Source organism: Olleya sp. AS48, assembly GCF_038900355.1.
GTDB lineage: Bacteria > Bacteroidota > Bacteroidia > Flavobacteriales > Flavobacteriaceae > Olleya.
Genome location: NZ_JBBMRD010000001.1, coordinates 576713 through 634383, shown reverse-complemented (window position 1 = coordinate 634383; position 57671 = coordinate 576713). Strand labels below are relative to the sequence as shown.

50 protein-coding genes and 3 tRNA genes (2 of these 53 running past the window's edge) are annotated in these 57671 nt (G+C 30.9%); 22 read left to right on the top strand and 31 right to left on the bottom strand.

Annotated elements, in window-relative coordinates; all coding sequences use genetic code 11:
* Both WNY60_RS02995 and WNY60_RS02990 read left to right on the top strand, forming a co-directional pair.
* Positions 1–591 carry the 3' portion of an MBL fold metallo-hydrolase gene (locus tag WNY60_RS02995; protein ID WP_342861482.1) on the top strand. It extends 171 nt beyond the left edge of the window, so only the last 591 of its 762 coding nucleotides appear in the window; the start codon falls outside the window, past its left edge; the stop codon is at positions 589–591.
* 14 nt (positions 592–605) lie between these two features.
* Positions 606–1103, top strand: coding sequence for a hydrolase (locus WNY60_RS02990; protein WP_341586441.1), 498 nt, complete (start codon positions 606–608; stop codon positions 1101–1103).
* A 76-nt stretch (positions 1104–1179) separates the two neighbouring features.
* Here the strand turns inward: WNY60_RS02990 and WNY60_RS02985 are convergent, their stop codons facing one another.
* From WNY60_RS02985 to WNY60_RS02970, 4 genes are read right to left on the bottom strand one after another with little or no spacing between them, the layout of a single operon-like run.
* On the bottom strand, positions 1180–1827 hold the full coding sequence (locus tag WNY60_RS02985; protein WP_342861481.1) for an alpha/beta hydrolase-fold protein: 648 nt from the start codon (positions 1825–1827) through the stop codon (positions 1180–1182).
* Positions 1827–2159, bottom strand: coding sequence for a hypothetical protein (locus WNY60_RS02980; protein ID WP_145001576.1), 333 nt, complete (start codon positions 2157–2159; stop codon positions 1827–1829). The genes WNY60_RS02985 and WNY60_RS02980 overlap by 1 nt, the downstream gene beginning before the upstream one ends.
* 4 nt (positions 2160–2163) lie before the next feature.
* Positions 2164–3414, bottom strand: coding sequence for a dihydroorotase (locus WNY60_RS02975; RefSeq protein WP_342861479.1), 1251 nt, complete (start codon positions 3412–3414; stop codon positions 2164–2166).
* Positions 3411–5339 carry a BatA and WFA domain-containing protein gene (locus tag WNY60_RS02970; protein ID WP_342861478.1) on the bottom strand — a complete coding sequence of 643 codons (1929 nt, stop codon included), beginning with the start codon at positions 5337–5339 and terminating at the stop codon, positions 3411–3413. The genes WNY60_RS02975 and WNY60_RS02970 overlap by 4 nt, the downstream gene beginning before the upstream one ends.
* Before the next feature lie 151 nt (positions 5340–5490).
* Between WNY60_RS02970 and WNY60_RS02965 the strand changes: the two genes are divergently transcribed.
* Together WNY60_RS02965 and WNY60_RS02960 are read left to right on the top strand one after the other, a co-directional pair.
* On the top strand, positions 5491–7380 hold the full coding sequence (locus WNY60_RS02965; protein ID WP_342861477.1) for a peptidase M61: 1890 nt from the start codon (positions 5491–5493) through the stop codon (positions 7378–7380).
* A gap of 101 nt (positions 7381–7481) precedes the next feature.
* A complete protein-coding gene (locus WNY60_RS02960) occupies positions 7482–7805 on the top strand; it encodes a DUF6799 domain-containing protein (protein ID WP_145001580.1) in 324 nt (107 codons plus the stop codon).
* A gap of 49 nt (positions 7806–7854) precedes the next feature.
* On the opposite strand, the gene WNY60_RS02955 is transcribed toward WNY60_RS02960, so the two are convergent.
* The 6 genes from WNY60_RS02955 to WNY60_RS02930 all read right to left on the bottom strand — a co-directional run bounded on the left by WNY60_RS02955 (position 7855) and on the right by WNY60_RS02930 (position 14369).
* Positions 7855–9051: a GAF domain-containing sensor histidine kinase gene (locus WNY60_RS02955; protein ID WP_145001581.1), complete on the bottom strand. Its 1197-nt coding sequence runs from the start codon at positions 9049–9051 to the stop codon at positions 7855–7857.
* A 68-nt stretch (positions 9052–9119) separates the two neighbouring features.
* On the bottom strand, positions 9120–9884 hold the full coding sequence (locus WNY60_RS02950) for a TIGR02757 family protein (protein WP_339809265.1): 765 nt from the start codon (positions 9882–9884) through the stop codon (positions 9120–9122).
* Between the two features lie 119 nt (positions 9885–10003).
* Complete coding sequence (locus WNY60_RS02945; RefSeq protein WP_342861476.1) at positions 10004–10636, bottom strand: hypothetical protein; 633 nt, start codon at positions 10634–10636, stop codon at positions 10004–10006.
* Between the two features lie 7 nt (positions 10637–10643).
* Positions 10644–11192, bottom strand: a complete 549-nt coding sequence (locus WNY60_RS02940; RefSeq protein ID WP_145001584.1) for a CPBP family intramembrane glutamic endopeptidase — start codon at positions 11190–11192, stop codon at positions 10644–10646.
* Between the two features lie 3 nt (positions 11193–11195).
* Complete coding sequence (locus WNY60_RS02935) at positions 11196–11855, bottom strand: ABC transporter ATP-binding protein (protein ID WP_145001585.1); 660 nt, start codon at positions 11853–11855, stop codon at positions 11196–11198.
* Positions 11856–11915: 60 nt separating this feature from the next.
* A complete protein-coding gene (locus tag WNY60_RS02930; protein ID WP_342861475.1) occupies positions 11916–14369 on the bottom strand; it encodes a DUF5916 domain-containing protein in 2454 nt (817 codons plus the stop codon).
* Positions 14370–14544: 175 nt separating this feature from the next.
* Between WNY60_RS02930 and msrA the strand changes: the two genes are divergently transcribed.
* Genes msrA through WNY60_RS02915 form a run of 3 tightly spaced genes read left to right on the top strand, consistent with a single transcriptional unit; the run spans position 14545 to position 16053 of the window.
* Positions 14545–15111, top strand: coding sequence for a peptide-methionine (S)-S-oxide reductase MsrA (gene msrA, locus WNY60_RS02925; RefSeq protein WP_342861474.1), 567 nt, complete (start codon positions 14545–14547; stop codon positions 15109–15111).
* Positions 15101–15697, top strand: coding sequence for a GTP cyclohydrolase I FolE (folE, locus tag WNY60_RS02920; protein WP_028282264.1), 597 nt, complete (start codon positions 15101–15103; stop codon positions 15695–15697). The genes msrA and folE overlap by 11 nt, the downstream gene beginning before the upstream one ends.
* Before the next feature lie 53 nt (positions 15698–15750).
* Positions 15751–16053 carry a hypothetical protein gene (locus WNY60_RS02915; protein WP_191098588.1) on the top strand — a complete coding sequence of 101 codons (303 nt, stop codon included), beginning with the start codon at positions 15751–15753 and terminating at the stop codon, positions 16051–16053.
* Between the two features lie 29 nt (positions 16054–16082).
* Here WNY60_RS02915 and WNY60_RS02910 read toward each other — a convergent pair whose 3' ends face one another.
* The 3 genes from WNY60_RS02910 to WNY60_RS02900 form a co-directional block, all read right to left on the bottom strand.
* On the bottom strand, positions 16083–16850 hold the full coding sequence (locus WNY60_RS02910; RefSeq protein ID WP_342861473.1) for a CDP-alcohol phosphatidyltransferase family protein: 768 nt from the start codon (positions 16848–16850) through the stop codon (positions 16083–16085).
* A gap of 41 nt (positions 16851–16891) precedes the next feature.
* Positions 16892–17359 (bottom strand): DMP19 family protein, encoded by a 468-nt coding sequence (locus WNY60_RS02905; protein ID WP_342861472.1) that lies wholly within the window; start codon positions 17357–17359, stop codon positions 16892–16894.
* An 83-nt stretch (positions 17360–17442) separates the two neighbouring features.
* Complete coding sequence (locus WNY60_RS02900) at positions 17443–17844, bottom strand: hypothetical protein (RefSeq protein ID WP_342861471.1); 402 nt, start codon at positions 17842–17844, stop codon at positions 17443–17445.
* Positions 17845–18012: 168 nt separating this feature from the next.
* Here WNY60_RS02900 and WNY60_RS02895 point away from each other — a divergent pair, with 168 nt between their 5' ends.
* On the top strand, positions 18013–18657 hold the full coding sequence (locus WNY60_RS02895; RefSeq protein WP_145001593.1) for an SDR family oxidoreductase: 645 nt from the start codon (positions 18013–18015) through the stop codon (positions 18655–18657).
* A 73-nt stretch (positions 18658–18730) separates the two neighbouring features.
* Here WNY60_RS02895 and WNY60_RS02890 read toward each other — a convergent pair whose 3' ends face one another.
* From WNY60_RS02890 to thrA, 4 genes are all read right to left on the bottom strand, one after another.
* Positions 18731–19111, bottom strand: coding sequence for a VOC family protein (locus WNY60_RS02890; RefSeq protein ID WP_145001594.1), 381 nt, complete (start codon positions 19109–19111; stop codon positions 18731–18733).
* Positions 19112–19157: 46 nt separating this feature from the next.
* Positions 19158–20450: a threonine synthase gene (gene thrC / locus WNY60_RS02885; RefSeq protein ID WP_342861470.1), complete on the bottom strand. Its 1293-nt coding sequence runs from the start codon at positions 20448–20450 to the stop codon at positions 19158–19160.
* Between the two features lie 78 nt (positions 20451–20528).
* Entirely contained in the window at positions 20529–21452 is a 924-nt protein-coding gene (locus WNY60_RS02880; RefSeq protein ID WP_342861469.1) for a homoserine kinase, read from the bottom strand.
* 67 nt (positions 21453–21519) lie between these two features.
* Positions 21520–23961 (bottom strand): bifunctional aspartate kinase/homoserine dehydrogenase I, encoded by a 2442-nt coding sequence (thrA, locus tag WNY60_RS02875; RefSeq protein ID WP_342861468.1) that lies wholly within the window; start codon positions 23959–23961, stop codon positions 21520–21522.
* A gap of 224 nt (positions 23962–24185) precedes the next feature.
* Here thrA and WNY60_RS02870 point away from each other — a divergent pair, with 224 nt between their 5' ends.
* The gene (locus tag WNY60_RS02870; RefSeq protein ID WP_342861467.1) at positions 24186–25742 is read left to right on the top strand and encodes an NAD(P)H-hydrate dehydratase; all 1557 of its coding nucleotides are present in this window, start codon (positions 24186–24188) and stop codon (positions 25740–25742) included.
* A 73-nt stretch (positions 25743–25815) separates the two neighbouring features.
* Here WNY60_RS02870 and WNY60_RS02865 read toward each other — a convergent pair whose 3' ends face one another.
* Positions 25816–26868 (bottom strand): TlpA disulfide reductase family protein, encoded by a 1053-nt coding sequence (locus tag WNY60_RS02865; protein WP_339809253.1) that lies wholly within the window; start codon positions 26866–26868, stop codon positions 25816–25818.
* A 126-nt stretch (positions 26869–26994) separates the two neighbouring features.
* On the opposite strand from WNY60_RS02865, the gene hutH reads away from it, so the two are divergent.
* Positions 26995–28503: a histidine ammonia-lyase gene (hutH, locus tag WNY60_RS02860; protein ID WP_339809252.1), complete on the top strand. Its 1509-nt coding sequence runs from the start codon at positions 26995–26997 to the stop codon at positions 28501–28503.
* Here hutH and WNY60_RS02855 read toward each other — a convergent pair.
* Both WNY60_RS02855 and WNY60_RS02850 read right to left on the bottom strand, forming a co-directional pair.
* On the bottom strand, positions 28495–28878 hold the full coding sequence (locus WNY60_RS02855; protein ID WP_145001601.1) for a hypothetical protein: 384 nt from the start codon (positions 28876–28878) through the stop codon (positions 28495–28497). The genes hutH and WNY60_RS02855 overlap by 9 nt on opposite strands.
* A gap of 73 nt (positions 28879–28951) precedes the next feature.
* Entirely contained in the window at positions 28952–31507 is a 2556-nt protein-coding gene (locus WNY60_RS02850) for an ATP-dependent Clp protease ATP-binding subunit (RefSeq protein WP_145006604.1), read from the bottom strand.
* Between the two features lie 260 nt (positions 31508–31767).
* Here WNY60_RS02850 and gyrA point away from each other — a divergent pair, with 260 nt between their 5' ends.
* Both gyrA and WNY60_RS02840 read left to right on the top strand, forming a co-directional pair.
* Positions 31768–34320: a DNA gyrase subunit A gene (gyrA, locus tag WNY60_RS02845; protein WP_342861465.1), complete on the top strand. Its 2553-nt coding sequence runs from the start codon at positions 31768–31770 to the stop codon at positions 34318–34320.
* A 32-nt stretch (positions 34321–34352) separates the two neighbouring features.
* The gene (locus WNY60_RS02840; RefSeq protein WP_342861464.1) at positions 34353–35588 is read left to right on the top strand and encodes a tetratricopeptide repeat protein; all 1236 of its coding nucleotides are present in this window, start codon (positions 34353–34355) and stop codon (positions 35586–35588) included.
* 55 nt (positions 35589–35643) lie between these two features.
* Here WNY60_RS02840 and WNY60_RS02835 read toward each other — a convergent pair whose 3' ends face one another.
* Both WNY60_RS02835 and WNY60_RS02830 read right to left on the bottom strand, forming a co-directional pair.
* Positions 35644–36393, bottom strand: coding sequence for a C40 family peptidase (locus tag WNY60_RS02835; RefSeq protein WP_339809245.1), 750 nt, complete (start codon positions 36391–36393; stop codon positions 35644–35646).
* Between the two features lie 9 nt (positions 36394–36402).
* Entirely contained in the window at positions 36403–37581 is a 1179-nt protein-coding gene (locus WNY60_RS02830) for an acetyl-CoA C-acyltransferase (protein ID WP_342861463.1), read from the bottom strand.
* Positions 37582–37707: 126 nt separating this feature from the next.
* On the opposite strand from WNY60_RS02830, the gene WNY60_RS02825 reads away from it, so the two are divergent.
* The 5 genes from WNY60_RS02825 (at position 37708) to WNY60_RS02805 (ending at position 41039) form a co-directional block, all read left to right on the top strand.
* Positions 37708–39750 carry an HDIG domain-containing metalloprotein gene (locus tag WNY60_RS02825; RefSeq protein ID WP_145001606.1) on the top strand — a complete coding sequence of 681 codons (2043 nt, stop codon included), beginning with the start codon at positions 37708–37710 and terminating at the stop codon, positions 39748–39750.
* A gap of 98 nt (positions 39751–39848) precedes the next feature.
* Positions 39849–39937, top strand: a tRNA-Ser gene (locus WNY60_RS02820).
* Between the two features lie 39 nt (positions 39938–39976).
* A tRNA-Pro gene (locus WNY60_RS02815) sits at positions 39977–40051 on the top strand.
* Positions 40052–40065: 14 nt separating this feature from the next.
* Positions 40066–40139, top strand: a tRNA-Arg gene (locus WNY60_RS02810).
* A 477-nt stretch (positions 40140–40616) separates the two neighbouring features.
* Complete coding sequence (locus WNY60_RS02805) at positions 40617–41039, top strand: hypothetical protein (protein WP_339807686.1); 423 nt, start codon at positions 40617–40619, stop codon at positions 41037–41039.
* Here the strand turns inward: WNY60_RS02805 and WNY60_RS02800 are convergent.
* The 7 genes from WNY60_RS02800 to tsaD form a co-directional block, all read right to left on the bottom strand.
* On the bottom strand, positions 41036–42226 hold the full coding sequence (locus WNY60_RS02800; protein ID WP_342861460.1) for a class I SAM-dependent methyltransferase: 1191 nt from the start codon (positions 42224–42226) through the stop codon (positions 41036–41038). The two genes, WNY60_RS02805 and WNY60_RS02800, sit on opposite strands and share 4 nt — an antisense overlap.
* Complete coding sequence (locus WNY60_RS02795; RefSeq protein WP_145001609.1) at positions 42219–43313, bottom strand: AI-2E family transporter; 1095 nt, start codon at positions 43311–43313, stop codon at positions 42219–42221. Before WNY60_RS02795 ends, WNY60_RS02800 begins: the two co-directional genes overlap by 8 nt.
* A gap of 26 nt (positions 43314–43339) precedes the next feature.
* Positions 43340–43846 carry a TrmH family RNA methyltransferase gene (locus tag WNY60_RS02790; protein ID WP_342861459.1) on the bottom strand — a complete coding sequence of 169 codons (507 nt, stop codon included), beginning with the start codon at positions 43844–43846 and terminating at the stop codon, positions 43340–43342.
* Between the two features lie 113 nt (positions 43847–43959).
* Positions 43960–44601: a DUF4159 domain-containing protein gene (locus tag WNY60_RS02785; protein ID WP_145001611.1), complete on the bottom strand. Its 642-nt coding sequence runs from the start codon at positions 44599–44601 to the stop codon at positions 43960–43962.
* A 3-nt stretch (positions 44602–44604) separates the two neighbouring features.
* Complete coding sequence (locus WNY60_RS02780) at positions 44605–45309, bottom strand: 16S rRNA (uracil(1498)-N(3))-methyltransferase (protein WP_342861457.1); 705 nt, start codon at positions 45307–45309, stop codon at positions 44605–44607.
* A 5-nt stretch (positions 45310–45314) separates the two neighbouring features.
* Positions 45315–45944, bottom strand: coding sequence for a peptidylprolyl isomerase (locus WNY60_RS02775; protein WP_145001613.1), 630 nt, complete (start codon positions 45942–45944; stop codon positions 45315–45317).
* 85 nt (positions 45945–46029) lie between these two features.
* Complete coding sequence (gene tsaD, locus WNY60_RS02770; protein ID WP_342861455.1) at positions 46030–47052, bottom strand: tRNA (adenosine(37)-N6)-threonylcarbamoyltransferase complex transferase subunit TsaD; 1023 nt, start codon at positions 47050–47052, stop codon at positions 46030–46032.
* Between the two features lie 161 nt (positions 47053–47213).
* Between tsaD and WNY60_RS02765 the strand changes: the two genes are divergently transcribed.
* From WNY60_RS02765 to WNY60_RS02745, 5 genes are all read left to right on the top strand, one after another.
* Positions 47214–51629 carry a translocation/assembly module TamB domain-containing protein gene (locus WNY60_RS02765; RefSeq protein ID WP_342861454.1) on the top strand — a complete coding sequence of 1472 codons (4416 nt, stop codon included), beginning with the start codon at positions 47214–47216 and terminating at the stop codon, positions 51627–51629.
* A gap of 157 nt (positions 51630–51786) precedes the next feature.
* Positions 51787–52773, top strand: a complete 987-nt coding sequence (pfkA, locus tag WNY60_RS02760) for a 6-phosphofructokinase (protein ID WP_145001615.1) — start codon at positions 51787–51789, stop codon at positions 52771–52773.
* A 30-nt stretch (positions 52774–52803) separates the two neighbouring features.
* The gene (gap, locus tag WNY60_RS02755; protein ID WP_145001616.1) at positions 52804–53805 is read left to right on the top strand and encodes a type I glyceraldehyde-3-phosphate dehydrogenase; all 1002 of its coding nucleotides are present in this window, start codon (positions 52804–52806) and stop codon (positions 53803–53805) included.
* Between the two features lie 94 nt (positions 53806–53899).
* Complete coding sequence (locus WNY60_RS02750) at positions 53900–54763, top strand: N-acetylglucosamine kinase (protein WP_342861453.1); 864 nt, start codon at positions 53900–53902, stop codon at positions 54761–54763.
* Positions 54764–55126 carry a methylglyoxal synthase gene (locus tag WNY60_RS02745; protein ID WP_145001618.1) on the top strand — a complete coding sequence of 121 codons (363 nt, stop codon included), beginning with the start codon at positions 54764–54766 and terminating at the stop codon, positions 55124–55126. It begins immediately after the preceding gene.
* Here the strand turns inward: WNY60_RS02745 and WNY60_RS02740 are convergent.
* Together WNY60_RS02740 and WNY60_RS02735 are read right to left on the bottom strand one after the other, a co-directional pair.
* Positions 55119–55499: a RidA family protein gene (locus WNY60_RS02740; protein ID WP_145001619.1), complete on the bottom strand. Its 381-nt coding sequence runs from the start codon at positions 55497–55499 to the stop codon at positions 55119–55121. The two genes, WNY60_RS02745 and WNY60_RS02740, sit on opposite strands and share 8 nt — an antisense overlap.
* A 34-nt stretch (positions 55500–55533) precedes the next feature.
* A protein-coding gene (locus WNY60_RS02735; protein ID WP_342861451.1) for a putative LPS assembly protein LptD crosses the window boundary here: on the bottom strand, positions 55534–57671 show its 3' portion. The gene runs 637 nt beyond the window's last position; the window shows 2138 of its 2775 coding nt (coding positions 638–2775); the start codon falls outside the window, past its right edge; it ends in the stop codon at positions 55534–55536.

Sequence of the window (57671 nt, the reverse complement as noted above, 5' to 3'; positions counted from 1 at the left end):
CAAATGTTACATGCTAATCCGGAAAAAATTGATGCCCTTTTATTTACGCATGAACATGCAGACCATACAGCTGGTTTAGATGATATAAGACCATTTTGTTTTAAACAAGGCGAATTGCCAATTTATGCGCATAAACGTGTTATTGAGCAACTTAAAATAAGGTTTGAATATGTTTTTGCCACAACAAACAGATATCCTGGTGCACCAACTGTAGCAGTCAATACCATTACAAATAAACCATTTACAATTAACAATTTGCCAATAATCCCTATTGATGGCTTACATTATACATTGCAGGTTTTTGGTTTTAGATTTGACAAGTTTGCTTATCTAACAGATATTAAAACCATTTCTAGTTCCGAATTAGATAAACTTAAAAATTTGGATGTTCTGGTTATAAATGCGTTAAGAGAAAAAGAACATATTTCACATTTAAATTTAGAACAAGCGTTAGAGATTATTAACATCATCAAACCTAAAAAGGCCTATTTAACACATATTAGTCACTTATTAGGATTTCATGATGAAGTACAACAAAAGCTGCCAGAAAATGTGTTTTTGGCTTACGACAAACTAGAAATCACTATTTAAACTATTTATATAAAATGAAGAACAAAATCTTTATGTACCTGTTTATTTTTACATCACTAATTGTGGTGTTTCAATATGTAAATTCTAAAAAAATATTGGATGACAGTGCAAAACGAATGGAAAAACTTAAGGAGAGATCAGTTGTATTACAAGACTCTTTAAATCTTCAAAACGAAGAATTATCTGATTTGACATTATTTGATTTAAGATATAGTCAAGAAGCTAAAGATTATTTTTATAATAAAAAATTGGATAGCGATGTTATGATTCCTTATATCAAAAACGAATTATACAAATTAAATGAAGCTGAAGGTGACCATCCTTTAATACCCTTTGCAGCTTCCGAAGGAAGAAAAATGCAGTTTAATACTATTAAAATGCTAAATCATAGATGGATTATTGCAGATTTTTCTGATGGTAGTTATTGGGGAGAATTACTAATTAAGTACTTTGTAACAACTGATAAAAAAATAGAATTTGAAGTTTTAGACTATTTACTTTATACTAGATAGAAATTAAGTTGTTTAAACAGAAAAGCCCAAATTAAATTATAAGTTTAATTTGGGCTTTTTATTTTTTGATAAAATTTTATATTAAGTGTTGCAACCAATCTTTAAACTCGTAAAAATTTTGAGGTGCTACACCATGTCCCACAGGAAACTCATTAAATTGGTTTTTGATGTTTAAAGCCGATAAAAATTTAGGTGCTTTTCTAGCCCAATCCACAGGAATTACTTGATCAACAGTACCATGAGAACAATAGAAGTTTAAATGGTTATAGGCAGAAGCCTCTTTAACTTCAAATATATCTTCATTTATATATCCACTTAAAGCTACGATATTGTTTACTTTTTCTGGATAGGTTAAGGCAACAGCATAGCTTAAAATACAGCCTTGACTAAATCCAAGTAAGGATACATTATTTTTATTTACTGGATAATTAGCTGTAGCCTGATCTATAAAATTAGCTATTAAATCTCTAGATTGTTTTGCTTGCTCATTATCACTCCATTTTCCCTGATCTGCATCAAAATTAATTGCATACCAAGCATTACCATAAGGTTGCATTGGATAAGGCGCTCTCACAGATATTATAAAAAGCTCTTCTGGTAATTCTGCAGCAAAACTAAATAAGTCATTTTCGTCACTACCATAGCCATGAAATAGGATTAGTAGAGGAGCATTGTCTTTTAATGACGATGGTCTAGTTATGTGATGTAGGTTAAAGTTTTCCATTAGTTACCAAGTCCTTTAAATAGTTTTTGAAAAATTGGTCCAACAAAAGGAATAGGTTTCATTGTTCCATTAATAGCAGTCATTACTCCTAAAAATAAAAGTGCTCCCATGCTTACCCAAAAAGCAATTGAGATTTGCATATTATCAAATTGACTAACAAAATAGCCAATAATCATCCATAAAAGACATAAGCCTAAACCTTGTCTGTTATGAAAACTTGTAAAGTCATTTTTCTTTTCGCCATTCATTATTATTGCTATGACGCTACCAATTATGGTTAGGTAGCTTAAAACAGCTAATGATTTGCCTTCTTCAATTGTTTGTTGGTTCATTGTATTATAATACTATTTTGTTATTTGCAATTATTCCGTATGCTTTTCCTTTTAATTCTTGTCCTAAAAAAGCACTGTTTTTTGACTTTGAAACAATATCAGTTTCCGCGAAAGCATATTTAATATCTGGATTAAATAGCGTTATATTAGCGATTTGACCTTCTTCAATAGTGTTGTTATTTTGACCAAATCTTGCTTTACCTTTTGTAAGCAATTGAATGGTTTTTTTTGTAGAAAATAAGGTGTTTAATGCGCCAAATGCACTTTCTAGTCCTATGGTACCAAAGGAAGCATGATCAAATTCTACTTTTTTATCTTCTATGGTCATTGGATTATGATCACTTGTAACCATATCTATCGTGCCATCTTTTAAACCTTCAATTAAAGCATCAATATCTTTTTGTATTCTTAACGGTGGATTAACTTTGTAATTAGTGTCAAAATCTTCCAAAACAGTATCTGTTAAAAATAAATTATGGATGGCTACACTGCAGGTAACGTCTAGCTTTTTTTGTTTAGCTTCTCTTATTAATGCAACACTTTCTGCTGTTGAAATTGTTGGTATGTGTAGCTTTCCGCCTGCATACTCTAACAAAAACAAATCTCTAGCAACTTGCATTGCTTCAGCTAAATTAGGACTACCTTTTAAGCCTAATGAAGTACTAGTTAATTCTTCGTTGACAATACCTTTACCAGAAATTCTTGTTTCTAAAGGAAAAGAACATACTAATCCGTCAAAATTGCTGGCATATTGTAATGCGATTTTTAACAAATTAGGGTTAGTTATTGGCTTTTTGTAATCGGAAAACGCGACAGCTCCTGCGTTTTTCATATCAAAAAGTTCGGCTAAATCTACACTGTCGCTATTTTTAGTTAAAGCACCAATTGGTAACAAGGTTACTGCTTGATTTTGCGCTTTGGAAAGTACAAAAGCCACATTGGCATTAGTATCTATAATTGGAAAAGTATTGGCCTGTAAAGCAATAGTTGTAAAGCCTGACTTAGCTGCAGTTTTTAGACCATTATCAATTGTTTCGCGATCTTCAAAACCTGGTTCTCCAAAACAAATACTACTATCAAACCAGCCTTGAGATAGGTGTAAGTTGTCTAAACTTATGGTTTTATAATTGTTAGTATTTTCTATGCTTGTAGCAATTTTACTAATCTTTCCTTTTTGAATTAATACGTCACAAACCTGATTATGAAAAGGGCTTGAAGAATCAATTATTGTTGCTGTTTTTATTAAGACGTTCATTTAAAATATTTTAAGATGAGCATTTCTAAAATTAATAAAGCTAATGCCAAAATTACAAACCATTTCCATAATTGGTTAACTTTACTATCGTTATTTATTGAATCAAAAATATTAGCTATTGAGTCGCTAACAGTGATGTTTTTATAATTATCCAAGTTAATATAGGTTAAATCACTTTCTGACCTATCGTAATTATAACTTACATTTTGGATGATTTCGGTTTTATTTTTTAAATCGTAAACACCAGCTTGTTCTGGTAAATCATTGGTTTTAATAACCACTTTATTATTAAAATAATTTTGCTCTGGGATGATTTTGTTTTCTCCTTTTACTAATGTTAGCACTGCGTCTTGTTGTAAATTAATAGCAACATCGTAATTATTATCTTGTCCAATAGTATAATATAACGTACCTGTATTTAAACTTTGTTTGGCAATGTTATAAAACGTAGGTACAATTAAATTTATATTTTTAAAATTAGAATTGGTATCGTTTATTGGAGCTGAAAATAAATACAAATTTCCGATTTGAGATAAAAAGGATTTACCGTCTTCAAATTGTAAAACGTTAGTTGCTTTAACATTATTTTGCGGATAGTAACGTTCTACTTTTGGATATTGAAAATTATTAACGCGTTTTTCAAACACACCATTTGTGTATAATGGATGACTATAATTTATGGTAGTAATACGTTTTTGTGTAGTTAATAAATCTCCAAAAGGAGTGGTGTTAAAACGTTGCAAGAAGGTATTATAATCCTTAAGATTACCTTTATCTGAAGGAATCAAAACAACATAACCTCCATTGTCCGTAAATACTTTTAATGCAGTAGTTAGGCTTTCTGGTATCGTTTCAATTTCATCTAAAATCACTAAATTTTGAGCATCAAATAAACTATAATCTAATACATTGGATTGTATTGAAGTGAATTTAAATTCGTCTTCCGTAAAAATTCTACTTAAATAATTGCTACTAGAGTTACTAATCGCTAATATGTTTGTTTTAGTAGGTTTATTAATATTAAAAAATAAGGTATTATCAAATTGTAATTGTGTGTCATCAATGGTAATTTTTCCTTTAATAATTTGATTATTAGGAATAGAAAATACAGTAGTACCTTGCCCATTTACTTCAACTGAAGCCTTAGATAGTAAATTATCATTATTGTATAATGAAACGGGAATATTACTAGTTGCTGTATCATTGTTTTTTAAAACTACCGTTAATTCTAAATTATTAGCATCTTGAGTAGATACATATACACTATCTATGGTTGTATTGGCTTTATTTACAGGTTTTAAATTAACTAAATTTAAAGTAGATGTTGAGTCTGACTCAATATTAAAGTCTGTATTTTTTTGCTGGAAATCTGATATAAATATCACATTTTTAAGCGTGTTATCCTGATTAGAAAACGATTGCTTTGCTTTTAATAACGCTGCATTGTAAGCTAGTTGATTAGATGAGTAATCCAATTGCAACAACTCGTTTTTTAGTTCTTTTATAGTGGTGTTTTTGTAGCTATCTGTGTTGGTTATAAGCGACAAGGTTTCGGTTTCAGGAATGGTTTCAATTAAATCTTGGATAGCGCGTTTAAGTAATTCGCCTTTGTATCCTTTGGCTTGCATACTAAAGGAGTTATCTAGATAAATAACCATCTCTTTTTTAGCATTAAACGTATCTGTTTTTGAAGTAAAAGGTTGCGCAAAAGCTATAATTATAGCAGTTAAAAGCAATAGTCTAGTAAGCAGTGTTAACCATTTTTTTATCACTGCACTTTTTCTAGTTTGTAATTGGATTTTTTTTAAAACAGCAACATTTGTAAAATACTCTTTTTGGAATTTTCTAAGCTGAAATAAATGAACAATAATGGGAATAAGCAGTAAGAAAAGCGCGTAAAGAAGTTCGGGATATTTAAACTGCATTAATTTTAAAGTTTGTCAAAGATAATAATTGCATTTATATAAAGCCTATTTCAAAATTAACAATTTAACAAAAACTTAGTGTCAAGATTGTGTAACAAATTTTATTTTTGAGCGTCTTCTAAACAAGACCATTAACAAATAAACATAAAAAATGAAAAAACTTTTAGTAACAACTATTGCAACAGGACTATTATTGGTTGGATGTAATAGCACAAAAACATCAGACAAATTAGCGTCTCAGTCGCCAATTGTAACCTCTATTGATTTGTCTAAAGTACTTAATGACAAAGCACCTGTAACAATTAATCCAGGACGTTTTACAGAGCAAACAGTAACGTATAGATTACCTCGAGTTGTGCAAGGGACTTACTCTGTAAGTGATTTTGGAAAATATGTAGACGACTTTAAAGCGTTTGATTATAAGGGTACTGAGTTGCCAACAGTTAAAGTAGACACTAATACTTGGACTATTGCTAATGCTACTCAATTAGATTATATTACTTACAATGCTAATGATACTTTTGATCAAGAAGTAACAGGTGGAATAGGAGGAGAGGCTCCTTTTTCTCCAGCAGGAACAAATATAGAGCCTACTAACTACGTGTTAAACTTACATGGTTTTATAGGTTATTTTGACAACCTAAAAGACAGCCAATATAGTTTAGATGTTACTGCACCTGCAGATTTTAAACGTACGTCTGCTTTACAAGAAACTGGAAAAACAGTAAGTAAAGATGGTAAATTAGCAACATCAAGTTATTTTGCACCACGTTATTTTGATATTACAGATAATCCAATGTTTTATGGTGATTTAGATGTCGAAGAATTTCAGGTTGGAGATATCAAAATTGTTTTAAGTGTATATTCTCCAAACAAAGTGCATAGTGCTGCAAGCATCAAAGAAGTAATGCAAAAAATGATGCAAGCACAAAAAACATATTTAGGAGATGTTAATAGTACACCTCGTTACGATATCTATTTATATTTATCTGAAGGTAAGCCAGAATCACCAAAAGGTTTTGGAGCTTTAGAGCACCACACATCTACTGTAGTAGTTTTAGAAGAAGATATGCCTTTTGAAGCTTTAGCAGAAAGTATGATTGATGTAGTATCTCATGAGTTTTTTCATATTGTTACACCATTAAGTGTACATTCTGAAGATGTACATTATTTTGATTATAACCAACCAACATTTTCTAAGCATTTATGGATGTATGAAGGTGTAACAGAATATTTTGCAACACTATTCCAAGTGGATCAAGATTTAATTGACTCGGAAGAGTTTTATGGAGATATACTAGGTAAAATTCAAACTTCAGCTAACTTAGATGATAGCATGAGTTTTACGGTAATGAGTGAAAACGTTTTAGACGAACCTTACGCACCACAGTACTATAATGTATACATGAAAGGTGCCTTAATTGGTATGTGTATTGACATCATCTTACGCGAAGAAAGTAATGGTAACAGAGGTATTTTATCGTTAATGAAAGAATTATCTAACAAATACGGAAAAAATAAACCTTTTGAAGATGATAAGTTAATAGAAGAAATTACTGCAATGACTTATCCTAGTGTTGGCGAATTTTTAAACACGCATGTTGTTGGTGGTACACCAATAGATTATTCGGTTTACTTTAAAAAAGTAGGATTAAGTTTAGATACAGGAAAAGTTAAAACTAACTACATCCAAAACGACGGAACTTTAATTTTTGCTCCAGATAGAGCAACAATGACTATTCCTTTTAGCGAAGCTGTTAAGGATAATAGTTTTTGGAATGACAATGGTGTTTTACCAGGAGATGTTTTAAAATCAGTTGATGGTAAAGAATTAACCTTAGCTACAGCACAACAAATTTTAACTGCAATGTACATGTGGCAACCAGGTACAGACATTAATGTTGTTTTAGATAGAAAAGGAGAAGAAATAGTTATTAAAACTAAATTAACTCAGTCGTATACTAACGGAACAAAATTAGTCGAAGATGCTAATGCAACAGAAGCACAAAAAGCAGTAAGACAAGCTTGGTTAAAAGGCTAAATATTTGATAAAAAGTTTGGCATAAAAGTTGAAATGTTTAACTTAGAGAATGATTTACAACTAATTATAAAATCATTTGGCTAAACTTAAAAATATATAAAATGAAAAAATTAATTCTTATTGCATTTACCGTTTTTCTTGGAATCAATACTATGATGGCTCAAGACGCTAAACAAATTGAAGATGCTAATTACGTTATACTTTTAGATAGTAAAGTGTTTCATTACACAGCAGATGGTGTCGCACCATTAAAAGGAGATTTAAAATTAAATAACGGAACAATTGTTAAAAGTGATGGTACATACATTGTGGACCAAAAAACTTTACAATTAAAGGATGGACAATGCTTAGGAATGAGCGGTACGCTTTATAAAGATCAAGAGACTTTGACTAAAAAGCTTATGAAGCAAATGAAAAAATCTTAGTTTATCACTCAAATATTTAAAAAGCCTAATCGAAAGATTAGGCTTTTTTTTATTTAGAGATGGTAAAGGTAAAAGTGCTACCTATGCCAATTTGGGATTTTAAAACAATATCACCATTAAGTTTTTTGACTAAGTTTTTTACAGTAAACAATCCAATTCCAGTCCCTTTATTACCTTTTGCGTCTGTTTGATTATTGTTATTAAATAATTTAAATACTTCGTTTTGTTGCTCTTGCGCAATACCAATTCCATTATCTGTCACAGAGAAAATATGAAAATTCTTATTTTCAGAATAGTTTAAAATAACCTCAGGATTTGGTTTGTTATTATATTTTAAAGCGTTGTCTACTAAATTTATTAAAATTTGAGTAACAGCAGCTTTATTAATAAATATGTTTTGGTTTTTTGTATTTGTTTTAAATTGTAAATCGTCTAACAAGTGAATGCGTTTAACTTCTTCAAAAAGCGCATTTAAGGCAATGGTTTGTTTATCTTCATTTAATAACTCGTTAGCTTTATAATGTATTAAAATTCCGTCAATATAATTTTTAAGAGAATCTGCAGATTCTTCAATATAATTAATGTAATCAATAGATTCTTCAGTAAAAACATTACCTTCTTCTTCCTTTAAAAAGGCAGTTAAAGATATAATGTTTGCTAGTGGAGATTTTAAATCGTGAGACACGTGACTAGCAAATTTGCTTAAATCAGCATTACGCTCTAATAGCTCTTTTTTGGATTCATCTAAAAGCCTATTATTTAATCTTAAATCAAATAAGTTCATGACTTGTTTACCTAAAGTTATAAGGGCTTTTTTCTGAATTTCTGTTAGTTGTCTAGGTTCATGGTCGTAAACACATAACGTCCCTAAAGCTAAGCCATCTTTATTACGTAAAGGGACACCTGCATAAAATATAGCATTAAATTGATCTATTAATGGATTGTCTTTAAAACGACTATCTTTTCTAGAGTCTTCTACCACAAAAATATCTTGACTTTGTAATATAGCATGTCCACAAAAAGAGATGTCTCTTGGTGATTCTTGAACATTTAAACCATGATGAGATTTTAAAAAATTGCGGTCTGTATCAAGTAAGGTAATTAAAGAAATTGGCACTTCGCAAATAGTCGCAACTAAACTTGTTATATTATCAAAATCACTTTCTGGTAAGGTGTCTAAAATCTTATATTTTTTAACTTCGGATAAGCGTTCTATTTCGTTTTTGGGAAAATCTGGTACAATCATAAATGGATAGTTCTACTTACATTTTGAAAATGTATGTACGAAAATAATGATATTTTAGTTTTAAAAGATTAAAATTTTTCAAAAACACCTAATCCAAATAATGCAAAATCATATTTTACTGGATCGTTAGGGTCTAATAATCTTAAACTTGCGTCTAATTGGGCTAATGCTTTGCCATCATTTTGTTTTCGTTGTAATAATCCTAATTTTCTAGCCACATTACCAGAATGGACATCTAAAGGACATGATAGTTGGGCAGGAGATAGGCTAGTCCAAATCCCTAAATCTACGTTTGTATTATTAGGTCTTACCATCCATCTTAAAAACATATTGATACGCTTTGCAGCACTATTTTTTAAAGGATCACTAATATGTTTTTGTGTTCGTTGTAGGTGTTCTATTTCAAAAAAAACATGCTTAAAATTATGTATAGACTTTTGCAAACTATCCTTTTCGGCATGTTTTTTAAACACAGCTTCTAAACCGTCATGCTTTAAATAAATATGTTGTAAACCTTTTATAAAAGTTATAAAATCCAAACCATTAAATGTGCGATGTACAAACGATTCTAATTTTTTTAAATCTGATGGTTCATGATTCATTACAAAATCAAAAGGTGCTTGATCTAATAATTGCATCATTTTATGAGCATTAGTATTTATACTTTTTCTATTTCCCCAAGCAATTGTAGCACTTAAAAAACCAGCAATTTCTATGTCTTCTTTTTTACTAAATAAATGCGGAATTTGTATTGGGTCACTATCAATAAAATCGGGTTTGTTATATAGCTCTACTTTAGCGTCTAAAAATTCTTTTAACTCTTTGTTAGTCATTAATTATTTTGTTATTAATGTTTTATTTGTCAATAGTAAAAGTACTATTATCTAAAGGTTGTATGTTGAAAATTTAGTTAAAATCAAGTTTGAAAATTGGACAAACTAAATTTATCGTCCTAATTTTGGTTAAAATCACTGTCTATTATAACCCAAGTATTGTTTATCTTCTTAAATTCAAAAAGCGCTCTACTTGTGTCGTTATAACCATTTATAATAGTTTTGGACATTAATATAGCATATGTGAAATCACTATTAAATAAAGGAACTGATAAATTATGGTAAGTATATTGATCCGCTATTGAATTATACTTATGCAAAGCATCTTGGTAGACTTTTAAATTGACAGCAGCATTATTAGCGTTATAATTATCTTCAGCTTCTAGCATTGTATACTTTAGTTGATCCAAAGTATTAATGGCATTTGAGTCAATAATTTTTACATTTTTTATAGGTAGAACTTTCCAGTTTTTAAATGTAACCTTTAAGTGATTATCAAAATCACTACTAGCAAATGAATCATTAATTTTTTTAATAAAATAGGGTAATTGTCGCTTGTAATTATAACTGCTAACTACTTCGTGTATTTGCCTATAATTTAATCCTTGATTATCAAATTGAGGAAAAAACGCTTGGTTTAAAACAGCTAGAGTTTCTGATTTATAACGGTCTGAAAAATCTACTTTTTGCGATTTACACGCGGTAACTATTATTGTTAGCAGCAGTATAAAAAAAGTGATTGAATTTTTCATTTTTAAATCATTTATCTAGGAATAATACAGCTGGAATTACTAAAATCCCGTTGTAACTAGCATGTAAAAACATAGAATAGATTAATCCTAAACGTACACGTACATAACCAAATACTGATCCTACCACTAATTGTGGAGCTATTAATAGTGGAGACAATAATAGTATTTGAGGTGTTACTTCGAAATTAAAAATATGTACATAACCAAATATAATAGTAAGCATGTAAAAGCCTAGCTTAAAATATTTTTTATTAAATAAGGTCATAGGACCTCTAAAGATTAATTCTTCAAGAACAGGAGCTAATATAACAGCACTTAGTATAATATTGATTTTAGATTGCTCCTCTAATAATTTATTTATAGAGTGTGAATCAGAACTGTAAAGACCTAAAGCTTCTAATATAATAGTTAATAGACCAAATCCTAAACCAAGCATAATGCAAAGTGGTATACATTGTAATACCAATCCCAATTTTTGCTTAAAAGTAGCATGCTTTAAAGGCTTTAAACGCGGATTTTTAATGAAATTCAAAACAGATTTAAAAAGTATAATCATATTTTAAACTATTTTTCCATCTACCATTGTTAATTTACGATCAGCCAAATTAGCTAAGTCTGCATTGTGAGTAACAATTACAAAGGTTTGTCCAAATTGATCACGCAGTTTAAAAAATAGATTATGTAAATTTTCGGCACTTTCGCTATCTAAATTCCCTGAAGGCTCATCTGCAAAGATTAACTCTGGATTGTTTATTAAAGCTCTTGCTACAGCGACACGTTGTTGCTCTCCACCAGACAATTCGTTTGGTTTATGGTTGTATCTATGAGATAGTCCTAAAAAATCAAGTAGCTCCTTAGCACGTTTTTCTGCATCAGATTTACTAGTTCCTTTTATAAAAGCTGGAATACAAACATTTTCTAAAGCGGTAAACTCTGGCAGTAATTGATGAAATTGAAAAATAAATCCAATATTTTGATTTCTAAATTGTGCCAATTGCTTTTCTGATAAACCTGTAATTTCTTTACCGTTTATTGTTAGTTGACTTTCGGTTTTATTTTCAATAAAATCTAAGGTTCCTAAAATTTGCAACAATGTTGTTTTTCCTGCACCAGAAGCGCCAACTATGGATACAATTTCACCTTTTTTAATATGTACATCTACACCTTTTAAAACGTGTAAATCATCGTAATATTTATGTATATTTTTTGCTTTAATCATAGTCTAATATAAAGTACGGAAATTACCACTTTATAACGTATTAGGCAACTTTAAGTTGTTTTAGCTTTTTCTTTGAAACACCTTTTTTAAGTCGTTGTAATCTATAAAATAAACCATTCTTAAAGAAAATGTATTACGTTGTTCTTGTTTGAATAAATCAGAGGTACTATCAAAAAAACCAGCTTCAGAGTCGTTTGAAAAATTAAAAATCTGATTTCGGTATAAGGCTGTTAATTGACTACCAGGAGCAAATTGCCACGTGTAGCTTAAATCTAAATTCCAAGTATTAAAATTTATGTCTGGATCAAAATCTAGATCGCTACTTATATTGTTTTTTGTGTATATGTCAGATCTGTTTAAAGATCCATCACTTTGTAAGGTATACATGCTGTCATCATAGGTAACAGTACTTAAATAATTTCTAAAACTTAATGTTAAAGCATTAAACGAATTAAAGTTATAACTACCAGATATGCTGGCAGTCATATCAATTCTGTCTCGTTGACCAAAAATAATTTCGTCATTCACTTCTTGACCATTAACATAACCTCTGTCGGCAGTATAATTGTCATAATCAAACCCTAAAACCATTAAAAATTTGTCATTAAATTTAAAACGTGGATTTAGTCCAAACCAAATGTTGTTAAAGTTTTTACGATCATCGTTAAAAAAGCGACCATAACCTAGATTTGCATCTAATGCAAAAAATAAATTGTAGTTACTAGAAATCCACATATTAGATTGTGCATAATTTTCTGTTACAAAATAGCTGTCAAAACCGTTTCGTGGTTCAAAATAGTCATATTGTTTTCCAAAATTCCAATTTCCATTAATACCAAGGTTATGTAATGTTTTGGTCTGACCATTAAAATTAAAACCAGTATTTGCACCTGTAAATGTATTTGGATTAGATAATTGGTTATAATTTAACCAAGTTCCAAAATAGGTGTTATTAAAGTTTTTAGTTGGCTCAAAAGTACGGTAGCTAACTTCTGCATTATAGTTGCTGTAGTTGTTTCTAAATAAAATACCTAAATCATTAATGTCATAGTTTTCATCTGCATAATCATAGGTTAAACTATATCTTATTTTTCCACTATTTTTACCAACACCAACTCTTGCAGTATAACCATTTTCAGTATTAGGAACATCATTAAATGTACTCATTTTAACTTCGGCTATTGCGCCATACGTATTTTTCTTGTTAACTAAATCTAATAGTAAACCCGTAACATTAGCATCTCTAAAATCTCCATCTCTAGTAACATTAGTGTTAATTAAGGTTACTGAAGAGTTTTTATTAAACTGCTGGTCCAATACCATGATATTATAATTTGCCAGTGGTTCTACAATTTGGCTACGCTTTTGACCAGTTAAGGTATTAGTAATATCAACTTCTGTTTTTTTAGTTATTGCATTAAAAAAACCAATACCTAATCCATTTTTAGTACGTCCTGAGACTTTAACAGCATTTAGTAATTGGACTTTTTCTGGATATTCCTCTATTGATTCGTCATTATTTAGGTTTAATCTTCCAGATGGACGATCTCCAATACGTCTAGAATAAAATAAATTACCTTTACTAAACAAGTCTACACCTTCAGTAAAAAACTGACGTTGTTCTGCAAATTGTTGTTCAAAAGGCCCTAAATTTAATTGGACATCATCAAAACCTGCTTGGCTAAAATCAGGTATTAAAGTGGCATCTAAGGTTATATTTTCTGTAATTCCGTATTTAATATCTAAACCAGCAGCAAAATCACTTTCAGTTTCGCCATCAAATGTACTTACTAATCCAGAAGCGTAAGGAAAAAAGCTTAATCTAGTTGGAGGTGTAATATTTTTAATTCCTTTTAACTCGGCATTATATAACCCAATGTTTCCTTTGGTAACATCAATAGGATTCCACGTCATTTGTTCGCGTGTTTTTCTGTAATGCCTATGAAACTGAATGCCCCAAGTTGGGTCTTCTTGTTGTGTAAAACGTAAAGCTCTATAAGGTATTTTAATTTCAACAATCCAACCGTCATCAACTATTTGGACACTGCTTTCCCAAACCGCATTCCATCCAAAATCTTCTCCATAATTTGGACTTTCAACAGCATCAGCTTGCGTACCTGAACTAAACACAAAAAACTCGGTATTGTTTTGTGCGTCATTATTTGGATTAAATATTAAACCAAAAAAATCAGATTGTCCAAAATTATCACGTTGCGTAAATTGACGCATAATATCCTCTGGATTGTCATAGCAGTAAGCTGACACATAAATACCAGAATCGTCATAAGTCATTCGGACTTTGGTTGTTTTATTTGCAGCAGCAGTATCTCCAACATCAGGTTTAAACTCGGTAAAGTTAGTAGCAACTTGTGCATCTTTCCATGCAGTATCATCTAAAACTCCATCAATTTTTGGAGGTGTTTCCGTACGTTTTATCTGATAAGATTTTTTGTCTTGGGCTAGTGATTGATTAGATACTAGTAATGCGAAAATTAAAATAAAAAGAGGTTTCATTTGGCTTTTTGATTGATTGTTACTGTGTTAAAGACAGCTATTTTTTTGCTTTGTTACAGTTTACAAATGCAAATCTAATTTTGAAGTTAAAATAAAGTCATAATTAAACGTTAAAACTCGCTTCTGTTATAGTTTTAGAAAAGAATAGTTAAACAGAATTAGTTATTTTTATAAGATGAAAAAAGAAAATTTAAAAGTAGCCACTTTTGCTGGAGGTTGTTTTTGGTGTACCGAAGCAGTTTTTTTAAGGTTAAAAGGGGTAGAAAAGGTTGTTTCTGGATTTACAGGAGGCGCAATTAAAAACCCTGCATACCGAGAAATTACAACAGGTAGAACAGGACATGCAGAAGGTGTTCAAATATTTTTTGATGATACTGTGATTAGTTATGTAGAATTGTTAGAAGTCTTTTTTGCAACTCATGATCCAACAACATTAAATAGGCAAGGACATGATATTGGGACACAATATAGATCTGCAATTTTTTATAATTCCGAACAACAAAAAGAAGAGGCTCAAGGTTTTATTCAGTTTTTAGAAAACGAAAAAGTATTTGAAAACAAGGTGGTTACAGAGGTGACTGAGTTAGGTCCTTTTTATATAGCTGAAGCTGAACATCAAACATTTTATGATCGAAACAGAGAAGCATCTTATTGTCAGTTTGTAATCGACCCAAAAATCACTAAATTGAAAACCTATTACAGTAATAAATTAAAAGAAAACACCTCAAAAAATGCCCTATAAAAAATTTGAAGAGTACAATATAAAAGTGACAGATGATGTCAAAAATAGATATAAAAATATTATTGAAGATTTAGGTGAAGATACGTCTCGTGAAGGCTTAATAAAAACTCCAGAACGTGCAGCAAAAGCCATGCAGTTTTTAACTCAAGGCTATAACCAAGATGCAGCAAATATCTTAAAAGGTGCCATGTTTAAAGAGGAGTATAATGATATGGTAATTGTTAAGGATATCGAGTTTTATTCGCTTTGCGAACACCATATTTTGCCATTTTTTGGTAAAGCTCACATTGCATACATACCTAATGGACATATTGTAGGTTTAAGTAAATTACCACGCATTGTAGATGTTTTTTCTAGGCGATTGCAAGTACAAGAGCGTTTGACACATCAAATTTTAGATTGTATAAACGACACGTTAAAGCCAGAAGGTGTTGCTGTCGTTATTGAAGCTAGTCATATGTGCATGCAAATGCGAGGTGTACAAAAACAAAATAGTGTAACGACAACCTCTGGTTTTAGAGGTGCTTTTGAAAACATTGAAACACGAACTGAGTTTTTAAACCTAATTAGTTCTAAATTAAGTTAGATTTTTTGGAATACTATTTGCTTTATCTAAAATAGAATTACAAAATAATATCAATGAATTTTAATAACACAAACAAGTACACAAAACTATTTTTAGGATTAATCTTTGATGCCTTAGGCTATGTTTCCTTTATTATTCCTGGAATAGGAGAGTTTGCAGATATCGTATGGGCTCCAGCATCTGCTTGGTTAATGACTAAATTGTATAAAGGAAGAACAGGTAGGATCGCAGCAGTCTTTTCTTTTATAGAAGAAGCATTGCCAGGTTTTGATATCATTCCATCTTTTACATTAATGTGGATATATACCTATGTATATAGTAACAAATCGGGTAAAAATACTGTAACCACAAGATAATTTACAACAACACTTTTTAAGTGCTGTTATTATTTATAAAAGCTTTTTCTAATTGCAATAAAAATTAATATCATTCCAGAATAGGCTACAAAAAATGGGATAATTATGTGTTTTAATCCTAAGACTAAAAACAAAGCAATTAGTAATAACTGAAATCCTAATCCAAAGGTTGATATACTAGTCATTAACCATTTAGGAAATACTTTTCCATATGCAGCTCTTGGATCCAAAAAGTAAATGGTTTTATCAAATCCACCATAAAGCAATTTATATAACTTAAAAAGAATATTTACGTTGCTTTGCTTCTCGCCAGCTAAGGCTGTAGGCGTTTTAGTTTCAAAAATGCGACTTGTGGTATCACCTTCAAACTTATTTCTTAAAATTACATAATAGTAGTTATATAAAGTACCTTGTAATTGCACACCCAAAAAAGCTAAAATGGTTAGCCAAATGGAAGCATTAGTGACATACCAAATAGCACTAAATATGATGGCGTTTAAAATAATATCTGCAACCGAGTCTAAGTAGCGTCCAGTATAAGAAGGTGTTTGTTTTATTCTAGCTAATTCACCATCTGCAGCATCTAAAATAGATTTAAGGATTAAAAAAAATGCAGCTAACCAAAACAGATTTTCAATGATACAATAAATAGCTATTAAGCCCGAAATTATAAAGGCTAAGGTGACGTGTACTGGAGTAAAATTAGTGTATTTTAAACGGTTTGCAATTTGTCTGGCTATTGGTCTTCCATAATCAGAAAGATCAACAAATTTATGCGCTTTGGGTAGTTTTGACATGTATAGTCATAAGATAGAAAGGTGTTGCGGAATATACCATGTTAATATTCAAAATAGGTTTTATTAATTGTAATGTAATCAATAAGTAAGGTTACAATAGCTTCTTCAGAAATAAAAAATTGAGTTTCAAGTTTTTCCCATTCATCTAATACAGTTTGCTTTAAATTAGAGAGTAATTGTCTCCTAATAAAAAGATCTTTAGATACTGGTAAATCTGGAAACAAGGCTATAGCTTGACTTACAATTGTAGCGGATTCCTCTGCACCAATTGCTTTATAAGCATCCAATACTTGATGGGCAAAAGCTCCAGATGTATTGTAAAAAAAGTCAAACAATCCACCATTAATTAATTCGCCTTCAAAAATATCAATGTAAACAAACGTTTTTTCGGGTTCAGAAAGTTGTTCAAAACTATTAACTTCACTGACTTTGTTCCATAACACAGTACCTACCAATTCTATGATTTCGGTATCTTGTTTTTGGTTAAGCGCAAAGTCTATTTCTGTCATTAAAACATTTAAATTTAAAGTGAAGGCAAAGATACGACATTATTTTAGCTAAGTAATATGTTATAAAATAGTAGCCTTTAATTTTATTGTTGTTTTAATAATCTAATAAAAACATATAAAAAGAAAACACAAAACAACCAATCGTTTAGTCCATATATAGAGTAAAATATGCCAGCCATTTTATCTTCTTTGTAAACATTGCCAATATCATTAGTCATCATCCATTGCAACCAGACACATCCATAAATCAATTTTTCGATAGCAAAAACAGCAACCAGCCATTTTACATTCTTAAATCTATACGCAATAGATATATAAGCTAATCCCCAAATTAAAATCATCAACATACCAAAATTGGACATTACATCTGGATCGTAAGCGTTAATAGTCTTGTTGGTAAAACCTCTAGAAAAAAGTAATACTGAGCTATTCATTACACCAGCAAGGATAAATCCTTTGCTAATTAATTTATTATTTATAGTCATATTTGATATTTTGAAGTTATTATTTTTTATAAGATCGATATTATAATTGATAAGTTCAAATGTTAAAAAAATTAATATAAGCTTAAATAACCGTGTTTATTCTATTAAACTAAAGTTAAACCAATGTTTGTTTTTTGGTAAGCAAGCAATTAGCGGTTATCTTTAAGTATGGAAAATATATTAGTAGCAGGTGCAAATGGTACCACAGGAAAAAAAATAGTAAATCTTTTAAGTCAATCTCAATATTTTAACCCAATTGCAATGGTTAGAAAGGAAGAGCAAATCCCATATTTTAAAGCTAAAAATATCGAAACAGTTTTAGCCGATTTAGAGCAGGACGTTTCTGGTGCTTTTAATAAAACTATTGATAAAGTTGTTTTTGCTGCAGGTTCTGGAGGAAAAAAAGTAGTTGAAGTAGATCAAGAAGGTGCAAAACGAATGATCGATGCATCAAATAAATATAAGGTAAGAAAATTTGTTATGTTAAGCTCTATGGGAGCAGATCAACCAGAAAAAGCTGAGCAATTACAAGATTACTTAAAAGCTAAGCATAATGCAGATGAGTATTTAAAGTCTAGCGGATTAAATTATAGTATTGTAAGACCAGGATCCTTAACTAACGGAGAATTAACAAACAAAATACAATTAAAAACAAAGCTAAATAAAAGTGGAGAGATTAGTAGAAACGATGTTGCGCAAACTTTAGTAAGATCATTAAATGATGATGTGGCAAATAATGCCACATTCGAGATTTTAAAAGGAGAAACTTTAATTGGTGATGCATTAAATACGGTCTCAAAAGTTAATGGATAAACACTAAGCTGTAATCCAAACTATAAAAAAGAGCTGCCATTTGGTAGCTTTTTTTAGTTTAAAATTATGCTACTTATTCTGCATTGTTTACTTCAATCCAATAACCATCTGGATCTTGAAAGTAGATTTGTTGGACACCGTCATCACGCACATAATCTTTTTTAGGTGTATCGCGCCAATCAGAATAATAAATATCTAAACTTTTAAGGTGGTTTACAAAAGCATCAAAATTAGGTGTTGCCAGAGCAAAATGAACCGCTTTATTGGTTTTAACCTCCAGTTCTGGTCTAGGTATTAAATGGATTTGTTTTTGATCGGCAAGTGCTAACCATCTAGTTTTGGAAGTAGAAGCAGTATTTTCAATTTCTTTTAAATTAAAAACACGTTGATAAAAATTAACCGATGAGTTAACATCCTTTACAGATAAAGCAATATGATCATGTACAAATGTCATTGTCGTGTTTGATTTTAGACTATAAAACTAATTAAAACCGTCAATATTAGGCCAATAAAAACGACTTTAAACCTTCATAATCACTTATTTTAGTGGCTACTTTCGTTTTGTCCATTACTGCCTCAATTTGTGGTGGTAAAACTTGCTTTTCTTTAATGACGTCTTCAACAACATCTAAAAACTTAGTTGGATGTGCTGTTTCTAAAAACACGCAATGTGCTTTAGGATGCTTTTTTAAATAGGTTTTACATCCTAAATAACCAACAGCTCCATGTGGGTCTGCAACGTAGTTATATTGGTTAAAAATCTCTTTTAAAGCCACTTTTGTTTCCTCATCTGTAAAGCTAAAAGACGATAAGTTTTCTTTTAATGCGCTAAAGTTGTTTTTATAGATTTCCTGAATACGGACAAAGTTACTCGGATTACCAACATCCATAGCATTACTAATGGTTTGTACTGATGGTTTTGGCTTGTATTGTTCCGTTTTTAAGTAATTAGTAACCACGTTATTTTGGTTATTAGACGCAATAAAGTGTTTAATTGGTAAGCCTAATTGTTGTGCCATCATTCCTGCGCATACATTTCCAAAATTTCCGCTTGGGACAGAAAACACAATCTCTTTATGTGTTTTGTGTAATTGTTTGTATGCAAACATAAAGTAGAGTAGCTGTGGCAACCAACGTGCTACGTTAATAGAATTTGCAGATGTTAATTGCATTTTACTTGTTAATGTATCATCCAAAAAAGCACGCTTAACCATATCTTGGCAATCGTCAAATACACCATCAACTTCCAAAGCTTTAATGTTTTGACCTAAGGTAGTCAATTGTTTTTCTTGAATATCGCTTACTTTTCCTGAAGGATATAAAATAACAACATTCACACCTTTTACACCTAAAAATCCATTAGCAACAGCACCTCCTGTGTCTCCAGAAGTGGCTACTAATACTGTGACTTGATTGGCATTGTCTTTATTAAAATAACCTAAACAACGTGCCATAAAACGGGCTCCAACATCTTTAAAAGCCATAGTTGGTCCATGAAATAACTCTAATGTTGATATGTTATCATTCAGTTTTACCACAGGGAATTCAAACGATAAGGTTTCAGCAATAATAGTTTTTAAAACATCCTTTGGTATATCTGGACTCACAAATTGTTGCAAGGCTTCAAATGCAATATCATTGTAACTTAAATGGTCTATATTTTTAAAAAATGAAGCTGGTAAAGGCGTAATATTTTCTGGAAAATACAATCCTTTATCTGGCGCTAATCCTTTTACAACAGCATCTTTAAATGTTGTGTTTGGTGCTTTATGGTTTAATGAGTAGTAGTTCATTTTTTTATTTTGTTTGACTTTGCGTAAACAAAGGACTTGGTAATCTGTTTTAGATTTTTTATTTATTAATAATGATAATTAACTTAATATTTTCATGCCTTCTGTATTAATTTTAGATACATAAGTATTAAACTTAATGTCCGTTTTTGCATAAATAGTAGTCATTGCTTTGGCTAAAGCTTCAGCAGTTTCTTTACTTTTTGACAAAGCGAATATCGATGGTCCCGAACCTGAAATTCCAGTACCTAAAGCGCCTGCTTTTATAACTTCGGTTTTAACCGAATTAAAATGAGGAATTAATTGACTTCGGTAGGGCTCCACAACCACATCTGTTAAAGATTGGCTAAGCAAATTATAATCGTTAGTATGTAAAGCATGGACTAAGCTACCAACGTTAGACCATTGTGTGATGGCGTTTTGCAACGGAATCTGTTGTGGTAAAATAGCACGCGCTTCAGAGGTTTTAACTTCAATTTGTGGATGGATAATAGTCACAAATAAATCATCAGGCGTTGGCAATTGCAATACTTGTAAAGGCGATGTACTTTTTACTAATGTAAAACCGCCAAATAGGGCAGGAGCAATATTATCAGCATGCTCGCATCCACTAGCCAAAGCTTCACCTTTCATAGCAAAATTTGTTAATTGGGTTTGGTTATATGGTCTACCTAACAACTCATTTATAGCAAATACACTTCCGGCTGCACTAGCAGAACTGCTTCCAATTCCGCTTCCTGGTTTTATGTTTTTATAAATCTCTATTTCAAATCCACAATCAGGATTAGCGTGATTATATAAGGCTAAAGCCGAAACACTAGCAACATTTTTATCTGTTTTAAAAGGAAGGTCTGCACCAACAATTTTGGTTATTTTGATTCCTTTTTCAGTGGTTTTTCTAATCACCATTTCATCACCAATAGTATCTAAGCAAAAGCCTAAGACGTCAAATCCACAAGAAACGTTAGCGACTGTGGCTGGCGAGAATATTTTGATTTCGTTCATTTAAAACTCCTTTTTATAATTTCCGCTAAAGCGGTATTTTTTTACAAATTACTACTTTTACTATGGCTTATTTATTACCTATTCTGATAATATCTGCAAATAATCCAGACGCAGTAACATCTGCACCAGCACCTGCACCTTTTACTATTAAAGGCTGTTCTGGATAGCGTTGTGTGTAAAACATAACAATGTTATCTTTTCCTTCAAGATTATAAAAAGGATGTCCTTCTGGAACTTCTTGTAACCCAACTTTAGCTTTTCCGTTTTTATATTCGGCAACATATTTTAGCTGACATTTGTTGGCTGTAGCCGAAGCATATAGTTTTTGGAAATGTGCTTCGTCATTAATTAAAGTATCGTAAAAATCGTCCACTGAATCGCTATTCAAATTGGCTTCAGTTAAAAATGAATCGTTTGTAATATCTACAATTTCCATCGGAATTCCGTTTTCACGTGCAAGAATTAAAATTTTTCTAGCCACATCAATTCCGCTTAAATCAATACGAGGATCAGGCTCTGTATAGCCTTCAAATTGCGCTTGTTTTACCGTGTCATGAAAATTCTTTTTATCACTAAAATTATTAAACACAAAGTTTAAACTACCAGATAAAACCGCCTGTATACTAATTACTTTATCTCCAGATGCAACTAAATTGTTAAGTGTGTTTATGATAGGTAAACCTGCACCAACATTAGTTTCGTATAAAAAAGGTGCATTATATTTTAATGATAAATCTTGTAAGTTTTTATAGTTTGCATACTTGTCCGAACAAGCTATTTTATTACAAGCAACAACAGCAACACTTTGTTTTAAGTAGTTTTCATAAACGGAAGCGACGTCTTTATTTGCGGTAACATCCACAAAAATGCTGTTTCTAAGATTAAGCTCTATTACTTTTTGATAAAAGCCTTCTATACTAGATTTGTCTGCATGATGAAACGGTTCTGTCCAATTATTTAAATCTATTCCGTTAGGATTAAAAATCATTTTTCTGGAGTTAGACATTCCAACAATTTTGACATCTAATTTTAGATTCTTTTTTAAAAAGTTATGTTGTTGTTTGATTTGATCAATTAGTTTTTCGCCAACATTTCCTATTCCTGTAATAAACACATTTAATTGTTTAGTATTGACTTCAAAGAAACGCTCGTGTAAACTATTTAATGCTTTTTTGACATCACTTTGATTAATAACTGCAGAGATGTTTTTTTCTGAAGCGCCTTGTGCAATAGCTCTAACATTAATATTGTTTTTTCCAAGAGTACTAAAAAGTTTTCCGCTAATACCTTGGTGACTCTTCATGTTATCACCAATTAACGCTATAATGGATAATCCTTTTTCAACAATTATTGGATTAATTTTATGCAGCGAAATTTCGTATTCAAAAGCTGTATTTATGGCTTGTTCCGCTTGTTCAGCATTACTAACATCTATTCCAAAACAAATAGAATGTTCTGATGACGCTTGTGTAATAAATATGATGTTTATTTTCTCGTTAGCTAAGGTTTCAAACAATCGTTTTGAAAACCCAGGAATACCAACCATACCACTACCTTCCAATGTTAATAAGGCAACATTGTCAATATGACTAATCCCTTTAACCGTTAGATGACTTTCCTTTTTTTGATTAGAAATAATAGTCCCAAAAGCTTCTGGATGCAATGTGTTTTTGATATGTATTGGAATTGATAGATTTAAAACAGGTTGGACCGTTGGAGGGTATAAAACCTTAGCACCAAAGTGAGATAATTCCATAGCTTCTTGATAAGATAAATTAGCTATTGGATATGCTTGTTTTACTAGCTTTGGATTTGTGGTGTACATACCACTAACATCTGTCCAAATCTCTAATTGGTCTACTTTTAATGCTGCAGCAACAATAGCAGCTGTAAAGTCTGATCCACCACGACCTAAAGTTGTTGTTTCTCCACTTTGTGATTTAGAAACAAAACCTGGTAAAATTGTAATAAGTTGATTAGCTTTATTAAAATAATCTACGATATTTTTATTAGTTACATCATAATTGACTTCAGCTTTTGTAAAGTTATTATTTGTAATTATTAACTCTTGGCTATTTTTTAAAACCGTATTTAGGTTTAAGTCTTCCATGACTTCTGCAATTATAAATGACGACAATAATTCGCCATAACTTACTAATTTATCAGATGTTTTAGGAGACAACTCATTAATTAAATAAATACCATTTAATAGTTGTTTTAAGTTTTCAAACGTTGCATCAACTTCTTTTAAAATAGACTTAGGATTATTAACTAAGCCTTCAATAACTTTAAAATGAATGCTTTTAATTTTTTCAAAAACAGTTAGATAACTTTTGTCTTTTTGTTTAGCTAACTCACCTGCTTGTAACAATTTGTCAGTGATACCACCAACAGCAGATACAACACACACTATAGGACTAGATAGAGATTCTTTTTGAAGAATAGCTATAACTTTTTTTATGTTTTGAGTAGTACCTACAGAGGTACCTCCAAATTTTAATACTTTCATTTCAAATTAATTTAAGATAGGAATTGTAGTTAAAAAACTACCCAAACGGAAGGATATATAGCTATTAACCCAAAAGGGTAATGGTCATAATTAACGTAAAAATAGTATGTCTTTTTTTCATTTTATGCATCTATACCTATCAAATGTATTACTTTTACTTTTATCAAAAAAACTAAACGTCAATTTTTGCGAGATTGATAATTATTAGCCAATATATTATTAAAATGAAAATATTTTCGAAAGAACAAATTTATGAAGGTGATGCTTTAACTGCTAAAAAACAAGGTATTACATCTACAGATTTGATGGAACGTGCAGGAACGCAAATCTTTAATTGGTTGCATATGCGTATGCAAGGTGCACAGGTTCCAATTCACGTATTTTGTGGGATAGGTAACAATGGAGGTGATGGTTTAGTCGTGGCAAGGCACTTGACAACTCATGGGTATAATGTAAAAACTTATATTGTTAACCATAGTACAACACGCTCTAAAGATTTTTTAAATAACTACGAACGTATAAAAAGCACCACCAAAGATTGGCCTGTTTTATTAAATGATGCTAGTGAATTACCTGCTATAAATGAAAAAGATATAATAGTAGATGCTATTTTTGGTATAGGTTTAAACAGACCTGTGGAAGGTTGGATTAAGCAATTATTTAATTATTTTAGAGCTACAAAAGCTTTTGTATTATCAATAGATATACCTTCTGGTTTGGCTACAGATACAGCACCTGTGGATGCAGAGTGTGTGGTAAATGCTGGTTACACTTTAAGTTTTCAAACTCCTAAATTAGTTTTCTTTTTGCCTGAAACTGCAAAATACACTGTACAATGGGAAGTTTTAGACATTGGTATTGATCCAGAATATCTTTACACCACACCAACCGAAGCGGAATTAATTGGAAAAAATGAAGTCTTACCGTTATATAAGCCAAGAGAAAAATACAGTCATAAAGGAAGTTTTGGACATGTTTTAGTTATTGGAGGTAGTTACGGAAAAATAGGATCTGTTACTTTAGCTAGTCAAGGTGTACTTGCAATTGGAGCAGGAAAAGTAACAGCTTATACGCCTAAATGTGGTTACATACCATTGCAAGTTGGTTTTCCAGAAGCAATGGTTATTACAGATTCAGATGAAGAAATAATCACATCCATAGCATTTGATATACAACCTAATGTCATTGCGTTTGGAGTAGGTGTAGGGACAGATGTTAAGACAATTGATGCTTTTGAAGCATTTTTAAAAGTCAATAAAACACCTTTAGTTATTGATGCAGACGGAATTAATATATTAGCTAAAAAGAAAGCGTTATTAAAATTTTTACCAGAAAACACGGTCTTAACTCCGCATCCTAAAGAGTTAGAAAGATTGGTTGGGAAATGGAAAGATGAATTTGATAAACTTAAAAAGACCAAGGCGTTTTCTAAAAAGTATAAATGTATTATAATAATTAAAGGAGCAAATACTATAACTGTTTATCAAGATAAATTATATGTTAATGCAACAGGGAATCCAGGCTTGGCAACAGCAGGAACAGGAGATGTTTTAACAGGTATAATTTCTGGATTAATAGCTCAAAGTTATGATCCATTAGTAGCAGCTATATTTGGAGTGTATTTACATGGTAAATCTGCAGATTTATTAGTAGAGGATTTAGGGTATCAAAGTTTTATAGCAAGTCATGTTATTGAAGGTATTCCATTAGCTTACCTAGATTTATTTAAACAACCAGAGCAACCAGAAATAGAAAATGCTGATAGCGATTCAAAAAAATAAAAGTAAATAAATTAGAGCATAAAAAAAGCGAACTTTTCAGTTCGCTTTTTTTATAAAATAATTGTACTTAGGATTAAATACCCATAGACGTAAAGTACTCTTTAATTTTTGGATAAGAAGGTCTTGGTGCATCAGCATTAACAATATTTCCATTTGGATCAATTAAGATAAATCTTGGAATAGAGTTAATTTTATAACCTGTAACAAAGTCAGATTCAAAAGCATTATCTGCAAATAATTGAATGCCTCCCATTTCTTTTTCTTCAATCATTTTTTTCCAACCGTCTTTAGATAATTTAAAAGATTCCTCTTTACTATCTGCTCTATAACCTCTACCATCATCAGTAGATAAACTAACAAAAGCAATGTTTTTACCTTCGTAATCTTTTTCTAAAGCTTTTAATGAAGGAATTTCTCCGATACAAGGACCACACCAAGTTGCCCATACATCTATATACACAAATTTACCTTTTAAGTCAGATAAAGAGGTTGTACCACCTTTGTAGTTTTCATAATTTTCAAAAGTAGGAGATGGTGATCCTGCAGGAAATTCTTCCTTAAGTTTAATACCACTTAAAACATAACCTTTTAATCCTTTTAACATTGGATCTACTTGCTTTCTAGCTTCTGAAATAATTGTAGAATCTATAGCTTCATTTTTGTCATAATAAGCAAGCATTTTAGTTTTAATACCCTCTAAACTAGCATCTAAATTTGAAGCTTCAAGATTTTTTAAAGCTTCCACATCTACTAAATCTTGTTCAAATTTAATTCTATCCACTAAGAAAGTAGATTTTTCAGCACCTTTACCACTAAATTTAATTGACTCGTCAAACATTTTTGCGTCTAAAGTCATTTTTAAATCCATATCGTTTGCTAAAAATACAGTTGTTTGCTCTTTACCATCGTAAATTCCAAAAACACCAGTAGTTACTTTTAAAGTATCACTAAATGTACCATCTTCCATTACTTTAATTGTTTTTTTAAAGTCTCGACCTTGGTATACAAACAAAGAATCGCTGTTTTTATTTTCTATTTTACCAGAAAAAGTGGCGTAATCTTTTGGAGCTTCTTTTTTACAAGCAACGATAGATAAAGCTGCTAAGCAAACTAATAGTTTTTTCATTATTTAAATTTTTATTTTCTCAAAAATATATAGAATAATACAAGTTTTAAAGTATTTGTTTAATTATTAACAAATACTTGCATATTATTTAAGTTATGATGACTTTTGACCAGACAAAAAATACAAATGAATACAACTCACATTATATCCTCAAAATCTTTAGATTTAGCAACAATTCAATCTATAATTTTAGAACAAAAACAATTGGAGTTATCTTCAGAATCTGTTGATAAAATCAATGAATGTCGTACGTATTTAAATGAAAAACTAAAATCAGAGACGAGACCTATTTACGGTATAAATACAGGTTTTGGATCGTTATATAATGTTAAGATTAGTAATGAAAACTTAACAAAGTTACAAGAAAATCTAATGATGTCTCATGCTTGTGGGACTGGAGATTTAGTACCAGAACCTATTGTAAAATTAATGCTTTTATTAAAAATACAATCCTTAAGTTATGGTCATTCTGGAGTACAATTAGTAACAGTTAAACGTTTAATAGATTTTTATAATAACGACATATTACCTTTAGTTTATACTCAAGGTTCTTTAGGTGCATCTGGAGATTTGTCGCCTTTAGCACATATGTCTTTACCGTTAATTGGAAAAGGTAAAGTTACTTTTAAAGGAGCGATATTAGAGGCTGAAAAGGTCTTAAAACAATTTGATTGGCAACCTATTACATTATTATCTAAAGAAGGTTTAGCGTTATTAAACGGTACTCAATTTATGAGTGCTTATGGGACTTATTTGTTGCTTAAGTCTTATAAATTATCCTATTTAGCAGACCTAATTGGAAGTGTATCTATTGATGCTTTTGATGGAAGAATTGAGCCTTTTAATGAATTAATACATTTAGTAAGACCGCATAATGGGCAATTAGAAACTGCAAGTCGTGTTAGTGCGTTTTTAGAAGGTAGTCAAATAATTAGTCAAGAAAAACAACACGTACAAGATCCATATAGCTTTAGGTGTATACCACAAGTGCATGGAGCAACTAAAGATACTTTAGCTTTTGTAGCAAAAACGTTTGAGACCGAAATTAACTCGGTTACAGATAATCCTAATATTTTTACAAAAGAAGATGAAATAATTTCTGGAGGAAACTTTCATGGGCAACCCTTAGCTTTAGCATTAGATTATTTAAAAATTGCTATGGCAGAATTAGGTAATATATCAGAAAGACGTGTGTTTCAATTAGTATCAGGATTAAGAGGTTTGCCAGCGTTTTTAGTTGATAATCCTGGCTTAAACTCAGGATTTATGATTCCGCAATATACTGCAGCAAGTATAGTTAGTGCTAATAAGCAATTAGCATCTCCTGCAAGTATAGATAGTATTGTATCAAGTAATGGTCAAGAAGATCACGTAAGTATGGGAGCCAATGCTGCTACACAAGCGTATACTTTAATTAATAATGTAGAGCGTGTTTTGGCTATTGAGCTGTTTAATGCGTCTCAGGCATTAGCATTTAGAGCACCTTTAAAATCAAGCCAATTTATTGAGCAATTTATTTTTAGTTATCGTGAAGTAGTACCTTTTATTAAAGAGGACGAAATTTTACATGATGATATCCAAGCTTCAATTGAATTTATTCAAACTTTAGGTATAGATTCTGAAGAGTTATTTTAATTCTATAGTCTTATTTAGTATTTGAATTGCCCAAAGTTTAGCGTCTTCAATATCTGAAAATATCTCGAAAGGTTTATTTAAAAATAAACGTTCGATTTCAGCATTTCTAGCTGCTAGAGTAGTGGATACTACTGCAAATCCTTTTAGGCTTTCAACCTGTGATACGCCTTTATATATTGTAGGATCTACTGCATATGAATGTATCCTATTAGTGATATATACAAATGGATTATTTTTAAATGCTACACTAGCAAAATAGATAATCTCATCGGATATGTCCTGATTAAATACAACACCTTCATTTACTTCAGCAATCATTATATTGTCAGAAACCAATAGCGTGCAAAAAGATAATTTTGTTTTAGTAAAATTCATCTAGTATAATTAATTAAAAAAGCTTCACTTAAATTAGTGAAGCTTTTAATATGATGCAAATATATTTCTAATTTTAAGATTCTGCAGGTTTTTCTGCTTTTTCAATAGCAATAGTAATTTCATCAGTTTTTGTATCTAAATCCATTACTATTTTATCGCCTTCTTGTAATTTTGAAGTGATAATTTCTTCAGCAAGAGCATCCTCAACGTACTTCTGTATAGCACGTTTTAAAGGTCTTGCTCCATATTGCTTATCAAAACCTTTTTCTGCAATAAAATCTTTTGCTGCTTTAGTTAATTTTAGTTTATAACCTAAGCCATCAATACGTTTTAGTAGTTTATCTAGTTCGATATCAATAATCTTATTAATATCTTCTTTTTCTAGCGCATTAAATACTATAACGTCATCAATTCTATTTAAAAATTCTGGAGCAAATGATTTTTTAAGTGCATTTTCAATAACACTTCTAGAGTTAGCATCTTCTTGAGATTTTTGAGAAGCAGTACCAAAACCTATTCCTGTACCAAAATCTTTTAATTTTCTTGCTCCAATATTAGAAGTCATAATAATTATGGTATTTCTAAAATCGATTTTACGACCTAAACTATCAGTTAAATAACCATCGTCTAAGACTTGTAATAGCATGTTAAAAACGTCTGGATGTGCTTTTTCTATTTCATCTAAAAGAATTACAGCATAAGGTTTACGACGTACTTTTTCAGTTAATTGTCCACCTTCTTCGTAACCTACATATCCTGGAGGTGCACCAACTAATCTTGAAATTGCAAATTTTTCCATGTATTCGCTCATATCAATTCTTATCATAGCTTCTTCACTATCAAATAATTGATTAGATAATACTTTTGCTAATTGCGTTTTACCGACTCCTGTTTGACCTAAAAAGATAAACGAACCAATTGGTTTATTAGGATCTTTAAGACCAGCACGATTACGTTGTATAGCTTTAACAACCTTTGCAACTGCATCATCCTGACCTATTACTTTACCTTTTATTAAATCAGGTAGTAAGGCAAGTTTGTTACTTTCGGTTTGCGCAATACGATTAACAGGTACTCCTGTCATCATGCTTACAACATCTGCAACGTTGTCTTCGGATACTATTTCTTTATGTAGTTTAGTGTCTTCTTCCCATTTTTCTTGTGCAACAGCTAATTCTTTTTCTAAGCGTTTTTCGTCATCACGTAAACGTGCAGCCTCTTCATACTTTTGTTTTTTAACAACCGTATTTTTAGTCTCTCTAACGTCCTCTAATTTTTTCTCTAATTCGATTATTTGCTTAGGTACATCAATGTTTGTAATGTGTACTCTTGAGCCAGCTTCATCCAAAGCGTCAATTGCTTTGTCTGGTAAAAAACGCTCAGTCATATAGCGGTTAGTTAACTTAACACAAGCTTCAATAGCTTCATCTGTATACGTTACATTATGGTGATCTTCATATTTAGCTTTAATATTGTTCAAAATTTCAATCGTTTCTTCTACAGAAGTAGGTTCAACAATTACTTTTTGAAAACGACGCTCTAAAGCCCCATCTTTTTCAATATATTGTCTGTACTCATCTAAAGTGGTAGCACCAATACATTGTATTTCTCCTCTAGCTAAAGCAGGTTTAAACATGTTAGAAGCATCTAAGCTTCCTGTTGCTCCACCAGCACCAACGATGGTGTGAATTTCGTCAATAAAAAGAATAACATCGTCATTTTTTTCAAGCTCGTTCATAACCGCTTTCATGCGCTCTTCAAACTGTCCTCTATATTTAGTACCAGCAACTAAGCTTGCTAAATCTAAAGTAACCACACGTTTGTTAAATAAAATACGTGATACTTTACGTTTAACAATACGATTTGCCAAACCCTCAGCAATTGCAGATTTACCAACACCAGGCTCACCAATTAGCAAAGGGTTGTTCTTTTTACGACGCGAAAGTATTTGAGACACACGCTCAATTTCTTTTTCACGTCCCACAACTGGATCAAGTTTACCTTCTTCAGCCATAGCTGTCAAGTCGCGTCCAAAATTATCTAAAACAGGTGTTTTAGATTTTTTGTTACCTTTTGCTCCAGGTGTATTAAATATGTCTTTAGAACCAGAGTCTTCTGCAGAGGAGTCATCCTGAAATGACTCAGCTTTTGGAGCTCCAGTTATATCTTCGAAGTTATCGTCGTTTGTAATCATAGACTTAAATTGTTCTTTAACGTTATCATAATCTACTTTTAACTTATTTAAAAGTTTTGTAGTAGGGTCGTTTTCGTTTCTTAAAATACATAATAATAAATGTGCAGTATTTATTGATGTACTTTGAAACAGTTTTGCTTCTAGAAAAGTAGTCTTAAGCGCACGTTCTGCCTGACGTGTTAAGTGCAAGTTTTTCTTTTCGTTAGAAATTATTGTGGTATTAGGATTAGCAGGACTTAATATTTCAACTTTTCGTCTTAAATGATTTAAATCAATATCCAACGCATTTAAAATATTTATTGCTTTTCCGTTTCCGTCTCTTAATAAACCAAGCATTAAGTGTTCCGTGCCTATAAAGTCGTGTCCTAAGCGCAATGCTTCCTCTTTACTATAGGCAATGACGTCTTTTACTCTTGGTGAAAAATTATCATCCATATATTTATTCCTTTCAGCTTTAAAAATAGTAAACATAATTAGTAATGGCAAAAACTATACCTTAAATAATATGTTAATTAATTGAGGTTTGAAAGTAGTGAATATTTCAAAATAAAGCACAATTGAGTTATTAACTAAAAAGGAGTAGGTAATTGTTAATAAAAAACATCAAAAAATAGACTTAAAAGGCTTACCGTTACTAATGAAAGTTTTATATTAGCGTGTTTTGAAATAATGAATAAAACTAATTAAATTTATATATGGCAGAAGGAGAAAAGGTCATTCCAATTAATATTGAAGATGAAATGAAGTCGGCTTACATTGATTATTCAATGTCAGTCATTGTGTCACGTGCTTTACCAGATGTTAGAGATGGTTTAAAACCAGTACATAGACGTGTACTTTACGGTATGCATGAACTGGGTGTTAGAGCAAGTTCCGCACATAAAAAGTCAGCAAGAATAGTTGGAGAGGTTTTAGGAAAGTATCATCCACATGGAGATACATCAGTTTATGACGCAATGGTACGTATGGCTCAAGAGTGGAGTTTACGTTACATGTTAGTAGACGGTCAAGGTAACTTTGGGTCTGTGGATGGAGATAGTCCAGCTGCAATGCGTTATACAGAAGCACGTATGCGCAAGATATCTGAAGACATGTTGGCAGATATTGATAAAGAAACTGTAGATCATAAATTAAATTTTGACGATACTTTAGAAGAACCGACTGTTTTACCAACTCGTATTCCAGGACTTTTAGTTAATGGAGCATCTGGTATTGCTGTAGGTATGGCTACTAATATGCCACCTCATAACTTAACAGAAGTGGTTGATGGTACAATTGCCTATATTGAAAATAATGATATTGAAATTGACGAATTAATCACACATATTAAAGCTCCAGATTTTCCAACAGGAGGTACAATCTATGGATATGATGGTGTAAAAGAGGCTTTTCATACTGGTAGAGGACGTATTGTAATGCGTGGTAATGCTAATATTGAAGAAGTTCAAGGTAGAGAGTGCATTATTGTCACAGAAATACCATACCAAGTCAATAAGGCAGACATGATTAAAAAAACTGCCGATTTAGTTAACGAGAAAAAACTTGAAGGAATAGCAACTATTAGAGATGAGTCTGATAGAAACGGTATGCGTATTGTTTACGTGTTAAAGCGTGATGCAATTCCTAATATTGTATTAAATAAACTATACAAGTATACAGCACTACAGTCTTCTTTCAGTGTAAATAATATTGCTTTAGTTAACGGTCGACCACAATTATTGAATCTAAAAGAATTGATTCACTATTTTGTTGAGCACAGACATGAAGTAGTTGTTAGACGTACGACTTATGAGTTGCGTAAAGCTGAAGAAAGAGCACATATATTAGAAGGACTTATTATTGCATCTGATAATATAGACGAAGTAATTGCGATTATTAGAGCTTCTAATAACGCAGACGAAGCAAGAAACAACTTAATAGAACGTTTTAAACTTTCAGAAATACAAGCAAAAGCTATTGTAGAGATGCGTCTACGCCAATTAACTGGTCTAGAGCAAGACAAGTTACGTAGTGAGTATGAAGAGATAATGAAAACTATTGAAGACCTTAAAGATATTCTGGATAAAAAAGATCGCAGAATGGAAATTATTAAGGATGAATTAATAGTTGTTAAAGAAAAATATGGAGATGAACGTCGCTCTGTAATAGAATATGCAGGTGGAGATTTAAGCATCGAGGATATGATACCTGATGCACAAGTAGTAATTACTATTTCGCACGCAGGTTATATTAAACGAACGTCTTTAACAGAATACAAAACACAAAATAGAGGAGGAGTAGGACAAAAAGCATCTACAACTAGAAATGAAGATTTCTTAGAACATTTATTTGTTGGTACAAATCACCAATATATGTTATTCTTCACTCAAAAAGGTAAATGTTTCTGGATGCGTGTTTACGAAATACCAGAAGGAAGTAAAACCTCTAAAGGTAGAGCAATCCAAAACCTAATAAATATTGAGCAAGACGACAAAGTAATGGCGTTTATTTGTACTCAAGATTTAAAAGACGAAGACTACATCAATAGTCATTATGTAATAATGGCAACTAAAAAAGGTCAAGTTAAAAAGACTGCTTTAGAGCAATATTCTAGACCAAGAACTAATGGTATTAATGCCATTACTATTAAAGAGGATGACGAGTTACTAGAAGCTAAATTAACTACCGGAAACAGTCAAGTAATGATAGCACTTAAATCTGGTAAAGCCATTAGATTTGAAGAAGCTAAAACTAGACCAATGGGTAGAAATGCATCTGGTGTTAGAGGTATAACTTTAGCACATCCAAAAGATGAGGCAATTGGTATGGTAATCGTAGAAAATCCACAAGAAGAAACAGTTCTTGTAGTTTCTGAAAACGGTTATGGTAAACGTACTTATATAGATGATCCAGAAGATGGAGAAGCGGTTTATAGAATAACAAATAGAGGAGGTAAAGGAGTTAAAACCATCTCGATTTCTGAAAAAACAGGAGATTTAGTATCTATCAAAACAGTAACAGATACTGATGATTTAATGATTATAAATAAATCTGGAATTGCAATACGTATGGCTGTAGAGAGTTTACGTACTATGGGTAGAGCAACTCAAGGTGTAAAATTAATTAACCTAAAAGGAAAAGACTCAATAGCAGCAGTTGCAAAAGTAATGAAGGACGATGAAGAAGAATTAGATGAAAATTTGGAAGGTCTAGAAAACAGTACAGATGCTGAAGATGTCACAACTATTGATATTACAGAAGAAGAATAATTTTAAATTTAACAATTAAAAAAAAACTAATAATGAAAAAACAATTAATTCTTGCGATAGCATTACTTGTAACAGTGTTTTCTTTTGCTCAGAAAAAAGAAGTAAAAGCTTTAGAAAAGGCTGTAAATAAAAATAATTATGCTGAAGCTAAAAGCTTAATCACGCAATTAGAACCTATGATAGGATCTATGGACGATAAATTAAAAGATAAGTATTATTTAGCTGCAGCAAATGCATATTTTGCTAATGGAACTTCTAGTGCTGAGGATGTTTTAAAAGCGACAACACTTTTAGATAAAGTAACAGAAAATAATAGTGATGTAACTGTTTTAAGACAAGATATTGAAAATGACCTATTAACTAAGGCTAATGGTTTTTTTACGACTAAAGAGTTTGGTAAAGCAGCAGTTGCTTTTGAAAATCTTTATAATGTAAATAAGGAAGAGCAAACGTACTTATATTATGCTGCTTCTAGTGCTATTAACAATCAAGATATGGATGGTGCTTTAAAATACTATTTACAACTTAATGATTTAGGTTATACAGGTGTTGGGACAGAGTATTTTGCAACAAACAAAGCAAATGGAGAAGAAGAGATTTTAGAAAAAAATGCTAGAGATAACTACGTAAAACTTGGAACACACGAAAATCCAGGCGAAAGACAAACAGAATCTAGAGCAGGTGAAATCACTAAAAATATTGCTTTAATTTACGCTAATAAAGGTGAAAATGATAAAGCATTAGAGGCTATTGCTACAGCAAAAAAGAACAATCCGGAAGATGTCAACTTAATTATTAGTGAAGCTAATATTTATAATAAGATAGGTAATACCGCTAAGTTCCAAGAGTTATTACAAGAAGCTGCTTTAAAAGTACCTAATGATCCTACAATCCATTATAACATTGGTGTTGTGTACATGAATAGTAACGAGATAGCAAAAGCTAGAAAGTCTTTTGAAAAGGTATTAGAATTAGATCCAACAAATTCTGACGCTGCATTAAACTTATCAACTTCATACATTACAGAAGGTAATGCATTAATTGAGCAAATGAATAGTTTAGGAACTAGTAAAGCTGATAATTTAAAATATGATCAATTAAAAAATCAAAAAGGTCAGTTATTTAATGATGGTGCAAATACGTTATTAAATTACATAAAAATAGATCCAAAAGCTCCAGATTCAATATACGAGCAATTGGCTAATATATATAATGCTTTAGGTGAAACTGAAAAAGCTAAAGAAGCTAAAAGCCATATTAATAAATAGTAGTATTTATTAAGTAGAATAAAAAAAAGCCTTCATTAATGAAGGCTTTTTTATGTTATATAATCTTTTTAATAACCCTAAGTTTATGGGTATGCATTCGTTTATCAGAATTATAAATACCACTGTGATCTAAACGGTCAATTCTTACTTTACCATGAGCATGGATGATGTAATTGTCTTTCATTATAATACCAACATGTGTTATAACACCTTCATTATTATCAAAAAAAGCTAAATCACCAGGTTCACTCTCTTCAATAAAGCTTAAAGCTTCACCTTGACTTGCTTGTTGCGAAGCATCGCGTAATAGTTTATAACCATTTAATTTATAAACCATTTGAGTAAAACCACTACAATCAATTCCAAAAGGTGTTTTTCCTCCCCAAAGATAAGGTGAATTAAGATATTTAAATGCAGTAGAAATTATTTCAGATTTAGGATTTTGTTTGTCAACATAAACACCTTCATAAGTATGGTTTAATAACGATAACCCATTTAAAGTTGAACCTAAAACAATCGTATTTAATAGCTGATTTTCGTCTTGAACAAATTCAACTAAATCAGACGATAGTTTTAGAGCTTCTAAATTTAGATTTTGATAGGACGCTTCAGTAATTTCTAAATACTGTTTATTATCAATCCAACCTTCATATTTATCATAGGCTAATCTAATTTTACTCCATTGTTTACGTTGCTCCAAAACCTTAAATAAATCGCCATATAGTACTTGCGAAACTAATTCGCTAGTATCAGATGGTTCTAATCTTAAAGGTAAAATACTTAAATTACAAATTCCGAACTGCATTTGTTGATTTTAGTGACGTTGAATAACCATAGCAGAAGCACCACCACCACCATTACATATAGCAGCAGCTCCAATTTTAGCGTCATTTTGTTCTAAAACGTTAAGTAGCGTAATTAAAATTCTAACTCCAGAACATCCAAGTGGGTGACCTAGTGATACAGCACCACCATTTACGTTAACATTAGAATCGTTTAGACCTAAAATTTTCATATTAGCTAATCCAACTACAGCAAAAGCTTCGTTAAATTCAAAATAATCAACATCTTTAAGATCGATTCCAGCTTTATTAATAGCTAATGGCAATGCTTTAGCAGGAGCGGTTGTAAACCATTTTGGCTCTTGAGCAGCATCTGCATAACTTAAAATTGTTGCAAGAGGTTTTAAACCTAATTCTTCAGCTTTTTCAGCACTCATTAACACCATTGCACCAGCACCATCATTAATAGTAGATGCATTTGCTGCAGTTACAGTTCCATCCTTACTAAAAGCAGGTCTTAAACCAGGTATTTTATCCATTTTAACATTAGTAAATTCTTCATCTTTACTAACAATAATAGGTTCTCCACGTCTTTGTGGAACTTCTACAGGAACGACTTCGTTATCAAATTTTCCGGCTTCCCAAGCAGCAGATGATCTATTGTAACTTTGTATAGCGTAGTTGTCTTGATCCTCTCTTGAAAAGTTATATTCTGTAGCACAAGCATCTGCACAAACACCCATTGCATTTTGATCGTATGCATCTACTAAACCGTCTTTTTGTAAACCATCAATTAAAGTAGCGGGACCAAATTTAGTTCCGGTTCTAGCATGAAGGTAATGCGGAATCATACTCATGTTTTCCATTCCTCCAGCAACCACTATATCATTATCACCTAAAGCAATACTTTGTGCAGCTTGCATAACTGTTTTCATACCAGATGCGCAAACTTTATTAATGGTTGTACAAGGTACTGTATTTGGTATTCCTGCATAAATAGCAGCTTGTCTAGCTGGTGCTTGACCATTACCAGCCTGAACAACATTTCCCATTAATACTTCTTGTACTAATTCTGGTTTTAATTTTATTTTATCTAAAGCTCCTTTAATAGCTATAGCTCCTAATTTTGTAGCAGGTACAGTGCTTAAAGCTCCTAAAAAACTACCTATTGGTGTTCTAGCAGCAGAGACAATAACGACTTTTTTACTCATAATTTTTATGTAATATATTAGTCCCACGAAATTACTAATTTTTTAATAAAATTTAGGTTATTCTTGGGATTATAACTTAATAATAGGGTTATAATTTGTTACATTTGATAAACACGAGATTAAAGTATGAAAGATCAAATTAATACCATTTATAAAAACCATTCTCAGTTTTATAAGATATTATTGTTTTTAGCAACAACATTTTTAATCGTTTTTATTTTTCCAAAAAGCGGACGATTTAAGTATAATTTTGAAAAAGGGAAACCCTGGCAAACCGAAAATTTATATGCACCTTTTAATTTTGCAATTCAAAAATCAAAACTAAAAGTTACAGAAGAGCAAGAGCTTATAAAAGCTCAAACCACTTATTTTTTTGATAAAAACGAAACCATTGAAAAAAAAGTAAAAAATGAATATGAAAATGCTTTCAATAAAACATTTAATGATTCTATTGGTAACTTTAATAAGCTAAAATCTAAAGGTTTAGTGATACTGAATGACCTTTATCAGTATGGTATATTAAATGAAGATCTTAAAATTAACGAAAAAAGTAACGTTGTAATTTTAGTTGATAATGTTGAAAAAAAATCCGCATTATATACTAATTTAAAAAAACAAGGAAATATAAAAGACAACATTGAAAAAGAATTGAAAGAGGAAAATTTATTTAGATATTCAAATAAATTGACAGCTTTGTTTTTTGATATCATACAATCCAACCTATCTTATAATAAAACCCTTACAGATAATGTATTACAAGAGTCTTTAGATAAGATTTCTAGTAATCGAGGTGTAATTGATAAAGGGACCTTGATAATATCAAAAGGAGAGGTGGTAAATGATGATAAATATCAGGTATTAAATTCATTATCAAAGGAATATGAGTCTCAGGTTTGGAGTAAATCTAGCTATAATTGGATAGTTTTTGCATACACCTTATTAGTTGCTTTAGCGTTATTAATGTTGTTATTATTTATTAGAAAATATAGGTTAGATGTTTATAAAAACAATACCAAAGTTACTTTTATATTTTTTAACGTCTTAATTATTGTATTACTTACTACGTTAATCATAAATTATAATTCAGAATACGTCTATTTGGTACCAATAGCAATTTTACCCTTGGTATTAAAAGCTTTTTTTGATGCCAGATTAGGTTTGTTTACACATGTAATTACTGTTTTGTTATTAGGCTCTATTGTACCAAATAGCTATGAGTATATGTTTTTACAAATAATAGCAGGTATAGTTACTATTTTAACAGTATCAGAATTATATAAAAGAGCAAACCTTTTTATATCAGTTGGACAAATTACTTTAGTTTATATTATAGCTTACTTTGCTTTTTTTGTAATACATGAAGCCAGTATTGATAACTTAAAATGGGAAACCTTTGGACTATTTATATTATGCGGACTTGCAACCTTATTTGTGCAACCTTTAATTTATGTCTATGAAAAACTATTTGGTTTAGTGTCTGATGTTTCATTATTAGAATTATCCGACACCAATTCTAAACTTTTAAAAGAATTATCAAATAAAGCACCAGGAACATTTCATCACTCATTAAATGTAGCAAATTTAGCTGAAGCTTCAGCTAATGAGATTGAAGCCAATGCAATGCTAGTTAGAGTAGGTGCATTGTATCATGATATAGGAAAAATGAAATCGCCAACCTATTTTACAGAAAATCAATCCTCAGGAATTAATAGTCATGATGAATTATCGCCAAAAGAAAGTGCAAAAATAATTATTAATCATGTCTTAGATGGAATTGAAATAGCTAAAAGATATAATCTACCTGATCGCGTAATAGACTTTATTAGAACGCATCATGGAACAAGTCAAGTCTATTATTTTTATATGAAAGAAAAGGCTAATAGTGAAGCTGTAAACATCGAAGATTTTACTTATCCAGGTCCAAAACCTTTTAGTAAAGAAACTGCTATTTTAATGATGTGTGATAGTGTAGAGGCAGCTTCCAAAAGTTTAAAAGAACCAACATCAAGTAAAATTGATAATTTTGTTGAAAATATCATAAATAAACAAAAAGATGACGGTCAATTTTTGAATGCTAACATAACTTTTAAAGAAATTGAATCCATTAAAAAAGTGCTAAAACGCAAGCTTGCAAATATTTACCATCTTAGAATTGAATACCCTGAATAATTTTTCAAAAAAAACAGTAAAAAATGTTGTGTACTATAAGATGATATCTTAGATTTGCACCCGCAATTAATTGCAAAGTTCATTACAACATAATTAACGGAGAGGTGCCTGAGTGGCCGAAAGGAGCGGTTTGCTAAATCGTCGTAGGTGGAAACACTTACCCAGGGTTCGAATCCCTGTCTCTCCGCTATTATTTTCTCAAAATTTTTATTTTGATAACCTTTTTCGGGGTGTAGCGTAGCCCGGTTATCGCGCCACGTTTGGGACGTGGAGGCCGCAGGTTCGAATCCTGCCACCCCGACTTTTTATTGCTACGGGCTCGTAGCTCAGCTGGATAGAGCACCTCCCTTCTAAGGAGGCGGTCACAGGTTCGAATCCTGTCGGGCTCACTTAAAGCTTCACTAGAAATAGTGAAGCTTTTTTGTTTTAAATTGATTTCTTATATTTTACTATTCTTTAAGTACTTTTAAGATAGAAGTAATAATTGTTACATCACTTAATAATTAAGCTTGATACCTTTTTTATGGTATTATTAAAGATTCTTAAATTATCAATTAAGTACGCGTTTATTATTTTTGAAAGTTTAAATATTTAATAAATTTATTACCGACGAATAAGGAAAGCAATATGAATAAAAAAATAGCTTACTTAGAGCTTCATTAGAAATAGTGAAGCTTTTTTGTTTTATATGGTTTTTGTGTTCTATTTTTTATCCCAACATAAGGCATTGGTTTTTAAGTTATTACGTGTTTTAATTGCATTTCATCGAAAATTTAAAAAAAAATTATTTTGTTTCGAAAAAAAGATTAATTTTGCACTCCCAAATCGCTATGTAAGCAAAAGTTTACATATAATAATTTTTATAAATGAATAACCTACTTAAATTCGTGGCATGTCTATGCCTTATTTTTTCATCAACTAGTTGTAGTCTAGAACCTTTGGAGGGTCAAAACTCTGGCAATTCTACAAAAATTAGTAATGCAACAGCAACTACTTTTTGTGATAATCAAGATCCACAATCTAGACTAATTAACAATGGAACGATAGCGTATACGTTTACAATTATAGATATTGACCAAAATGTTATTGAAATTTTAAATGTAGCTCCTGGAACTTCATCTTCTTGGTCAAGTTTTAATGAAGGACTAACTATTTTTAGTGTTGATGGGTCTGCATACAATGTATCAGACAGTAAAGTTGTTTTAGATATGTCTACTTGTACTAAAGTAGAAATCGTAATTAACAATTTAAATGAAGTTAATGAACCAATCATTTTAACTTTAGATTAAATTTTTACTGAACTTATTATAGTTTTTGAGTTTTCGAGGATGGTGGTGAAAAATAAATAGTTTTTACCACCATCTTTAATTTTAAACTTATTTCTAATTTGAGCAACTGTTTCAGAAAAGTTTCTTGTGGTAATATTTGCTTGATTTAAGTTTATTTCTTTCTTATAAGATTTTTTATTGTATGCTATTGTTTTGATTATTTTAAAACGTCTTCCAGGAAATTGAATTAAATCATTACTTGTATATAAATGCGAGTGTTTGTGTAGTTTATATATGTTTTTAATACCTGCAATACTATTAAATGCTCCTGATTTTAAAATGGCTGTATTTGGCTCGTATAGATAATTTAAAGGTTGGCTATAAGTAGGAGTAGTTTCTAATTCGTTTTTTAAAGTAAAATTAAAACGCTGTGTATCTTTATTAGTAATATTTATTGTTTTGATTTCTATTTCATTACTAAAATCTTTTTCTAAAATCCATAAAAGCTCTTTTACTTCGTTATTTACTGCTACACAATGAATGTGTTTTACGTTTTGTAATTCGCTAATTCCAGATGTAATATCTAAGATTGGTGACGTTTTTATCATTATATTCTTAGAATACTGAAAAAGCATATCCAAGTTTTCTGGAACATTTGGTAAGCAATCTTTAAGTAAAAAAACTTTACCTTTAATATCATTTCTTCTTGATGGATCAATGTAAATCCAATCTACTTTTTTACCAATAGTTTTTAAAACTTCTAGTCCATCATTTGCATGAAACGTTATGTTGTTTACTTTTAACTTAGATTTATTCTTTTCTACTATTTCAGATAAACTAACGTTTAAATCGCAATGTATTACTGTATCTACTTTTTTTGAAAAATAGTAACAATCTACACCAAATCCTCCAGTAATATCAATGATTGATTTTCCTGAAATTAAATTAGATTTATATTGTGCTGTAACTTCTGAGGATGTTTGCTCTATATTAAGTTTAGGCGGAAAGTATATGTTAGGAGTATTAAACCAAGTCGGTAATTTTTTTTCGCACTTTTTTTTAGATTCAATTTGTGTGATTATATCTTGTTTTAAATTATTATCAAAGGGAATTCCTTTTAAAGCTAAATTGGCTAGGTCAGAATTAATATTTTGATTAATGAATTCTTGTATTTTGGGGTCTAAAATGGCTTTATTAAAATTAGTCATCCAAGCCTTGTGTCAATTTATTTACCACTCTGTATTCTGATAAAAACTCCTTTGATATAACTTTTATTGCTGTATATGTTGGTACTGCTAATATCATACCTACTATACCAAAAAGTAATCCTGCTATGATTATTACTAAAAATATCTCTAAAGGATGAGAATTAACACTTTTAGAAAATATAAAAGGTTGGCTAATAAAATTATCTACAAGTTGTGCGATTATAAAACCAATCATAACATACATTGTTTTTGGTAAAATTACATCGCTAAAATTTTCGCCTAAATTACTTGACATACTTAACAGGATTAGCAAAAAAGCACTAATTATTGGTCCTACGTATGGTATTATATTTAGTAATGCACACAGTGTTGCTATAATTACAGCATTTTCGATTCCAAAAATTAATAGTACGATAGAGTAAATTGTAAATAGTATTAATAGTTGCAATACTAAGCCACCAAAATATCTTGTTAATAAATCACGAATAGTTACAAACGATTTTCTTAATCTTTTTTCATGCTTTTTAGGAAGCACAGTTACTATACCTGTACTCATTAATTTGCTGTCTTTTAAGAAGAAAAAGGAAATAAAAAGCACTGAAAATAATCCTATGCTAAAGCTTCCTAGTCCTGATATAAAATAGTTTAAAAATTCTGGTATAACTCCAAAATTAATTTTGGACATTATTTTAGAGTCTTTGAAAGATTCTTCCACTTCGTTTGTGCTTAAGCCAAAATGACTTATTGCTTCTTTATATAAGTTTTCGATATTAGATTGTAATAAATCTATATCTAATAAAGATAAATTTTGTCCTTGTTCTATAATTAAAGGGATAAATAAACTAATTAACCCGAAAACAAGACTTAAAAATAATATCATGGTAGATACTACAGCCAGCGTATCGGAAAATTTTAATCTATTTTTTAAAAACACGACTAATGGTCGTCCCAACAAGGATACAACTCCAGCTATTACCAAATAAACAATTACAGATTGTATCTTATACACAAACCATATTAATAAGGCTAATCCTAATAGGACAGCACAAGCTTTTAAAATTCCGTTTGCAATTGTTCTTGAAGTCATATATGTAAATATATAATTATTGAAATTTATTTTAGCGAAAACTGTTTAGTAATTTCATATAGTGTGATACTAGTGGCTTGAACAACATTCATGCTACTATTTTGGCCAAACATATTTATATGTACTATGGCATCGCTAATTTTTAGGACTTCTTCGGATACTCCAAAGTTTTCATCTCCTATAATTAATGCGATAGGTTGATTAGGATTAAATTTAACTTTATTTAATGCTTGACTATTTGTAGATATTTCTAAAGAAAGAATAAAATAGTTGTTTTCCTTTAATTTGTTAACGACTTCTAATGCTGATTTATGCATTTCATAATTCACAGACTTTTCTGTAGCACGAGAAGTTTTGGTCATTTTTCTACCTAAAGGAATGTCTGTTCCACAAAATATTAATTTTTCTATACCAAAAGCATCACAAGCTCTAAACAAACTTCCAATATTTGGTGCGTTTGAAACGTTTTGACATACAACTATTACAGGAAATTGTTGTTGTTTAAATTTTGAATTGTAGTGTGTAAGTTGCAAATTTATAGATGCTATTTAATACTTATTAGTAAATAAAGATAATATTAGTTAAAATTAAAATGATTTAAGCTAATATAATTTAAAGTATGTAATAGAAGTTAGGCTTATTCAAATTAATTTTCAAAAGCATATTTAACAATATTAGCTCCCATTTTTAAAGCTTTAAGTCTGATGTCTTCTGGATCATTATGTACTTCTTGATCTTCCCAACCGTCTCCTAAATCACTTTCAAAAGTAAATAGTACCACTAATCTAGTGTCATGATATAATCCAAAAGCTTGTGGTCTTTTACCATCATGCTCATGAATTTTTGGTAATCCGTCTTTAAATAAAAAAGCTGTACTAAAAATTGGATGTGTTATTGGAAGCTCTTCTAATTCTTGATTTGGAAAAATTTGTTTTAAGGCAGCCACTACATAAGGTTGCATTCCATAATTGTCATCAATATGCAAAAAACCACCTGACTTTAAATAAATACGTAAATTTTCAGCTTCGTCATCGTCAAATATTACATTTCCATGACCTGTCATGTGTAACAAAGGAAACCTAAAAACATCACTACTTCCTGCTTCTACGGTTTCTGGTTTTGTATTTATTTTGGTATCAATATTCGCGTTACAAAACTTAATAAGGTTAGGTAGTGCTGTTGGATTACTATACCAGTCTCCACCACCTTTATATTTTAGTATTGCTAAATCTTGACTATGTAAGAAAACAGAGAATAACAAAAATACTATTAAGTGTCTTAGTTTCATAAATTACTCGTTTATAAAAGCAATACTATGACATGCAACTATTGCTGCAGTCTCTGTACGTAACCTTGTTTCTCCCAAAGTTACAGGAATAAATTTATTTTGAATTGCCATTTTTATTTCTTTAACAGAAAAATCGCCTTCAGGTCCAATTAAAATGGTAATTTTTTTATTAGGAAGTACTTGTGATTTTAAAGATTTTTTATAGGTTTCCTCGCAATGTGCAATATAGGTGTCTCCATCAAAATTTTGATTAATATAGTCTTTAAATGTTATTGGCGCATTTAAAATAGGGTAGTAGCAGCTTAAAGATTGTTTCATTGCAGATTGAATTATCTTATCAAAACGTTCAATTTTGACTACTTTTCTTTCGCTATGATCACAAATTATTGGTGTGATGCTGGTAACACCAATTTCTGTAGCTTTTTCTAAAAACCACTCGTAACGATCATTCATTTTAGTTGGTGCAACAGCTAAATGTAATTGATAATTTTTAGGCGCTTGATGTGTGGTGTTTAAAATATTTACAACACAGTTTTTTTGATCTGCAATGGTCAATTCAGCTTCAAATAAATACCCTTTACCATTGGTAATGTTAAGTAGGTCACCTGTTTTTTTACGTAATACTTTAACAATGTGCCTACTCTCGTCCTTAGGAAACGAAAATTGATTAGTATCTGGAGCTATATCTGGATTGTAAAATAATTGCATATCACTTATTTTGCGATTACCTTTAAAACTTTAATTTCCTTAATCTTTTTAATTCTTTCGGTTTTTAAAATAATATAAAAACCATTGCTTTCTTCAACTCTTACAGTATAAAGGGTATCTAGTTTATTATCTAAATTAAAGGCTTGTTCTTCCACTTCTAAAGGCATTTTTCCTTCTTTTAGCCATCCAGAATCTCCACCACGTTTAGCGTTTTTATCCATAGAATAACGCTTTGCTAAATCGTCAAAACTTATACCTTCTTCAAAAGATTTAAATATTTCATTTTTATATTGTACAATTTGTGTCGCATCTAACGTGTTACCATCAAAATAGATATAACTAATACGGTAATGTCTTTCGTCTGTTTTATCTATAACCTTGTAATGTGTTGTGTTAAATTCCGATTTAACGACCTCTGTACCACCAACACTAGTATTCATTAATTTTGTAGCTAGTTTGGTTTTGTGCTTTTCTTCGTTAAAAATTAAAATTTTATTTTTTCTAGATTTTTTACTTACCAAAAATTTTTCAGCTTGTTCTACCGTTACAATAGTATCTAATTCTTTTTCTAAATCTTTTTGAGCATATATAGAAACAGTTAGTAAGCAAATAGTAAGTTTAATAAGGGTTTTCATTTTGTATAAAGGAATTTTAATTTCAACAAAAAAACAAAATTAAAGTTTAAATGAAGATAAATTATTGCTTTTAGTACTATCGCAATTATATTTTAAGTCTAGAGTTGGCCATAACATTTTGTTCCGCAAAGTCACCATCTAAAAATTTTAGGTAGCCAACAATAGCTATCATAGCTGCATTGTCTGTGGTAAATTCAAATTTAGGCACGTAGGTTGTCCAACCATGCTTGGTTTCGGCATCTTTTAACGCTTGTCTAATTCCGCTATTTGCAGATACGCCACCACCTATGGCAATATGTTTAATATCTGTTAATTTAACTGCTTTTTTTAACTTGTCTGTCAGAATACCAATTATAGTATATTGTATAGATGCACAGATGTCGTTAAGGTTTTCTGCTATAAAATTAGGGTTAAGTTTAACTTGTTTTTGGATAAAGTACAATACAGCAGTCTTAAAACCTGAAAAACTAAAATTAAGTCCATCCACTCTAGGTTTAGTAAAAGGGAAGGCTTTAGGATTACCTAGTTGTGCAAGTTTGTCTATTTGTGGACCAGCAGGATAGCCTAATCCTAATATTTTACCACTTTTATCAAATGCTTCTCCAACAGCATCATCAATAGTTTCTCCAATAACTTCCATATCAAAGTAATGTTTGACTTTTACAATCTGTGTGTGTCCACCAGAGATAGTCATGGCTAAAAACGGAAATGGAGGCTTTTTAAAACCGTCCTCTTCAATAAAATGCGCCAATATATGTGCTTGCATATGGTTTACATCAATTAAAGGGATATCTAATCCAAAAGCTAACGATTTTGCAAACGATGTACCTACAAGTAGGCTACCCATTAATCCTGGGCCTTTTGTAAAAGCAATAGCACTAAGTTGGTCTTTAGTAATTCCGGCTTGCTTTAAAGCATGATCTACTACAGGTACAATATTTTGTTGATGCGCTCTAGAGGCTAATTCTGGTACAACACCACCATAGGCTTCATGTATTTTTTGACTGGCAATAACGTTGCTTAATATTTTTCCGTTTAGGATTACAGAAGCAGCTGTATCATCACAAGAACTTTCAATTCCGAGTATATAAATATTTTGTGAAGTCATTAGTTATTTTTAGGCATAATAATTGTTAATTTTGATGAAATGTTTAACAACTCAATTACATTTGTTATAATAATTACAAAAGTAAGTTATTCCGTATAATTTTTAACTTTAAAAGCAATATCAAAAAAATTCTCAAAATAATAGGTAAACTGATAGCTATCTTGCTATTGTTATTCGTCATTGTGGTGTTAGTTTTATCTATTCCTGCGGTTCAAACGCGTTTAGGTAAATCTGCCACTAATTGGGTAAATGAGCAATATAAAACTAATATTAATATAGAAAAGATAGGTTTACAGTTTAATGGAGAGGTTGAGATTAAAGGCGTATTAATTAGAGATTATAAAAAGGATACCTTAATTAGTGCAAGCCAGCTAAATACATCCATAGTTAATTTTAAAAATTTATATAAAGGAAAATTAAATTTTGCAGACATTGATTTAGAAGATTTAATTTTTAATATCGTTACTTATAAGGACGAAACAGATACTAATCTTGATGTTTTTGTTGCTAGATTTGACGACGACAATCCTAGACCAGAAAAAAGCACCTTTTTATTATCCTCTAGTGATGTAACAATTTCTAACGGAACGTTTAATTTTATAAACTATAATAAGGAGACACCACAGATACTAAATTTTCATGGTATAAATTTAAATGGAACCAATTTTGTAATTGATGGTAGTGATGTCAAAACCAGAATAAATACCATGCAATTTGTAGATAGTCGTGGTTTAAAATTAGAAAACCTAACCTCTAATTTTTCGTATACATTATCTCAAATGCGTTTTGACGACTTAAATTTAAAAACACCACAGTCTTATCTGCAAGGAGATTTAATATTTAGTTATAATAGAGCAGATTTTAAAGAGTTTGAAGACAAAGTTAAAGTAGAGGCTAATTTTACAGAAGGAAGCGTTTTATTAGACGAATTAAATGTGTTTTACAACGAATTTGGTATAAACCAAAGAGCAGATTTTTCGACAAAATTATATGGTACACTTAACAATCTAACTGCTCAAAATTTAAAGTTAGAGACCAGTCGAAACACTAAAATTTACGGAACACTTAATTTTAAAAACCTATTTAATGCTGAAGATAATAACTTTGCTATGCAAGGTGATTTTGAAAATTTATCCTCAAATTATAAAGACTTAAAAGCACTGCTGCCTAATGTATTAGGACAATCAATTCCAACCATATTTGATAAGTTAGGAAACTTTAAGGTAGTTGGAAACACTAATATTACAACACAAAAGATAAAAGCAGATCTAGAGATAAGCACTTCTTTAGGTTACGTAAATTCCAATTTAGAAATGTCTAACATTAATAATATTGATTACGCATCCTATAAAGGTAATATTATTTTGGACGAGTTTAATTTGGGTAAAATGTTAGACGATCCCAATTTAGGTAACACCTCGTTAAATGTAGATGTTGATGGTGTTGGTTTTAAAAAAGAAAATTTAAAAACTCAACTAAAAGGTGACATTTACAGTATAAATTATAACAAATATACTTATCAAGGTATTGTAGTTAATGGACAATACAAACAAAGTAAGTTTAATGGTAAATTAGTTGCTAACGACAAAAATTTACAACTAGAGTTTAATGGATTAGCAGATTTATCTAAAAATGTCAGAACCTTTGATTTTGAAGCCAAAGTTGATTATGCCAACTTAAAAGCACTTAATTTTTATAACAGAGACGAACAATCAGAGTTTAAAGGTATAGTGGACATGAAAATGACTGCTAATAATATCGATGATGCAGTTGGTAGTATCAATTTTAAAAATACAGTGTATAAAAATGAGAACGACACCTATACATTTAAGGACTTTGCTATTAGTTCAGAGTTTTTAGACAACGAACGATTTATTAAAGTAAACTCTCCAGAAATTGTCGAAGGACAATTAAAAGGAAACTTTAAATTTAATGACTTAGGGCTACTTTTTGAAAATTCGCTTAAAAGTATCTACACTAATTATGTTCCAAATAAAATTGAAGGTAATCAATATGTAGATTTTAACTTTAAAATTTATAATAAAATAATTGAAGTCTTTTTACCAGAAGTAGAAGTAGGCGCAAACACCTTTATTAAAGGTCGTGTAGAGAGTAACGAAAAAGCATTTAAGCTAACGTTTAAATCTCCTAAGATTAAATTGTTAGACTATTTTGCAGATGCAATTGAGGTGCAAGTGGATAATAATAACCCTTTATTTAACACTTACGTAGAAGTTGATAGCGTATACACCAAGCACTACAGCGTGTCTAAGTTTAATTTAATTAACGTGACTTTAAACGATACTTTGTTTATGAGATCAGAGTTTAAAGGAGGTAAACGTAATGACGATTTTTATAACTTAAGTTTTTATCATACTATCAATAAAGACAACCAATCTGTAGTTGGTTTTAAAAAGAGTGATGTTACTTTTAAAGGTAATAAATGGTATGTAAATGAAGAAAAAAACAAGTTAAATAAAGTAATATTTGACAGAGATTTTAAAGATTTTAAAATTGAGGAGTTAGTTATGAATCATGAAAATGAAGAAATTAAACTAGCCGGAACTATAAAAGACTCAACCTACAAAGACATAAAATTAAATTTTAAAGATGTCGATTTAAATAAAATTGTTCCCGATTTTGATGGTCTTACTTTAGCAGGTAATATTAACGGTAATCTTGATGTTTTACAACAAAACGGAAGCTATTTACCAAATTCTGCAATAACCATTGATAATTTAGAAGTCAACGACACTTTTTTAGGATCTTTTGATGCTAAAATCACAGGTAACGCTACATTATCTAATTACATTGTAGATGCTAAGATTAAGGATGATGACACCAATTCATTTACAGCAAAAGGTAATATAAATATTGCTGCAGATGATGCCTATATCGATGTGGATTTGGATTTCAATAAATTCAGTTTAAAAATACTAAACCCTTTCCTGGAAGGCGTTTTAAGCGATATAAGAGGAGATGTTTTTGGAACAGCTAAAGTGGTAGGTAGTTTAGATAAACCTAATTTTAACGGACAATTAAATATAGATAAAGGTGGTTTAGGTGTGCCTTATTTAAATGTAGATTATGCATTTCAGGATAAAGCTTCTGTTAGTTTAAAAAATCAAAGTTTTATATTTAACACCATAAATATTACAGATACAAAAGAAGACTCAAAAGGTGTTTTAGACGGAAGTATTAGTCATACTAATTTTTCTAAATGGAAATTAGATTTAAATCTAGAAACACAACGATTACTAGTTTTGGATACTAAAGAAACCGAAGAGTCTTTATATTATGGTACAGGATTTATTGGTGGATCAGCCTCAATTTTTGGACCAACCGAGAGTTTAAGCATTAATGTTATTGGTGAAACTAAAAAAGGTACAGTCTTTAAAATACCATTGAATGATAACGAGTCCTTTGGTGATAATTCAATCATTCACTTTTTAAGTCCAGAAGAAAAGCAAGCCAAGAAAGAAGGTATTGTTTTAGAAAATGAGACAGATTCAGGTTTAGATTTAAATTTTGAATTGGATGTAACCGAAGAAGCTGAAATAGAAATATTAATCGATAAAACCTCTGGAAGTACTATTAAAGGTCGTGGTGTTGGTGGTTTATTAATTGAAATAAATACCAATAATAAATTTAATATGTATGGTGACTTTGTGGTTTATGAAGGCGTTTACAACTTCTTTTATGGAGGCGTTATTCAGAAAAAATTTATTGTAGAGCCATATACAAGTACACTAGCATGGAATGGAAAGCCATTAGACGCTATAATAAACATTGAGGCTAAATATTTAACACGTGCTAATCCATCACCATTGTTAGATAGTCCAATTAATAGAAGCATTCCAGTAGAGCTTACTTTAGCTTTATCTGATCGATTAGAAAGACCAGAAATTAACTACCAATTTGACTTTCCAACAACAAGTTCGACAATTAAATCAGAGCTAGATTATAGGCTTGATACAAATGAAGAAAAAGAAAGTCAAGCTTTATTTTTAATTGCAACTGGTGCGTTTAGTAGTGGATTAAACGATATTAATTTTACTGGAACATTAACTGAGCGATTAAATGGATTAGTTAATAACCTGTTATCTAGTGGTGACGGTAAATTTGATATTGGTGTAAATTTTGAAGCTGGAACCAATAACCCAGAATACCAAACAGACAACCGTGTTGGTCTAACATTGCAAACCAAAATATCTGATCGTGTATTAATTAATGGTAAGGTTGGTGTTCCTGTTGGTGGTTTAGGTGATTCTGTAATCGCTGGAGATGTACAAGTAGACTTTTTATTAAACGAGGAAGGTACACTTACCGCAAAAGTGTTTAATCGCGAAAATAGTATCCGTAATTTTGGAGAAGAGATTGGTTACACACAAGGTGTTGGTTTATCTTATAGCGTCTCGTTTGATACTTTTGGCGAATTAATGCGAAAAATTTTCAACCCTTCAAAATTAGACGAAGAGGATAACGAAGGTATTATTTTGGAGGACGAAACTCCAGAAAAAAAATCTGAAAACAATGCTCCCTTTCCTCAAAATATGATTATCAAAGAAGAGGAATAACAGATTATCAATTCTGTATTTTTCTTCATTTAACAGCCTGTATTTTATTAAGTTATTAACGAAAACGTTATAGTTTTGCGCTTATTGCAAAATTTTGTTAAAAGCGATGTCATATATAATATTTGTTTAGTAATTTTACTTTGATAATAAAAAATACATGTCAAAAACCATAAAAAAAATAGCTGTAATGACTTCTGGAGGAGATGCTCCAGGGATGAATGCAGCAATCCGATCTGTAGCTAGAACTTGTGCATACTATAACATAGAATGCGCAGGAATATATCGTGGCTATGAAGGAATGATAGAAGGAGACTTCAAAGAATTAACAGCACGAAACGTAAAGGGTATTATTAATAAAGGTGGTACTGTTTTAAAATCGGCAAGATCAAAAGAGTTTCGTACTAAAGAAGGACGTCAAAAAGCATACAATGCTCTAAAAGAAGCAAACATTGATGCCTTAGTAGTAGTAGGTGGTGATGGTACATTTACAGGAGCCCTAATCTTTAATCAAGAATTTGATTTCCCAGTAATGGGAATACCAGGAACTATAGATAATGATATTTATGGTACATCACATACATTAGGTTATGATACCGCTTTAAATACGGTTGTAGAAGTTATTGATAAGATTAGAGACACAGCAAGTTCTCATAACAGACTATTTTTTGTCGAGGTAATGGGTCGTGACGTTGGGCATATTGCATTAAACGTTGGGGTTGGAGCAGGAGCAGAAGAGATTTTAATCCCTGAAGAGGATTTAGGTTTAGATAGATTGTTAGAGTCTTTAAGACGTAGTAAATTATCTGGTAAATCATCTAGTATTGTAGTCGTAGCTGAAGGTGATAAAATTGGTAAAAATGTTTTTGAACTTAAAGATTACGTTGAAGAAAACATGACAGAATACGAAGTGCGTGTATCTGTATTAGGTCACATGCAACGTGGTGGATCTCCATCATGTTTTGATCGTGTTTTAGCAAGTAGAATGGGTGTTAAGGCAGTAGAAAGTCTTCTAGAAGGTAAATCTAATTATATGGTTGGATTGTTAAGTGATACTATACAATTAACACCTTTAGAACAAGCTGTAAAAGGAAAATCAAAAATTAACGAAGAATTGATACGTGTGTCAGATATCATGACCACATAATATAAACTGATTACAAATAAAAAAAATAATATGTCAACATTAAAATTAGGAATTAACGGATTTGGTAGAATTGGTCGTATCGTATTTAGAGCGACAGTAAAACGTAGTGACGTAGAGGTTGTTGCTATTAACGATTTATTAGATGTAGATCACTTAGCTTACTTATTACAATACGATTCTGTACACGGAAGATTTGATGGTACTATCGAAGTAAAAGACGGAAACCTTGTTGTTGACGGAAAAACGATTCGTATTACAGCAGAAAAAGATCCAAAAAACTTAAAATGGGATCAAGCAGGAGCAGACGTAGTTGCAGAATGTACAGGTATTTTTACAACTTTAGAAACAGCTAACTACCATATTGAAGGTGGTGCTAAAAAAGTAGTAATCTCTGCACCAAGTAAAGATGCACCAATGTTTGTTATGGGTGTAAATGACGATAAATTAACTGCAGCTGATACAATCGTGTCTAACGCGTCTTGTACAACTAATTGTTTAGCGCCAATCGCTAAAGTAATTGAAGATAACTTTGGAATAGAAGAAGCTTTAATGACTACAATTCACGCAGCAACGTCTACACAATTTACTGTGGATGCGCCTTCACGTAAAAATTACCGTTTAGGTCGTAGTGCATTAAATAATATTATTCCAACATCTACAGGAGCTGCAAAAGCAGTAGGAAAAGTAATTCCAGAATTAGATGGTAAATTAACTGGTATGGCTTTTAGAGTACCAACAGTTGATGTATCTGTAGTAGATTTAACGGTTAGAACTAAAAAAGAGACATCTTTAGAAGACATTAAAGCAGCTATGAAAAAAGCTTCGGAAGGTGCTATGAAAGGTGTTTTAGGTTATACTGAAGATGCAGTAGTATCTCAAGATTTTGTTAGCGAAGTGCAAACAAGTGTTTTTGATGCAGATTCTGCTATCGAGTTAAACTCTAAGTTTTTCAAATTAGTATCATGGTATGATAATGAGTTTGGATATTCTAATAAATTAGTTGACTTAGCTCAAAAAATTAATACACTATAATACGTGTAACATTATGTAATTTAAGCACAGTAAATAGATTTTATTAATCTTTTTACTGTGCTTTTTTTTTATCTTACCATAAAAATTTCAAAATATGATTTTAGTTGTTGATAGTGGCTCTACAAAATGTGATTGGATAGCAGTTGATAAAAACGGAAACCAATTATTAGAAAAAATTCGTACTAAAGGTTTAAATCCTGCAATACTAAGCGAAAAGAAAATAAAAAAAATCTTAAAAAATAGTCCTGCATTAAAGGATAACCAAGAGGTTGTAACGCATGTCTTTTTTTATGGAGCTGGTTGTGGTACAGAAAAACCAAGACTAATGTTAAAAGTTATTCTGCAAGAGTTTTTTCCAAATGCAGATGTTTTAGTGGACGAGGATACTATGGCTGCAGTTTATGCAACCATTAATAATCCAACAGAAGCTGCTGTAGTTTGTATTTTAGGGACAGGATCTAATTGTAGTTATTTTGATGGTAATAAAATACACCAACGTGTTAAATCATTAGGTTATAGTATTATGGATGACGCTTCAGGAAACTATTATGGTAAAGAGTTGTTACGCGACTATTACTACAATCATATGCCAGAAGATATCAGAATTGCATTTGCAGATAAGTTTAACCTTGAGGCCGATTATATTAAATACAATTTATACAAACAGCCTAATCCAAATGCCTATTTAGCGCAATTTGCTGAGTTTATGATATTAAACAAAGATTCTAAATATATAGTAGAGTTAATAAAATCAGGAATAAGACGTTTTGCTAAAAATATGATTTTGCAATATAAGGAAGAATTAAAAACGGTTCCTGTACATTTTGCTGGGTCTATAGCGTTTTTCTGTCAAAAAGAAATCAAAGCAGTCGCTGACGAGCTAAATTTTAAAGTTGGAAATTTTGAAAGAAGGCCAATTGAAGGTTTAGTTGCCTTTCATACCAATAATATTAAATAAATGGAGATAGCTATAATTGCACACGATGGTAAAAAAGCTGAAATGGTTCAGTTTTTAAATGAACATAAAAAGATTTTACTTCAAAAAGAAATCTCTTTAATATCCACTGGAACTACTGGTAAAAAAGTTAAAAAAGCAGGTTTTGAAGTGTTAAGGATGTTGTCTGGACCAATGGGAGGAGACGCACAAATAGCAGCTAGAGTAGCAGAGGGCAAATGCCATATGGTATTGTTTTTTAGAGATCCTCTAGAAAAACATCCACATGAGCCTGATGTTTTAATGTTAATGCGACTTTGTGATGTGCACGATGTACCTTTAGCTACAAACTTAGCAACTGCAGAGCTTTTAATTAAAGCTATTTAACAGCAATCATACTAATTTCTACATTAACAAACTTAGGTAGGTTAGCAACTTCTACTGTCTCTCTTGCAGGAGCAGTTTCATCTTTAAAATAAGTACCATACACTTCATTTATTTGTGCAAAGTTATGCATGTCACTTATAAATATTGACGTTTTTATAACGTGCTCAAAAGTCATGTCTGCAGCTTCTAATACTGCTTTCATATTTTCCATGACTTGTTTTGTTTCTGTTTTAATATCATCCATGACAAGCTCTCCTGTCTCAGGATGTAAAGCTATTTGCCCAGAAGTGTATAAAGTATTGCCACTTAAAACTGCTTGATTGTAAGGTCCAATTGGAGCAGGTGCTTTTGATGTTGTAATTATTTTTTTCATAAAAGTAAAAGTGATGTATTAGATAAAAGTTAGTTTATAAACCTTCATCAGGTTTACGACGTTGCTCGTATTTTAAATCTTGTAATATACTAGACTTGATTCCTATAAAGAAATTCCAACGGTTATAAGTACCAAAAGGAACCCAAGTAAAATTCATTCTCCAGCTTAAAAGATCTCTTTGAAAACGTAATTGCGTTAAACCAAAGCCTTTATTTTTAAAATCATAACTTGATGATCCTCCAATAGACCAACGTGGTGCAATATCTAAATCTCCTGAGAACATTAACGAGTGTGATGATATTTCGTTTTGTCGTGCATTATTGGAGTAGTTAATGGCATAGGCTAATCTAAAATTCCAAGGAATTCCATAATTGTAAAGCTCACTTGGTTCTTCCTCTTTATCTTCATCTTTATCATCATCTAAAAATCTAGAGTCCGCAAAATCTTGCGAGACACCAAATAAATCATCATCACGACCACCACTTAATAAGCGTTCGTTTCTTGAATTTTCATTTTCATCTCTAGAAGTACTTAATCCTTTACTATCAAAAGAATAACCCATGGTTAGGTTAGCACTTGTCATTCTAAATAAACTTCCGTTATTATCAATGTTGTACGTATTGATTCTAACATTATTATTATCTAAGGCGTAAGGATCTAAAGTGGCACCAAAGTTTATATTCATTTTATTATTAAACAGTTGTGTTCCTCCTGTAACTCTAATCGGACTCCAGTTTAAAGAGTCACCAGCAACGTTGTAAGAGGTTGAAAAGTTTAGGTTGTTAAGTAATATTATCTTTTTTGGTTCGACTACTGTAGAGTCCTTATCGCGCACCTTAGCTTCAAAGTTATTTGAAACTCCAATTCCAATAGAACTAGAGTAGGTGTTGTTAGGTGTTCCAAAAAGATTGTTTTCAAAACGTGTATATTCTGATTGTGTAGTACCATCAGCATCTATAACTTCTACTGTATCGTAATAATTATCAAATGCAGGATTAATGTTATAACTTATAGATGGTCTGATTACGTGTCTTATTGCTTGTAGTTTTTTACCTTCTTTTTTCTTATCAAAGTTAAACATACCATAAATCGTTGTTCCTAAACTCGTAGAAAAATTATAAGTTCTAAAGCTATCAAAGCCATTAATATCTTCTGTTACAATTTCTTCTTCATCTGCATCATAATATTTGTTAACAGTGTTTAATGTCCAAACTTCGTTAAAGTTTGCACTCGCACTCATACTAAAATATTTAAATACTTTAAAGTTAGTTGATAGTGGAATAGTGTGTTGTGCGCCAATTTTAGCGTCATCAAACATTTCACTTTTAAAGAAAAATTCGTCTGTAGTGGTAATTCTATTTTCTGCTCTTAAATTATATTGGACATTTATATTTTCTAACATCCCTTTTTTTGTACCTTCTTTAGGTGCAAACGGGAAAATACGACCAATACTACCTTGAAAAGTTGGTAAGGTCATGTTAATAGCTCCTGTTTGAGTGTTTTGAGAATGCGATGCAGTCAAGTTTATATTAACCTGAGGCTCACCCAGAAATGTTTTGGAATAAGCAATAGAAGACGCTAGCGTATTATTTTGTGTACTAGGTAAGTTGATTTGGTTTATAGATTGTTGGTAATAATTTTGACTACCTAAGTTAACGTTAGCCGAGAATCTAGCGTTTGGATTAGCTTTTGCATCTTGTTGATGTGACCAACGTAAGTTATAAATAGTTGTTTTTGCATAATCCGGAAAACCACGTTCACTGGTAATTAAGTTTTCATATCTAAAGGCTAGATTACCTCTAAATTTATAACGTCTTGCGTATTTGTTTTCTACTCTTAAACCATAACTACCATTGGTATAATAATCACCTAATAAGGCTAAATCAAAATAATCACTAATAGCAAAATAATACCCACCATTTTGTAAAAAGTACCCACGATTACCATCCTCTCCAAAACTAGGAAAAATAACACCTGACGTTTGCTTTTTGGTTAAAGGAAAAAAGGCAAAAGGTAATCCTATAGGTGTTGGTACATCATAAATAAATAAGTTTGTTAGTCCAGTAATAACTTTACTACCTGGCACTAATTTACCTGTTCTAATTAAAAAGTAGTATTCTGGATCTTCTAAATCTTCAGCAGTTGTAAACTTTGCGTTTTTTAAATAATAAA

Excerpts from the sequence above, each read along its gene's own strand:
- gap (WP_145001616.1), top strand. The coding sequence starts at position 52,804 with ATGTCAACATTAAAATTAGGAATTAACGGATTTGGTAGAATTGGTCGT.
- WNY60_RS02910 (WP_342861473.1), bottom strand. The coding sequence starts at position 16,850 with ATGTCAAAACTACCCAAAGCGCATAAATTTGTTGATCTTTCTGATTAT.
- WNY60_RS02970 (WP_342861478.1), bottom strand. The coding sequence starts at position 5,339 with ATGCAGTTTAAATATCCCGAACTTCTTTACGCGCTTTTCTTACTGCTT.
- WNY60_RS02985 (WP_342861481.1), bottom strand. The coding sequence starts at position 1,827 with ATGGAAAACTTTAACCTACATCACATAACTAGACCATCGTCATTAAAA.
- WNY60_RS02750 (WP_342861453.1), top strand. The coding sequence starts at position 53,900 with ATGATTTTAGTTGTTGATAGTGGCTCTACAAAATGTGATTGGATAGCA.
- thrA (WP_342861468.1), bottom strand. The coding sequence starts at position 23,961 with ATGAAAGTATTAAAATTTGGAGGTACCTCTGTAGGTACTACTCAAAAC.
- WNY60_RS02800 (WP_342861460.1), bottom strand. The coding sequence starts at position 42,226 with ATGACTAATTTTAATAAAGCCATTTTAGACCCCAAAATACAAGAATTC.
- WNY60_RS02785 (WP_145001611.1), bottom strand. The coding sequence starts at position 44,601 with ATGAAACTAAGACACTTAATAGTATTTTTGTTATTCTCTGTTTTCTTA.
- WNY60_RS02975 (WP_342861479.1), bottom strand. The coding sequence starts at position 3,414 with ATGAACGTCTTAATAAAAACAGCAACAATAATTGATTCTTCAAGCCCT.
- thrC (WP_342861470.1), bottom strand. The coding sequence starts at position 20,450 with ATGAACTACTACTCATTAAACCATAAAGCACCAAACACAACATTTAAA.
- WNY60_RS02895 (WP_145001593.1), top strand. The coding sequence starts at position 18,013 with ATGGAAAATATATTAGTAGCAGGTGCAAATGGTACCACAGGAAAAAAA.
- WNY60_RS02935 (WP_145001585.1), bottom strand. The coding sequence starts at position 11,855 with ATGATTAAAGCAAAAAATATACATAAATATTACGATGATTTACACGTT.
- WNY60_RS02805 (WP_339807686.1), top strand. The coding sequence starts at position 40,617 with ATGAATAACCTACTTAAATTCGTGGCATGTCTATGCCTTATTTTTTCA.
- WNY60_RS02780 (WP_342861457.1), bottom strand. The coding sequence starts at position 45,309 with ATGCAATTATTTTACAATCCAGATATAGCTCCAGATACTAATCAATTT.
- WNY60_RS02870 (WP_342861467.1), top strand. The coding sequence starts at position 24,186 with ATGAAAATATTTTCGAAAGAACAAATTTATGAAGGTGATGCTTTAACT.
- WNY60_RS02905 (WP_342861472.1), bottom strand. The coding sequence starts at position 17,359 with ATGACAGAAATAGACTTTGCGCTTAACCAAAAACAAGATACCGAAATC.
- WNY60_RS02930 (WP_342861475.1), bottom strand. The coding sequence starts at position 14,369 with ATGAAACCTCTTTTTATTTTAATTTTCGCATTACTAGTATCTAATCAA.
- WNY60_RS02940 (WP_145001584.1), bottom strand. The coding sequence starts at position 11,192 with ATGATTATACTTTTTAAATCTGTTTTGAATTTCATTAAAAATCCGCGT.
- msrA (WP_342861474.1), top strand. The coding sequence starts at position 14,545 with ATGAAAAAAGAAAATTTAAAAGTAGCCACTTTTGCTGGAGGTTGTTTT.
- hutH (WP_339809252.1), top strand. The coding sequence starts at position 26,995 with ATGAATACAACTCACATTATATCCTCAAAATCTTTAGATTTAGCAACA.
- tsaD (WP_342861455.1), bottom strand. The coding sequence starts at position 47,052 with ATGACTTCACAAAATATTTATATACTCGGAATTGAAAGTTCTTGTGAT.
- WNY60_RS02915 (WP_191098588.1), top strand. The coding sequence starts at position 15,751 with ATGAATTTTAATAACACAAACAAGTACACAAAACTATTTTTAGGATTA.
- WNY60_RS02980 (WP_145001576.1), bottom strand. The coding sequence starts at position 2,159 with ATGAACCAACAAACAATTGAAGAAGGCAAATCATTAGCTGTTTTAAGC.
- WNY60_RS02890 (WP_145001594.1), bottom strand. The coding sequence starts at position 19,111 with ATGACATTTGTACATGATCATATTGCTTTATCTGTAAAGGATGTTAAC.
- WNY60_RS02775 (WP_145001613.1), bottom strand. The coding sequence starts at position 45,944 with ATGAAAACCCTTATTAAACTTACTATTTGCTTACTAACTGTTTCTATA.
- WNY60_RS02830 (WP_342861463.1), bottom strand. The coding sequence starts at position 37,581 with ATGAGTAAAAAAGTCGTTATTGTCTCTGCTGCTAGAACACCAATAGGT.
- WNY60_RS02880 (WP_342861469.1), bottom strand. The coding sequence starts at position 21,452 with ATGAACGAAATCAAAATATTCTCGCCAGCCACAGTCGCTAACGTTTCT.
- WNY60_RS02825 (WP_145001606.1), top strand. The coding sequence starts at position 37,708 with ATGAAAGATCAAATTAATACCATTTATAAAAACCATTCTCAGTTTTAT.
- WNY60_RS02960 (WP_145001580.1), top strand. The coding sequence starts at position 7,482 with ATGAAAAAATTAATTCTTATTGCATTTACCGTTTTTCTTGGAATCAAT.
- WNY60_RS02855 (WP_145001601.1), bottom strand. The coding sequence starts at position 28,878 with ATGAATTTTACTAAAACAAAATTATCTTTTTGCACGCTATTGGTTTCT.
- WNY60_RS02990 (WP_341586441.1), top strand. The coding sequence starts at position 606 with ATGAAGAACAAAATCTTTATGTACCTGTTTATTTTTACATCACTAATT.
- WNY60_RS02945 (WP_342861476.1), bottom strand. The coding sequence starts at position 10,636 with ATGAAAAATTCAATCACTTTTTTTATACTGCTGCTAACAATAATAGTT.
- gyrA (WP_342861465.1), top strand. The coding sequence starts at position 31,768 with ATGGCAGAAGGAGAAAAGGTCATTCCAATTAATATTGAAGATGAAATG.
- WNY60_RS02795 (WP_145001609.1), bottom strand. The coding sequence starts at position 43,313 with ATGACTTCAAGAACAATTGCAAACGGAATTTTAAAAGCTTGTGCTGTC.
- WNY60_RS02865 (WP_339809253.1), bottom strand. The coding sequence starts at position 26,868 with ATGAAAAAACTATTAGTTTGCTTAGCAGCTTTATCTATCGTTGCTTGT.
- pfkA (WP_145001615.1), top strand. The coding sequence starts at position 51,787 with ATGTCAAAAACCATAAAAAAAATAGCTGTAATGACTTCTGGAGGAGAT.
- WNY60_RS02745 (WP_145001618.1), top strand. The coding sequence starts at position 54,764 with ATGGAGATAGCTATAATTGCACACGATGGTAAAAAAGCTGAAATGGTT.
- WNY60_RS02955 (WP_145001581.1), bottom strand. The coding sequence starts at position 9,051 with ATGATTGTACCAGATTTTCCCAAAAACGAAATAGAACGCTTATCCGAA.
- WNY60_RS02850 (WP_145006604.1), bottom strand. The coding sequence starts at position 31,507 with ATGGATGATAATTTTTCACCAAGAGTAAAAGACGTCATTGCCTATAGT.
- WNY60_RS02835 (WP_339809245.1), bottom strand. The coding sequence starts at position 36,393 with ATGCAGTTCGGAATTTGTAATTTAAGTATTTTACCTTTAAGATTAGAA.
- WNY60_RS02950 (WP_339809265.1), bottom strand. The coding sequence starts at position 9,884 with ATGACTAACAAAGAGTTAAAAGAATTTTTAGACGCTAAAGTAGAGCTA.
- WNY60_RS02840 (WP_342861464.1), top strand. The coding sequence starts at position 34,353 with ATGAAAAAACAATTAATTCTTGCGATAGCATTACTTGTAACAGTGTTT.
- folE (WP_028282264.1), top strand. The coding sequence starts at position 15,101 with ATGCCCTATAAAAAATTTGAAGAGTACAATATAAAAGTGACAGATGAT.
- WNY60_RS02965 (WP_342861477.1), top strand. The coding sequence starts at position 5,491 with ATGAAAAAACTTTTAGTAACAACTATTGCAACAGGACTATTATTGGTT.
- WNY60_RS02740 (WP_145001619.1), bottom strand. The coding sequence starts at position 55,499 with ATGAAAAAAATAATTACAACATCAAAAGCACCTGCTCCAATTGGACCT.
- WNY60_RS02900 (WP_342861471.1), bottom strand. The coding sequence starts at position 17,844 with ATGACTATAAATAATAAATTAATTAGCAAAGGATTTATCCTTGCTGGT.